We start from the raw sequence: 57671 nt of genomic DNA on the forward strand, positions 1-57671 counted from the left end.
GCCGTACTTTGCACGGCGATGCACACGTATGGCGCCGCCAACGGACGCGACGTGTCCGGTAGGCCAAGACGTGCAGGCGCTTCCGTGTCATCCACGCCCAGAATATGTGCCGCCGTCCGGTGCAGCCCCGTCTCGCGAAAATCGCGCGGTTGCTGCGTCAGTTCGCCGTCGTCGAAGAAGAGTCCAATGTTGTACGTCGCGTAGTACTTGCGGCGCTCGACATTCTCTTGCGCGACGAATTCCACTTCGGGATACGTGTCGCGAAACAACGAAGCGACGGCGGGGCTCACCACACACGCCAGACGGCAGCCATGTTCCCGGGCGAAACGCAGGGCATACGGCAGCCAGCCCAGTACGTCGCCGAGGGCGGCCACGGCGAACTGGACGAGCACGTCCTGATCGCGGGCGTCGTAACGATGCTCGAACACGACGACGTCGTTGAGCCAGATGGTGATGCCGTGCGGCACGTAGTACTTTGCGGGGCTGCGCACGACCCCCGACGACAACGCGGTTTCGATGAGCGTGGCATCGTCGCGCGTGTCGAAGATTCGCACGCGCCACGGCAACGGTTGCCCGAAGTCGGGGATAACTACCCGCGCCCCGTCGTTGAAGTCGAAACGCAACCCTGCCGGGCCGACTTGCGTCGGCAGCAGGGCGGGGGCGAGAAATATTTGGTTCGGTGACTGGGCGAAGGGGGCGGCATCATTCATGCCGTTACCTTACGTCTGACGGTCGAATCGCAATCGACGAACAAACGTGCCAAAAGGCGGTTATTTCGCGAATTTGCCGGGTTTTTCGACGGAAAACCCTTTCCACGCCTTACTGCGGCTTTCCACGGCTTATTGCAGCGCCACGCTCACACCGATCCCGTCATGGCCTGATACTGAGCCCGCAGGGCTTGCGTAAACCGCTGATGGGTCTCGCGCGGGTTTTCACGGCGGGTGAACATCGCCACGGGCGGCAACGTCCACGTGAGCGACCACGGCACCACCGCTACGCCGGCAACGCGTACCAGTTCCTCGGCGATGTCGGCCGGCAACAGCGACACGGCGCGCTCGCTGCTGGCGAGCAACTCACCCGTCAGGCGCGACGAAAAGCTCTCCACGACAGGCACGGGGGGCACCACGCCAGCATGCAGGAACAAGTCGGCCAATTGATCGCGCATCGGCGTATTGGGGGCGCCCATGACCCAATCCAGCTCGGCGAGTTGCGCCCAAACCGGGGCGCTGCGGCCCAGCCGGGCGGCCAACCGGCGGCTGGCAACAACGCGGGGCATCTGGTGCATCAGCACCTCGAATTGCACCTGCGTCAGGTCGACACTGGCGGCGGCGCGCCCGATCACCACGTCCAGCGTGTGATCGCGCAACTGCGCCATGAGCGCTTCGCTCGTGCCTTCGTGCAGCGTGACGGTGAGCCGTTGCGGCATCTGCGCGAGCGTCTGCTGAATGGCGGCAGCGAGCGTCTTGCCTGAAATATACGGAATCACGCCCACATGCAGGCGTGCCGCATGCCCGGCCATCACAGCCTCGATGTCGCGCGTTAGATGGTCGAGATCGTGGACCATCGCCTGCGCCCGGGCGAGCACCACTTCGCCGAGCGGCGTGGGCGTCATGCCGCGTGGGGTGCGGTCGAACAGCGGGCCGCCAAGCATGCTTTCCAGCTCGGCGAGCGCGCTGGTCACGGCCGGCTGGCTCGTCGCCATGTGCTCGGCCACGCGCGTGAGCGAGCCATGCTGCTGAATCTGCAACAACAGCACCAGATGGCGCATCTTGAGCCGCGTGGTCAGACGCCGCACCACCTCGCCCGTATCGAAAGGCACCACTCCTACCCCCTGAATCCCCAAATCCTGCGAGCGTCCCGCCGTCCGGATATCCACGGCATCCCCGGCACAGCAGGGAAAGTACGCTCATAACGAAAATATGATGGCCCCATAGTAATTCAGAATCGCCTCGCAATAGCGGCTGCCTAGAATGGCTTCGCAATCAGGTGCGCCGGGCGGCAACCGTCTCGAAGAACGGCCGGGCGGTGCACGAGAGAGATGACATCCAACGAGGACGACACGCCCATGAGCAACAACAACGATCACCAGGCAGCCCTGGAATATCACCAGTTCCCCACTCCGGGCAAGATCTCCGTGACGGCCAGCAAGCCGCTCGTCACGCAGCGTGACCTGGCGCTCGCCTACACCCCGGGCGTTGCCATCCCGTGTCAGGAAATTGCTGCCGACCCCGCCAAGGCGTTCAACTACACCGCGCGCGGCAACCTCGTGGGCGTGATCACCAACGGCTCCGCCGTGCTGGGTCTGGGCAACATCGGCGCACTCGCCTCCAAGCCGGTGATGGAAGGCAAGGCCGTCCTCTTCAAGAAATTCGCCGGTATCGACGTCTTCGACATCGAAATCACCGAAAGCGACCCCGACAAGCTCGTCGAGATCATTGCCAGCCTCGAAGCCACCTTCGGCGGCATCAACCTCGAAGACATCAAAGCCCCCGAGTGCTTCACCGTCGAGCGCAAGCTGCGCGAACGCATGAAGATTCCGGTCTTCCACGACGATCAGCACGGCACCGCCATTACTGTGTCGGCCGCGTTCATCAACGGCCTGAAGGTCGTGGGCAAAGACATCAAGGAAGTGAAGGTCGTGACCTCGGGCGCCGGTGCGGCTGCCTTGGCATGTCTGGACCTGATGGTCGACCTCGGCCTGCCCATCGAGAACGTGTGGGCCACCGACATCGACGGCGTCGTCTACGAAGGCCGCGCGGTCGGCATGGACCCGGACAAGGCCCGCTTCGCGCAAAAGACCGACAAGCGCACGCTGGCCGAAGTGATCGACGGTGCCGACGTGTTCCTCGGCCTGTCGGCCGGTGGCGTGCTCAAGCCGGAAATGTTGAAGACCATGGGTCCGCGCCCGCTGATTCTCGCGCTCGCCAACCCGACGCCGGAAATCTTCCCGGAAGACGCCCGCGCTGCCCGCGACGACGTGGTGCTCGCCACCGGCCGTTCGGACTTCCCGAATCAGGTCAACAACGTTCTGTGCTTCCCGTACATCTTCCGTGGTGCGCTCGACGTGGGCGCGACCACCATCACGCGCAACATGGAAATTGCGGCGGTCAACGCGATTGCCGGGCTGGCGCAGGAAGAACCGAACGATTCCGTGGCGACCGCCTACGGCGCCTATGACCTCTCGTTCGGCCCGGAATACCTGATTCCGAAGCCGTTCGACTCGCGCCTGATCGTGCGTATCGCCCCGGCCGTGGCCCGTGCCGCCATGGAAGACGGTGTGGCAACGCGCCCGATCGCCGACTTCGACGCCTACGCCGACCAGTTGCAACAGTTCGTGTACCACTCGGGCGCGTTCATGAAGCCGATCTTCTCGGCGGCCAAGCAACTCGTGCGCGACGGCGGCAAGGCCCGCATCGTGTTCGCGGAAGGGGAAGAAGAACGCGTGCTGCGCGCCGTTCAGGTGATCGTCGACGAGAAGCTGGCCCGCCCGATTCTGGTCGGCCGCCCGGAAGTGCTGCTCGCCCGTATCGAGAAGTTTGGTCTGCGCCTGCGTCTGGGCGAAGACGTCGAAGTGACCAACCCGTACTACGACGAACGCTTCCACCAGTACTGGACCAGCTACTGGGAACTGCGCTGCCGCGACGGCATTACGAAGGAAATGGCGCGCGTGGAAATGCGCCGCCGTCTCACGCTGATCGGCGCGATGATGGTGCGTCTGGGTGATGCCGACGGCATGATTTGCGGCACCGTGGGCGCGTATCACGACCACTTGCGCTTCGTCGATGAAGTGATCGGCAAGCAAGCCGGCGCGAATACCTACGCCGCGATGAACATCCTGCTGCTCGACAAGCGCACCGTGGCGCTCGTGGATACGCACGTCAACGACGATCCGACGGCCGAACAAATCGCCGAATTCACGATCGCCGCTGCTAAGCAGATGTCGTGGCTGAACCTCAACCCGAAGGTCGCGCTGCTCTCGCGTTCGAACTTCGGCTCGGGGAGTGCCGCCTCGGGCACCAAGATGCGCCGCGTGCTGGATCTGGTGTCGGCACAGGCGCCCGATCTGGAAATCGACGGCGAAATGCACGGCGATTGCGCACTCGACGAAGGCCTGCGCAGCCGCATCCTGCCGCATTCGCGTCTGAAGGGTGCCGCCAACCTGCTGGTGTGCCCGAACGTGGACTCGGGCAACATCGCCTACAACCTGCTCAAGACGGGCGCGGGCAGCAATGTCGCCGTGGGTCCGTTCCTGCTGGGTGTGGGCGCACCGGTCAACGTGCTGACTTCGAGCTCGACCGTGCGACGCATCATCAACATGACGGCGCTCACGGTTATCCAGGCCAATCGTGACTGAAGTCGACGCGGCGCCCGTTCGCCGGGGGTAATTCAGCGGCATTACCCGATGCCCCTGCCCCAGATGCCCCCGGCACCGCAGAAACGCTAGTTGTCCGCCAACGCCCCGGCAAGCTGATCCAACGCATCGTCCTGATGCGTTGCCAGCCGCGCCGGGGCGTTGACGTTGGGTCGGCTCGTCCGCTATCCCGCGTCGGCGCCGATTGACTGAACGCCTTCCCGCAAAGCCATTCCAGCGCGCTGCACATCACGAAGTAAATCAGCGCGACAAAGGCAAACACTTCCGCCGGATACACCATCAACCGGCTGTTGACCTGCGTCGCCAGAAACGACAGCTCGGCCACCCCGACGATGTAGGCGAGCGAGGTGTCTTTCACGAGCGAAATCCACTGATTCACGAACGACGGCGCCATCATGCGCAGCGCCTGCGGCAGCACCACGTGCCGCAGCGTCTGCACGCGCGTGAGGCCGAGCGACATGCCGGCTTGCCACTGTGCCGTGCCCACACCGCGAATACCGGCGTAGACCGTATGCGAGAGATACGCCCCGCCGATGAGCGAGAGCGCACAGGCGACGGTGGCGAGTCCGGGCACATCCACGCCGAAGAGAATCGGAAGCAGGAAATACGTCCAGAAGATCAGCATCAGCACGGGAATCGCGCGGAAAAAGCCGATGACCAGCGTGAGCAGCCAGCGCGTCGGTCCGGTGAGCATCGCCAGCGCAATGCCTCCCGCAAGACCGAGCAGGCCCGACGCCACTGCGCTCGTACTGGCGAGCACCAGCGTGAGCGCGGCGCCCGCGAGCGGACCGTCGGGAAAGGTGCCCCACAGCAAGTAGGGCAAGTTATCGATAACGGCGGAGAAATTCATGATCAGCGCGAAGGAGCCGCCGCATGGCGGTGCGTGGTCGCGAGGCTGACCGCTTCGATCAGGGCAATCGCGCCAACGTAGAGCAGGGTGGCAATGCCGAACGCCTGAAACGTTTTGAACGTCTCGGTCTCGACCTGACGCGACGCATACGACAGCTCGGCGAGTCCGATAGCCATCGTGAGCGACGAGTTCTTCACCACATTCATGTACTGGCCGAACAGCGGCGGCAGCGCAATACGCACGGCCTGCGGCAACACCACGTGCCGGAACACGGCATAGCGGCTCAGCCCGAGCGCGGCGGCCGCGTGCGTCTGACCGGCAGGCACGCCGCGCAACCCGGCGCGAATTTCTTCGCCGATGAAGGCGGTGGTGTAAAGCGTGAGGCCGACGAAGCCGGCAAGCGTCTCAAGCGCGGGCCACCGAATGTCGAACAGCACCAGATGCCGCGCGTGGGGCTGCGAGAGCCACGCCACAACACCCGCAGGTAACAGCGCAGCCACGCCGAAGTACCAGAAGAACAGCTGCACCAGCAGCGGCGTGTTGCGCATGAGTGCGACAAATGCTGCCGCAGGGCGTGAAAACAGCGCGCTGCGCGAGTTGCGCGCCAGCGCGAGCCCGAAGCCGAGCCATGTGGCGGCGGCGCTCACCACGGCGGCCAACGCGACGGTGACGACGAAGCCGTGCAGCAGCCAACTGAGGTATTTCGGGGCGAGCCAATCGATCATGACAAGGGATGTCCAAGCAAAAACGCCGGGGCACATGAGGACGCATCCTCCTGTACCCCGGCTGGCGGGCGGGTCACTGCGGGGTCACCGCCGGTATTGCTGGCGGTACCAGACTCAGACCTTGTCGCCGATCTTGAACAGGCGCGGCAGCGGCTGCGACGTTTGCGGGCCGAACCAGCGGTTGTAGATGTTGACGGCAGTACCGTCCTTCTCCAGACCACGCAGCGTGTCGTTCACGAAGGCCGTCAGGCGCTCTTCGCCCTTGGGCACACCTACGCCCATGTAGTCGTTCGAGATCGTGAACGCCGGGATTTCGTAGTTCTGCTTGTCGGGCACGTTGGCGAGCAGGCCGACCAGCTTCGGGCCGTCCTGCGTAATCGCCTGCACGGTGCCGGCGCGCAGGGCGGCAAAGGCGAACGGCGTGTCGTCGAAGGCCACGATCGTCGTGCTCGGGAATTTCTCGCGCAGCGTGATTTCGTTGGTGGTGCCCTTGTCGGCGCCCACGCGCAGCTTGCTCAGTTGATCTGCCGACGAGAGCGTGCCCTTCTTCGCGAGGAACTGCTGGCCCGACGAGAAGTACGGAATGCTGAAATCGATCTGCTTGGCGCGCTCGTCCGTGATCGTGAAGTTGGCGAGCACGAGGTCGACCTTCTTCGACGTCAGGAACGGGATGCGGTTGGCGGGGTTCGTCGGTTGCAGTTCGAGCTTTACGCCCAGCTTGTCGGCGATGGCCTTGGCGTAGTCGACATCGAGGCCGACGATCTTGTGCGACTTCGCATCGACGTAGCCGAACGGCGGGTTGCTGTCGAACGTGGCGACACGCAGCACGCCGGCCTTCTTGATGTCGTCGAGCTTGTCGGCATGCGCCGCGAGCGGCAGCAGGGCAACGGCAGAGAGGAGGGCGGCGGCGAAGACCGAGCTGCGGCCGCGCTGGCGGCGTTGGGTGTGCTGGGTGTGGCTGGCGCGTGGTGTGCGATTGTTGTTTTGCATGGCCTGATGGGCTCCGTTTTTAAAACGCGTAAAACCTTCACTCGATACCGCCGGGGATATTCCGGACAGAATTCGGCGGTAACTCGTCACGGATAGTGGCGAGCGGGTTTCACACGATAACGGGGCTCGCAGGCGCGCCCAACCAATCGATTTTTCTTAGCAAAACGCCGGCGCAGATAAGCGCCGGCGTGCGGGGTGTTTCGTATCGAACGGCAAGGCGAGCGTGCCGATGGTCACGCTCGCCATACGGCCGGACGATCAGCCGTGGTGGTCGTAACGATGGTCGTGATCGCGGTCGCGGTCATCATGACGATCCGGTCCCTGGCCATGGCCCCAGCCGCCGCGATCGAGCGCCCAGCCATGCGGGCCCTGATGCCAGACCGGTGCACGATAGGCGTAGCCCGGACGCTCACGTTCCCAGTGACCGCCCGACCACACGTGACGATGGCCGTCCCAATCCCAGAAGCCCGGTGCCCACACATAGCCGGGACGCGGCGCCGGCACCACTTCGTAACGCGGCGGCGGCGGTGCGCCGATGCTGATCGAAACGCCCACTTGGGCGTGTGCCGGTGCCACGGCAATACCGCCAAGCGTGGCAGCAACGAGCGCGATGGTAAGAGTCAGTTTTTTCATATTCGCCCCCTTGAAAGCGATGTCTTTGAGTGCGCTTTCATCGTACGAGGTGATGTGGCGAATAACGAAGCTAATAGTCGTAAGAAAGTGTTGGAATTGTTTCGTTCTGTTGGTCGAAAAGCCGCATGAACAGCGGCTTTACGATGTTTTTGCGAAACCGGCGGGCAGTCGGCATTGCCCGCCGGTGGACACGATAGTGAGCGTTATCTGCACTTTTATCCGAACTTACTTCGCGCTGTGCTGATGCCGGAATTCCTGCGTGCGGCCACCGTAACCGTACGCGGCCGCGCGCGCGTCGATCACGTGAATGTACGAGCACGCGTGCACGTTGCCGAGCAACCCCGACAGCGTCTCGAACACCTGTGCGATGTACTGCGCTTTCTCGGCTTTCGTATTGGTCTCGTCGGTCACGCTGATATCCAGATGGAAGGCGTTTTTGCCTTGCTCCGAGAGTGGCGCGCCGCCAATGAACCAGCGTTCGTGAGGAATGTAGTCGACGGTGACGGCGATCACGTCGGGTGCTTTGTGGAGCACGTCGACGGTGAGTTGCGAGACGGCGCGCACGGCTTCGCGCGTGACTTTGTCGTTGGGCGTGCCGGAGAGTTGCAGAACGAGATGGGGCATGACGAGACTCCTGAAGTGGTGACGAAAGTGAGTGACGAAAGTGTTGGCGCCGGGGGCGGTTCCGGGGTGGGTCCCCGCGGTTGGCCGCGTTCGGGCGCCTGAAAAGCGTGACTTCAGTCTAGGGTCTCGGTTGACATCGGAAAAGCGGGAATTTACGATGCAATCTATCGGTTTATCAAATGGGTGAAACATGCTGCCGGGATTCGATTTCGATCAGTTGCGCACCTTTGTCGCGGTCGCGGATGCCGGCAGCCTGTCGGCGGCCGCACCGCTTGTCTTTCTGTCGCAATCGTCGGTCAGCGAGCAGATCCGCAAGCTGGAAGCGCGCGCCGGGGTGACGCTGTTCACGCGCGGCAAGCTGGGGGTGGCGCCGACGGCAGCCGGCGAGCGCCTGCTGGGGCACGCGCGGCAGTTGCTCGCGCACAGTGAGCAGGCATGGCACGACGTGCGCGGCTTTTCGCTGTCAGGCGAACTACGGCTGGCCATCACCGACTACTTCCGCCCGGGGGAAGTCGCTCGCATGCTCCGGCATCTGGGCGTGGTGTACCCGGCGCTGCGCATTCACGTGACGATTCTCAAGAGCGGCATCATCGAAACGGGTTACGACACGGGCGAGTTCGATATCGGGGTGTCGATGCGCATTCTCGGCAAGTCGCTCGGTCGCGATGGCGTTGCCGGTACGCAGGCACTTTCGCGCGAATCGCTCGACTGGGTGGCCGCACCGGACTTCGTGCTCGATGCCGATGCGCCACTACCGTTGCTTGTCTTGCCGGATACCTGTGCGCTGCATCGTTTCACCACGCAATGGCTCGACACGCATCACGTGCCGTACACGATTGCGCATGTGGCGTCGGGGGTGGCGGGGTTGCAGCTGGCGTTGAGTGCAGGACTCGGGGTGGCGTGTCTGAACGCGTCGGCGGCGGGGCCGTCGCTCATGCGGATCGACAAGCTGGTGAGCGGGCGGCGCTTGCCTAAGCTGCCCGAAGCGGAGTTTCATCTGTTGCCCGCGCGCCGGGGTGAGCCCGATTGGGTCACGCAGGCGCGTCAGGCGCTGGCGTCGCAGCTTGCCGCGCCAGCCGCGTTGAGCGCATGACTTACAGGATGAATTGCAAGATGAACTACGGGACGCGTTACAGCGCGTTGATCGGAATCTTCAGATAGCGCGTGCCGTTGGACTCGGGCGCGGGCATGTCGCCAGCGCGAATGTTGACCTGCACGGCGGGCAAGATCAGCGTGGGCATGTCGAGCGTTCGGTCGCGGGCTTCACGCATGGCGACGAAGGCGTCTTCGTCGATGCCGTCATGCACATGAATATTCGCGCGGCGCTGCTCGCCGACCGTCGTTTGCCAGTTCGCCGCGCGACTCGCCGGCGGGTAGTCGTGGCACATATACAGACGCGTGGCTTCGGGCAGCGACAGTAGACGGCGGATCGAACGATAGAGCGTGTGCGCATTGCCACCGGGGAAATCGCAGCGCGCCGTGCCGACGTCGGGCATGAAGAGCGTGTCGCCGACAAATACCGCATCGCCGACGCGATAAGCCATATCGGCCGGCGTATGGCCGGGGACAAACATCGCTTCGGCTTGCAGATTGCCGATGGCAAACGTCTCGCCATCGTCGAAGAGGTGATCGAACTGCGAGCCATCGGGCGGCACGTCGGCGCCCAGATGGAACAGCTTCTTGAAAACGTGTTGCACGTCGCGGATATGCCCGCCGATGGCGATGCGCCCGCCAACGCGCTCCTTGAGCCAGCGCGCCGACGACAGATGATCGGCGTGGGCGTGTGTTTCCAGAATCCAGTCGACCGTCAGTTGTTGCGCCTTCAGAAAATCGAGCACGCGCTCCGCGGAGCCCGTGTGCGTGCGGCCCGCCTTCGGGTCGTAGTCGAGCACGGGGTCGATGATCGCGGCGCGACCGCCCGGCGCATCGAATACGACATAGGTCACCGTCGAGGTGCCGGTGTCGAAAAAGGCTTCGATGTGGGCTGCGGTGGCTGACATGGCCGGGCTCCTGCAAAGGTTTATCGATTGATATATTATAAACGAGTAAAGTGTACGCGATATGCGTGACATAGCGTCGCGCGGCGTCCGCCCTCGAATTGCCTCGATCCTGCCATGCCACGTGCCACTTCGTCACCCCTGCACGACGACGCTTCTGACACACCAGACGCTCCCGATGCGTTACTTGCCGCCGTACCTGCCATAGCCGCGAAATCTGTGAGATCCGTGAGCGCGGAGGGTCAAGGCGCGGCTGCGTCGTTGGATGTCGCGCGCCTGCGCAGTGCCGCGCGCGACGCGACCAAGCTGTTGCGGGCGTTGGCCAATGAAGACCGGTTGCTGATTCTGTGCCAGCTCACCCAAGGCGAGCGGTCTGTGGGCGAGTTGGAATCGCAGCTCGATATCCGGCAACCGACCTTGTCGCAACAACTCGCCGTACTGCGCACCGAGCAACTCGTTACCACGCGACGCGACGGCAAGCGCATCTATTACGCGGTCGGCGACGCCACGGTGCTGGCGGTGCTGTCTTGCCTCTACGATCAGTTCTGCCCGAAAACGTGAGCCGGTGAAGCGTTCGTTGTCCGCCTTCCTGCCGCCTGCCCCCTGTCATTTGCTTTCTCTCTGTCCGACCGACTGCCCATGACCCTCGATACTCTTCACTTCACGCCGTGGACTGCGCTGGCCGGTGGCGTACTGATCGGCGTGGCCGCCGTCTGGCTCATGCTCGCCAATGGCCGCATTGCCGGGATTTCCGGCATCGTCGGTGGTCTGTTGCGCCCACGTGCCGGTGACATCGGTTGGCGGCTGGCGTTCATCGTCGGACTGATGGCAGCCCCTTGGGTCTATCGCCTGCTGGCGGTCGTGCCCGAAGCGCAGATCGATGCGAGCTTCGCCATGCTGGTCGGGGCGGGCTTGCTCGTCGGCTTTGGCACGCGGCTCGGCTCGGGCTGCACGAGCGGTCATGGTGTCTGCGGGTTGTCGCGGCTATCGTGGCGATCGCTGGCCGCCACGCTGTGCTTCATGGTGACGGGCTTCCTCACGGTGTTCGTCGTGCGCCATGTGCTGCATGTCGGAGGTGCCGCATGAAGAAGCTCGTGTTCGCGTTCGCCGGCGGGCTGATCTTCGGTCTCGGCCTGATTCTCGCCGGCATGGCTAACCCGGCGAAAGTCCTCGGTTTTCTCGATATCGCCGGGCGCTGGGACCCGTCGCTCGCGTTTGTGATGGGCGGTGCCATTGCGGTCGGTCTGGTCGGCTTCCGGCTGGCGCGTGCGCAGCCGATGGCATGGACGGGCGAACCGCGCGCATGGCCGAATCTGCACGGCATCGACAAGCGTCTGGTGCTTGGTGCGCTGGTGTTTGGTATCGGATGGGGGATTGCCGGGATCTGCCCGGGGCCGGCGCTCGTGTTGCTCGGCGCGGGCTCGGGCAAGGGGCTGACGTTTGTCGTGGCGATGCTCGCCGGGATGGCGATTCACGCGATGTTGCCCGCGAGGGCGGCAAAACACACGGCACCGGCGGCGCCGGCGAAGCACTGACCGGGCAGCGGATGTCCTCCGTGCCCGGCGCCGTGCGTGTCAGTGCCGCCTTGCCAGCTCGGTGCCCGCATCGGCGGGCAAGCGGCGGGTGACCGGAATCGAGAGCCACGAGAACAGCCCGATCACGAGAAACGCGGGCAGGAAATCACTGGCCGTCAGTTGCTCATGCCCCGCGAGCCGGCTGCTCGCCTGCAAGACCATCCCGGCAATCGTCACACCCAGACCCAGCGACAACTGCTGAATCACGCTCGCGAGGCTTGTCGCCCGGCTGGCGTCGCCGCTCGCGATGTCGGCATACACGATCGAATTCAGACAGGTGAACTGCAACGACGGGAAGAAGCCGCCGAATGCCACCACGCCCAACATCACCAGCACCGGCGTGTTGTGCGTGAACAGGCCGTAGGAGGCGAGCGCCAGTCCGGCGAGCGCCGCATTGACGATCAACACCCGCCGGAAACCGAAGCGTGCCAGCACGCGCTGCGCAATGGCCTTCATGAAAATGGCACCGAATGCCGAGGCGCAGGTAATCATGCCGGACTCGAACGGGTCCATATGCAGCCCTTCCTGCAAGGCCAGCGGCAGCAGAAACGGCACAGCCCCCAAGCCGATGCGAAACAGCGAGCCGCCCACCACACTCGCGTGGAAAGTCGGAATGCGCAGCAGCCGGAAGTCGAGCAGCGGCGCTTCGGTGCGATTGGCGTGCCACCAGTAGCCGTAGAGAAAGACGGCGCCCAGCACGCACATGACGATGACGACGCTGTCGGGCACCTGATGTTCGCCGATCATGGCGAGCCCCAGCATCAACAGGCCGCTGCCGAGCGCTGACAGCACGAACCCGACGGTGTCGAGCTTGCCGGCATCGCCGCCCCGATCGTTATCGATGTACTTGCCCGCGAGATAAATCCCCAACAGGCTGACCGGGATATTGATAAAGAAGATCCAGCGCCAGTGCAGATAGGCGGTGATCGCGCCGCCGAGCGGCGGGCCGATTACCGGGCCGAGCAGGGCGGGCATGGTCAGGTAGCCGATCGCCTTGACCAGATCGTGCTTGGGCACGGCGCGGAAGATGACGAGCCGGCCGACCGGCACCATCATCGCGCCGCCCACGCCTTGCAGGAAGCGCGCAAACACGAAGGTCGGCAGCGAGAACGACAGGGCGCACAGGATCGATCCCGCCATGAAGATGCCGATAGCGGTGCGGAAAACGTTTCGTGCGCCGAAACGGTCGGAGACCCAGCCGCAGATCGGAATGAAAATACCCAGCCCCACCACGTAGGCGGTGAGCGCCATCTTCAGTGAGATCGGATCTTGGTGCAGGTCGCGTGCCATGGCTGGCAGCGAGGTGGTAATCACCGTTGCGTCGATGTTCTCCATGAACAGGGCGCAAGCGATGATGAGCGGAATAATGACGGCGCGCGACACGATGGGGGGGACGGCTGGCGCAAAGAGATGGATTGTCCCATAACGCGCGTGTCGCCTTCAATCGCTAAGACGACGCCGACCGCTTGTGCGCCGCCAATCGACGTCACTGCGTCAGGCTGACGCTGGCGGCATGGCTTGACGCAGTTCGTCGGCATTCAGGCGATACAGCACATGACGGCGCAGCCGGTGACCCGGCGGAATCAGCGGGTGCAGAAAGTCCTCGTCGGGGCAATGGCGCATGCCGATGCGCGTCATGACCGCGCGCGAGCGCACGTTAGCCGGCACGGTGAACGACACCAACTCGTCGAGTTGCAACACATTAAACGCGAAATGGGCGGCCGCGCGGGCCGCTTCGCTGGCATAGCCGTTGGACCACCACGGCCGGGCGAGTCGCCAGCCGATCTCCACGGCAGGGACGAACGGCGCGTCGAATCCAACGCGCATGAGCCCCACGAACCCCGCAAATGGCGTCACGCCCGGAATTTCGAGCGCCCAAGGACCGAAGCCGTGGGTTTCCATATGGTTGCGCAGGCGCTGCGCGACGGCATCGCTTTGGGCGCGGTCGAGCGTCGTCGGGAAGTGACGCATGACTTCCCGGTCGGCATTCAGGGCGGCAAACGCAGCCAAATCGTCCGTCCGCCATGGGCGGAGTACGGTGCGTGCGGTCGTGAGCGTGACCGGCGTCGTGTCGTGGCGCTCGGGCAGCGCCGGTGCGGAGGGCGAAGTTGTCATGCGAATTGAGCGAATCAATGAAAGCGGCAGAAATCCGTTGCCGAGTTACCAAGGGCGGGAATTCGTCATTTGCTTAATTCTAAACGCGCAAATGCCAACCCTCGAAATCGACGCTCAGCCTTACCTGATGGGCATTCAGGAGAATTCCGAGGGAAAATCGGCATTCACGGCATTTCTCATCTTACGGAAACCGGCGCGGACGGGGAAATGACATTGATGCATGGGTGCGCAATAGCGAATTGACGTATACGTTAACGAAAGAATTTCTGTCCCGATTTATCGATGGCGCGACGCAGCATGGCTTGTTGCGCAATTCATGGAAGCGATCGGCAGATATTGCGCCGGTGTTCATTCCGTTGAACGCGTACCACCTGTTTTCATGTCACCCATCACGCGTGGCCTGAATCTCAACCAATCGCTTGCGCGAATTCACCGTAGTGCTTATCCGGAAATTGCGCTACGCCGATGTGAAATCCCCGAATGTCAGTAGTGTTTTGGATAACAGACTAATCGGCGCGCTCTTAAATATTTGTGATCGTATATTTTGGGCTGCGTTTTATTGGGAATGCCGGTCTGTGTTGTGGTCCATGGGGTTTTGTTGCGAATCCTTACGAAGTCTTGCCGAATGTTGCGCAGCGGCTCAGGCAATGCGGAGTCCTGACGACCTGTTTCGCTATTCCCACCAGATTGCGTGGCAATGAACATCATTAGCCGGGGGTAATGAAGGGGGAAATGCTGGGGAAATTCCGGGATTCATGCCCTGATTCTGTGCATATTCTGAAGTTGAGTTCGCGAGATTCAATGCGATTTGTGCTGGCACAGACTCATTCATCGGAAATGCTGTTTTCAATTTGTTAAAACTCGTGCTATTTTAAGTGGCGATCCATTTTAACAATGTAAGGACACGCCAGATGGCAAACTATAAGGAAATTCGCGCGCAGATCGAGAAGCTTGAAAAGCAAGCGGACGAAGCTCGCGCCAAGGAAGTTTCGCAAGTCATTGCAGAACTCAAGCAGAAGATTCAAGAGTACGAGTTGACCGCCAAGGACCTGGGCCTTGCCACGACCGATGGCCGTCGCCGCGCAGCACGCGCGCCGCTCGCTGCTAAGTATGCGAATCCGGCAACGGGCGAAACGTGGTCGGGCCGCGGTCGCGCACCCAAGTGGATTGGCAAGAACAAAGAGAAGTTCCTGATCAAGTAAGGCCGCCGGTGTCGTTGCCGGACAGGCATTGCCGGTCACATGCCAGGGAAGGCGGGGCGAAGCATCATTGCGGTGTCTTACAAGAAACATCGCGCTGAGCCATCTCCAACGTGTCCCTGTGAGCAGTAAAGCAGCAGCCCAGTAGTTGTATTGCCCCCCATCCCGGATCGCCTGGCTGTGGCTTGATGTGATGCAGTGCCCGTAATGAATAAAACCCGCCGTCCAACGCTGGACGGCGGGTTTTTTCATGGGTGTTTCAAACGAATCTTGCGGGGCGTTACAGGATTAAGCCGCGCCCGGATCGTCCGGCGGGAACATTAACGTGACGCGCAGCCCGCCCGTCGGGCGATTGCTGAACGAGACACGCCCGCCCAGTTGCTGCGTCAGCTTGTCGACGATGGCCAGCCCCAGCCCGCAGTGCGCGTTACCACCGCGCGCCGGGTCCAGCCGTACGAAGGGGCGGATGATCCGGTTGATGTCTTCATTGGGAATGCCGGGCCCGCTGTCTTCGATGACCAGTTGCCAGCCGCTCGCGTCCTGCGACGTGCGGATCGCCATCGGCGCCCGCCCGTACGACACGGCATTGTCGAGCAGATTGTTGACGATGCGTTCGAGATAGGTCTGCTTGAGCTTGAAGCCCGGGCCGGCCTGAAGATCCAGCTCGATCGCGTAGCCCTGATCGAGGAACGGCTGAATCAGCGAGGGCATGCGCGCTTCCACCGGTGATGCGGCGCTATCCGACTCGATGCCTCGTGCAAACAGCAGGAACTGATCGACGATGCGGGTCATCGACTCGGCGTCGCGCGTGATGCCTTCGCTCATCTGGGTGTCGTCGATCATCTCGGCACGCAGGCGCAGCCGGGCGAGCGGCGTTTTCAGATCGTGGGCAATCCCGGCGAGCATCGTATTGCGCTCGCGATCGGTCTGCACGATGTCGTGACTCATGCGATTGAAGCGCTCGGTGAGCTGGCGAACTTCCAATGGGCCACGTTCCTTGACCGGCGTGCGGATGCGATGGGTCGCCAGTTGCTCGGCGGCCGCTGCCATATCTCGCACGGGGCGCTGCAATTGCCACGCGGCAAAGAGCGCAAAGATGACCGTGATGCCGAGCACCGCCGCGAGACCCGGCAGGATCGTGGCGGTGCCGGGCGGGTTACGCACCGACAGCACGGGCGTGGCAATCCAGTAATCGCGGCCCGGCAAACGTGCCCAGATACGCGGCGGCGGGGTGCGTTCGACGCGCAACTGGGTGCCGGCCGGCAGGCGGCGCGCCAGTTCCGTGGTCAGACGCTGGGTCTTGCTGGGCGGCTCGAACACGTCGCCATGGGCAAACGTAGCGGGTACCACCTGCACGAGGTCGGGCAGCATGAGCTCCGAGTGACCATCGTGGACCTCGGCGGCTGCCTTGATGATGAACGCCATCTGTTCGGCGGCGTTTTGTACGCGCGTATCGTCGTGATCGCTGCGCAGGATCGTCAGATAAGAGAAATGGCTGATGACCAGCGCGGCAATGATGAGCAGCGCCAGACGGCCAAACAGCGTGTCGAAACGGCCTTTCATGCGGGGCTCCGCATGTGGCCCGGGGTTAACAACATTGCCGGAGTCCTTGCCAGACCGGTGAGCGAAGCCCTTCCAACGAAAGACTTCGGGAAATAGCGTGCGACGCCGGTATAACACCCGACCCGGGTCCCGGCGCATCAGCCGGCTGCCATGTCGGCCCGCTGGCCGTCGGGTACGAAGATGTAACCGCGCCCGCGCACGGTCTGGATAAAGCGCGGGCTTTGAGCGTCTTCGTCGAGCAGGCGGCGCAGGCGCCAGATCTGCACGTCGATGCCGCGATCGTTCACGTCGCTGTCGGCGCCGTAAAGCAATTCGATGATGCGTTCACGCGAGAGCACCTGCATGGCGTGATTGACCAGCAGGCGCAGCAACCCGTACTCACCGTCGGAGAGCGTGAGCAACTGCGCATCGCGTGTGAGCGTGCGGCTGCGGAAGTCCAGTACGAACGGCCCGAACGTGTAGTTCTCGCGCTGCTCGGGCACGGCGGCGTCGGGCGACTTGCGCCGGCGCAGCACCGCGTTGATACGGGCGAGCAACTCGCGCGGGCTGAACGGCTTGCCGAGATAGTCGTCGGCACCGATCTCGAGCCCTACGATGCGGTCGATTTCGTCGCTGCGCGCGGTGAGCAGAATGACCGGCACGTCGTCGTTGCGTGCGCGCAGATCGCGCAGCGCCGTCAGACCGTCGACCTTCGGCATCATCAGGTCGAGCACGATCAGCGCAGGGCGCTCTCGCTCGAGGCGCGCGGCCAGCCCGTCGCCGTCGTGCATGACAGCAACAGAGAAGCCGTGACGGCTGAGATATTCACGCAGCAGGTCACGCAGATCGGGATCGTCGTCGACAACAAGAATCTTCATATTCGTTCTGACAGGTTGTGTCGTCATGATAGTGGCCTCCCCGTGCGGCTTTGCACGCGTTTTGTTTCCGGGCATTACAGTGTTGGTCACCTGTAATCATGCGTAATAATAGAGCCTGTGCCGTCCGCGCACGAAAACCGCGCACTTCCGCGAACATCATTTAAGCTTCGCACTGTCTGCGCATCACCTCTTCCATGCACACCCAACCGCACTTTCTCGCCTTGCACGCCTTTTGCAAGTGGGCGAGGAGAACGCTGCGGTCAGGCACTGCGAGGCGCGGCACGCGGGAATAAGCAGGTCTGCGAAGCATCGCCGGACAGCGAACCATCTCCCGTGTATCGGGTCCCTTACGGCATAACGCGCTTTTTGGTCCCGCCCCATAAAGGTGTCACGTCCGTCTGCTATGCTGATCCACCGATTTCGGCGAGGCATAGGGGCGGGGAGCCCCCCCGGGCCAGCTTGCCGCGCCGCAGCAATCAGAAAAAATAACGTCGTCCGCACCGGACGAATCCGCTAAACACTCCGTTGTAACGAGGAAGTCATGACCGAGCACGGTCCCCACGGTTCCGACCAACCGAACGATTCCGGTCGTTCGTCAGTGCCGCCCACGTCCCCCGCAGCCGGGGCGCGCCGCGACATGGGGGCAACCCCACCGGCCTCGCGCAAGCGCCGCTGGCTCGTGCCGGGCGTGATCGGGCTGATTCTGGTGTTGATCGCGGGCGGTGTTTACTACCGCTTGCAGGCCCAGAACGCGCAAGGGCCGGCCCAGCAGGGCGGACGCCGCGGCGGCCCGCCCGCCGGTATGGCAGGCGCTGGCGGCATGCCGGCCACGCCGGTGACCGCCGTGGATGCGAAGAAGGGCGACCTGCCCGTGTTCCTCAACGGGCTGGGCACCGTAACCCCGACCCGCAGCGTCATCGTGCATTCGCGCGTGGACGGTCAGTTGATGAAGGTGCACTTCAAGGAAGGCGACATGGTCAAGGAAGGCCAGTTGCTCGCCGAGATCGACCCGCGGCCGTTTCAGGTGGTGGTGACCCAGCAGGAAGGCCAGCTCGCCCACGATCAGGCCCTGCTCAAGAATGCGCAGCTCGATCTGGCCCGCTACGAGACGCTGCTCAAGCAGGACTCGATTGCCTCGCAGACCGTGGATACCCAGCGCGCGCTCGTCAAACAATATGAAGGCACCGTCAAGTCCGATCAGGGCCAGTTGGACAACGCCCGCCTGCAATTGAACTACGCCAGCGTCACCGCGCCGGTCTCGGGGCTGGCCGGCCTGCGTCAGGTGGACCCGGGCAACATCATTCATGCGTCCGACACCAACGGCATCGTGATCATCAACGAAGTCACGCCGATCACCGTCGTCTACACCATTCCTGAAGACAACCTGCCGCGCGTGGTCAAGCGCACGCGGGCCGGTGAGACGCTGCCGGTCGACGCATTCGACCGGGCGGGCAAGATCAAGCTCGCCACCGGCAAGCTTGCTTCCATCGACAACCAGATCGATACGACGACGGGCACCGTCAAGCTCAAGGCCGCGTTTGCCAATACCGAAGGCATGCTGTTCCCGAATCAGTTCGTCAACGTGAAGATGCTGGTCGATACGCTCAAGGACGCAACGCTCGTGCCAAGCGCAGCGGTGCAGCGTGGCACGCAAGGCAGCTTCGTTTATGCGGTGCAGCCGGACCAGACCGTCAAACTCAAGACCGTGAAGCTCGGGCCGACCGATGGCACCAACGTCGCGGTGGAGTCGGGTGTGGAGCCGGGCGAGAAGCTCGTGATCGACGGTATGGACAAGCTGCGCGACGGCGCCAAGGTGGAAGTGATTACGGCCGAGAGCCGTGCTGCGGCGACCGCACCGCGCCAGCCGGGCGAGAAGCGTAACAGCAATGGCGCTCATCGCCGTCCGGCGCAGTAAGGTGCGGCAAGCGTGAGTCTGCTGCCCCCGCCGCCCTTGCCGCCCCTGCTGATCGAATACGCGGGCACCGCGCCAATGCCGGTGCCCGCCCGCACGCCGCCCATAGAGATGCTCCCCCGACGCTGCCAATGAATCCGTCCCGCCCGTTTATTCTCCGACCGGTTGCCACATCGCTGCTGATGCTGGCGATTCTGCTCGCCGGTTTTGTCGCCTACCGGCTGTTGCCGATCTCGGCACTGCCGGAAGTCGACTATCCGACTATTCAGGTCGTCACGCTCTACCCGGGCGCGAGTCCGGATGTGATGACGTCCTCGGTCACGGCACCGCTCGAGCGCCAGTTCGGCCAGATGCCGGGCCTGAACCAGATGTCGTCGACGAGTTCGGGCGGCGCCTCGGTGATTACGTTGCAGTTCTCGCTCGATCTCGGGCTCGACGTTGCCGAACAGGAGGTGCAGGCCGCGATCAACAGCGCCAGCAACCTGCTGCCGAGCGATCTGCCGATGCCGCCGATCTACAACAAGGTCAACCCGGCGGACACCCCGATCGTCACGCTGGCGATCATGTCGAAGACCATGCCCCTGCCCAAGCTGGAGGATCTGGTCGACACGCGCGTGGCGCAGAAGATCTCGCAGTTGCCGGGCATCGGCCTCGTGAGCATTTCGGGCGGCCAGCGTCCGGCGGTGCGTATTCAGGTCAATCCGCGCGCCATTACGTCGTACGGCCTGAACATCGAAGACGTGCGCACGTCGATCGCGGCAGCCAACGTCAATCAGGCCAAGGGGAGTTTCGACGGCCCGCTGCGCGCTTCGACCATCGACGCCAACGATCAACTGGCATCGGCCGACGAATATCGCAATCTCGTCATCGCTTACAAGAACGGCGGCCCGATTCGGCTGACCGACATCGCCGACGTGATCGACGGTGCGGAAAATACCAAGCTCGCCGCATGGGCCGACACCACGCCGGCCATCGTCGTGAACGTGCAGCGCCAGCCGGGCGCCAACGTGATCGAGACGGTCAACAAGGTCAAGGCGCTGCTGCCGCAGTTGCAGGGCGCGCTGCCCGGCAGCGTCGACATGAAGCTGCTGACCGACCGTACGACGACGATTCGCGCGTCGGTCGCCGACGTGCAATTCGAACTGATACTCGCCGTCGCGCTGGTGGTGATGGTGATCTTTGTCTTCCTGCGCAACGTCTCGGCCACCATCATCCCGAGCGTGGCGGTGCCGCTCTCGCTGATCGGCACGTTCGGCGTGATGTATCTCGCGGGCTTCTCGATCAATAACCTCACGCTCATGGCGCTGACGATTGCCACGGGCTTCGTGGTCGACGATGCCATCGTGATGATCGAGAACATTACGCGCTATCTGGAGCAGGGCGAAAAGCCGCTTCAGGCGGCGCTCAAGGGCGCCGAGCAGATTGGCTTCACGATTATTTCGCTGACCTTCTCGCTGATCGCCGTGTTGATTCCGCTGCTGTTCATGGCCGACGTGGTGGGCCGGCTGTTCCGCGAGTTCGCCGTCACGCTGGCGGTCTCGATCCTGATCTCTGCGGTGGTCTCGCTCACGCTCACGCCGATGATGTGCGCGAAGCTGCTGCGCCATGTGCCTGACGAGAAGCAGGGCAAGTTCTACCGCAAGACCGGCGAGATGTTCGACCGCATCATCGCCAAGTACGGCGAGTGGCTCACGTGGGTGCTCGACCGTCAGACCGCGACGCTGTTTGTCGCTCTCGGCACGCTCGTGCTCACGGTGCTGCTCTATCTGTGGGTGCCCAAGGGCTTCTTCCCGGTGCAGGACACGGGCGTGATTCAGGGGATTTCGGAAGCGCCGCAGTCGATTTCGTTCGCCGCCATGGGTGAACGCCAACTGGCGCTCGTGAACGAAGTGCTCAAAGATCCGGCGGTCGAATCGGTGTCGTCGTTCATCGGTGTCGACGGGGTGAACGCCACGCTCAACAGCGGCCGTTTGCTGATCAATTTGAAAGACAAGGATGTGCGAGGGCTCGATGCCTCGGCCGTCATTCGCCGCTTGCAACCGCAACTGGAGCACGTGCCGGGCATCGCGCTGTACATGCAGCCGGTGCAGGATCTGACGATCGAAGACCGTATCAGCCGCACGCAATATCAGTTCACGTTGCAGGACCCGAGTCTGGACACGCTGGGCATCTGGGTGCCCAAACTCGTCGAGAAGCTCAAACATGTGCCGTTGCTGGCCGATGTGACGAGCGACTTGCAGGTCAATGGCTTGCAGGCGTATGTGGAGATCGACCGCGATACGGCAAGCCGCCTCGGCGTGACCCCGGCAGCCGTCGACCAGACGCTGTACAGCGCGTTCGGCCAGCGGCTGATTTCGACGATTTACACGCAGGCGTCGCAGTATCGTGTGGTGCTCGAGGTGTCCTCCGAATTCCAGCGTGGTCCCGATGCGTTGAAGAGTATCTACGTGGCGTCGAACACCGGCGTGCAGGTGCCGATGTCGTCGTTCGCGACGATCACCGAGAAGCCCACGCCGCTCGCGATCAACCACCAGAGCCAGTTCCCGGCCGCGACGATCTCGTTCAACCTCGCCAAGGGCGCCTCACTGGGGGACGCGGTCAAGGCGATCAGCGAGGCCGAAGCGTCCATCGGCCTGCCGATCAGCACGCAAACCACCTTCCAAGGCGCAGCACAGGCATTTCAGGCGTCGCTCTCGAACACGTTGTGGCTGATTCTTGCCGCCGTGGTGACGATGTACATCGTGCTGGGCGTGCTCTACGAGAGCTACATCCACCCGATCACCATTCTGTCGACGCTGCCGTCGGCGGGCGTGGGCGCGTTGCTCGCGCTGATGGTCTCGGGTAACGACATCAGCATCATCGCGATCATCGGCATCATCTTGCTGATCGGTATCGTCAAGAAGAACGCCATCATGATGATCGACTTCGCGCTGGAGGCCGAGCGCGAGCACGGCATGGCGCCGCGCGAGGCGATCTATCAGGCGTGTCTGCTGCGCTTCCGCCCGATTCTGATGACGACGATGGCCGCCGTACTCGGCGCGCTGCCGCTGATGCTCGGGTCGGGCGTCGGCTCGGAGCTGCGTCAGCCGCTCGGTATCACGATGGTCGGTGGCCTGATGGTCAGTCAGGTGCTCACGCTCTTCACCACGCCGGTGATCTACCTGTGGTTCGATCGTCTGGCCATGCGTGCGCGTCAATGGCGCGAGCGGCGCTTCGGTCCGTCGGATGATGGCGACCATGGTGGCCACGGCGGCCATGCCGTCAGCGACACCCCGGACGGTCAGACGCGATGAACCTGTCGTCTGTCTTCATCCGGCGCTCGGTCGCCACAGTCCTGCTGACCATCGGCGTCACGCTCGCGGGCATCGTCGCCTTCGGGCTGCTGCCGGTGTCGCCGTTGCCGCAGGTCGACTTTCCGACGATCTCGGTGTCGGCCTCGTTGCCGGGCGCCAGCCCCGAGACGATGGCGGCGAGCGTGGCGACGCCCCTCGAACGTTCGCTCGGCCGTATCGCTGGCGTGACGGAAATGACCTCGAACAGTTCGCTCGGGTCGGCGCGTATCACGCTGCAGTTCGACCTGAGCCGCGACATCAACGGCGCGGCGCGCGACGTGCAGGCGGCCATCAACGCGGCGCGCAGTCTGCTGCCCACCGGTCTGCCGAGCAACCCGACGTACCGCAAGGTGAACCCGGCCAGCGCGCCGGTGATGATCATTGCGCTCACGTCCGAGAGCATGACGCGCGGGCAGATGTACGACGCCGCGTCGACGATTCTCGCGCAGAAGATTTCGCAGTTGGAAGGCGTGGGCGACGTCACTGTGGGCGGCAGTTCGCTGCCGGCGGTGCGTGTCGAACTCAACCCGACGGCGCTCAACAAGTATCAGATTCCTATCGAGTCGGTGCGCACGGCGATTCAGTCGGTGAACGCCAACCGGCCGAAGGGCGCGCTGGAAGACGGCGACCGCCGTTGGCAGATTCTGGCCAACGATCAGGCGAAGACGGCCAAGGAATACCTGCCCGTCATCGTCAGTTATCAGAACGGCCGGCCGGTGCGGCTCGCCGACATTGCCGACGTGGTCGACTCGGTGCAAGACGTGCGCAATGCGGGCTCGGCCAACGGCAAGCCGTCGGTGCTGCTCATCATCACGACGCAGCCGGGCGCCAATATCATCCAGACGGTCGACGGCATCAACGCGATTCTGCCGAACCTGCGCGCGTCGATTCCCGCTGCCATCAATCTCGATGTGGTGATGGACCGCACGCCGACCATTCGTGCATCGTTGCGCGAAGTGGAGCGCACGTTGCTGATCTCGATTGCGCTCGTGATCGGCGTGGTGTTCGTCTTCCTGCGGAACTGGCGTGCGACGTTGATTCCGAGCGTGGCCGTGCCGGTCTCGCTGATCGGCACGTTCGGTGTGATGTATTTGTGCGGCTTCAGCCTCGATAACCTCTCGCTCATGGCGCTGACGGTGGCGACAGGCTTCGTGGTCGATGACGCTATCGTGGTGCTGGAGAACATCTCGCGGCATATCGAAGAAGGGCTGAGTCCCTTCGCGGCGGCGCTCAAGGGCACGCGGGAAGTGGGCTTCACGGTGCTGTCGATGAGTATCTCGCTGGTGGCCGTGTTCATTCCGCTGCTGCTCATGGGCGGGATCGTCGGGCGGCTGTTCCGCGAGTTTGCGGTCACGCTCTCGGCCGCCATCATGGTCTCGCTGGTGGTGTCGCTCACGACCACGCCGATGATGTGCGCGCGTCTGCTCAAAGGGCGCGCGGCGCCGGGCGTGCCGGAAGGCGCGGCACCGCTCGCGACCGAACCGCCGCGCCGGCCGTCGATCTGGACGCGCATGGGCAACTGGACCGAGCGCATGTTCGACGGCATGTTGCGCGAATACGAACGGTCGCTGACGTGGGCGTTGCGCCACGGGCCGCTGATGCTGGTGATTCTGTTCGCGACCATCGGCCTGAACGTCTGGCTCTACACCGTGGTGCCCAAGGGCTTCTTCCCGCAGCAGGACACTGGGCGGATGATCGGCTTCATTCAGGCCGATCAGGCGATCTCGTTTCAGGCGATGGAAAAGAAGCTCGCCGACTTCATCAAGATCGTGCAGGCCGACCCGGCCGTGGCGACGGTGACCGGCTTTACCGGCGGCTCGAATCGCAACGGCGGCTCGATGTTCGTCACGTTGAAGCCGTTGTCCGAGCGCAAGCTCTCGGCCGATCAGATCATTGCGCGCCTGCGGATCAAGCTGGCCAAGGAGCCGGGCGCGCAGCTCTATCTGCAATCGGTGCAGGACATCCGGGTGGGGGGGCGTTCCAGCAACGCACAGTACCAATACACGTTGCAGGCCGACGACTTGCAGCAGTTGCGCGAGTGGGAGCCGAAGGTGCGTAACGCGCTGTCGCGGCTGCCGATACTGGCCGACGTGAACACCGACCAGCAGGACAAGGGGCTGCAAACCACGCTCGACGTCGATCGCGATCAAGCGTCGCGGCTGGGCTTGTCGATGAGTCAGATCGATAACGTGCTGAACGACGCGTTCGGCCAGCGGCAGGTATCGACCATCTACAACCCGCTCAATCAGTACAAAGTGGTGATGGAAGTCGCCCCGCAGTGGTGGCAGAGCCCCGAGTCGCTGAAAGACATTTACGTGGTGACCTCGGCGGGTGCGCAGGTGCCGCTGTCGGCATTTGCGAAGTATCGGCCGACGAATACGGCGCTGGGGGTTTCGCACCAAGGGCAGTTTGCGGCGAGCACGATCTCGTTCAACTTGCCGCCGGGCGTGTCGCTCTCGCAGGGGCAGGCGGCGGTCAACGACGCGGTGGCGCGTCTGGGCATGCCGACGTCCGTGCACGGCAGTTTTCAGGGCACGGCGCAGGCGTTTCAGTCGGCGCTCTCGTCGCAGCCGTTCCTGATTTTGACGGCGCTGCTCACGGTGTATATCGTGCTCGGCGTGCTCTATGAGAGCTACATCCACCCGCTCACCATTCTCTCGACGCTGCCCTCGGCGGGCGTAGGCGCTTTGCTCGCGCTGCTGCTCTTTAATACGGAGTTCAGCATCATCGCGCTCATCGGCGTGATTCTGCTGATCGGTATCGTGAAGAAGAACGCGATCATGATGATCGACTTCGCGCTCGATGCGGAGCGGCGTCAGAACATGGCGCCGCGCGATGCCATCTTTCACGCGTGCGTGCTGCGGTTCCGTCCGATCATGATGACGACGATGGCCGCCATGCTCGGCGCCATTCCGCTCGCATTGGGCACGGGCGACGGCGCAGAGCTGCGCCAGCCGCTGGGTATCTCGATCGTGGGCGGTCTGCTCGTGAGTCAGGTGCTCACGCTTTATACGACGCCGGTGGTGTACCTGTATCTCGACCGGGTGCGCCTGCGCTGGGCGCGCTGGCGTGCGCGCGGCCACGGCGACGTGGAGGTGGGCCATGGCTGATCGCAGCTTCAACCGGCCAGTGCTTTCGCTGCATTCGCTGCATTCGCTTCGCTGGCTGCCGATGCTGGCCGTGCCACGTGCGGCGTCCGTGATCTTTTCCGAATCCGACTCTCCTGTCTCGGCCGATGGGCCGACCCGTGCCATGCCTCGTACCCTGAATCGTCAAGTCAACGCTGCCCGCCACCCTGCCGTGGGGCGTGCGGGGGCATCGTTGCGCACACGCCGTACGGCCGCGTTTCTCGCTGCGAGCGCTGTGCTCTGGCTGGCGGGGTGCGCCGTCGGGCCCGACTACGTGCGCCCCGAGATGGACACCCCGGCCGCGTTCAAGGAAACCGGCGACTGGAAGCTGGCCGAACCGAACGACGCTGCGGCCAAGGGCGAGTGGTGGGCGATTTATCAAGACCCTGTGCTGAACGACCTCATGGCGCAGGTCGACGTGAACAACCAGAACATCAAGGTCGCCGAGGCCAACTACCGTCAGGCACTGGCGGTGGCCTCGCAGGCCCGTTCGGCGTTTTTCCCGACGATCGAGGCCAATTCGAGCCTGACGCGCAGCAGCTCACGCGTGAGCAACACGGCAGTGAGCGGCTCGGGCGCGGGCGGTATTTCGAATAGCTACAGCCTGTCGGGGACGGCCAGTTGGGAGCCGGATATCTGGGGCAGCGTGCGCCGCTCGGTCGAATCGGGCGATGCGAGCGCGGCAGCGAGTGCCGCCGATCTGGCCAATGCGCGCCTGTCGGCGCAAGCGTTGCTGGCGCAGAACTATTTCGATCTGCGGGTGACCGATGCCCAGAAAGCGCTGCTCGACCGGACGGTTGCGGCCTACGAACAGACGCTCAAGCTTACGCAGAACCAATACGCCGTCGGTGTGGCGCAGCGCTCCGACGTGATTCAGGCGCAGACGCAATTGCAGTCGGCGCAGGCGTCGGCGATCGATATCGAAGTCACGCGCGCGCAGTTGGAACATGCCATCGCGTTGCTGATCGGCAAGGCACCGGCGGCATTCTCGCTGGCCGTGGCGCCGCTGCGCGCAGCATTGCCCGCTGTGCCGGGCACGTTGCCGTCGCAGTTGCTGGAGCGTCGCCCGGATATCGCGGCGGCGGAACGTGCGGTGGCTTCGGCCAACGCGAAGATCGGTGTGGCCAAGGCGGCCTTCTTCCCCGCGCTCTCGCTCTCGGCGTCCGGTGGTTTCCAGAGCAGCAGCTTCGCCAACTGGCTGACGCTGCCGAGCCGCTTCTGGTCGGTCGGGCCGGCACTGGCGGCGACGCTGTTCGACGGCGGTCTGCGCCGCGCACAAACCGACGCGGCCATCGCGGCGTACGACGCGCAGGTGGCGACCTATCGTCAGACGGTGCTCACCGCGTTCCAGTCCGTCGAAGACAATCTGGCGGCCTTGAACTATCTGGGCCGCGAGGCAACCGTGCAGACGCAGGCCGTACAGTCGTCGCGCGAGGCGGCGCAGCTCATCCTGAATCAATACAAGGCGGGCACCGTCAGCTTTCAGAACGTGTTGACAGCCCAAGCCACTGCGTACAGCACGGAACGTACGTCGCTGACAATTCTCGGCCGCCAGTTCACCGCGAACGTGCTGCTGGTGACGGCGCTGGGCGGCGGCTGGCACGGCTTGCCACCGGAGGACGGCGGGCCGGCGGTCACGGACACCCCCGAGACCCCCGCAGCCCCGGCAGCACCGGCAGCACCGGCAGCACCCGGGGCGGCGTCCGGCGCGTCAGCCGGCTGATTCGTTCCCACGCCATCGTCGAACGCCGCGCCTTGCGCGGCGTTTTGCATTCCGGCAGACGGTGACGCGTTGCCCCGCGTAATGCGTCATTTCCGAGCATCTGCGGGGGCCGCCCACCGATTTGCGAGTTGGTGTTTGAGCTATTTCCGAACTTCGCACTCGGAATCGCGGAAGTCCTTGCTGCGAATTGTCCGAACCGGTGTGACGCGAGTAGCACAAAGCGGGGGGCGCCGGGCGTGAGTGATTTCACCTTCAAGCGAGCGTGTTCAAGCGTTTCGCCAGCCGTTACCTCGCTATGAGGCAGTGGCTGGGCGTCTCGCGCGTTGACCACAGTGCGTAGCAAGGGTGCCCGGTTGAATTGTCTATGGGCGATCTCCCAGCGAGGATGGCCGAATCGTTTTGCCAGAATGTTCCCACTTCGCTGCGATGGCAGGCACGAAGCGCCGTGTTGCCGCGGCAGTTCTGCCAGATGACAAATCAAGGAGGGGGACAGCGATGACAATCAACGTCGTGGTCGCAGATGACCATCCGATTGTGCGTTACGGAATTCGCCGTTTGCTAGAAGAGCGGGAGATGATTCAACTGGTCGGGGAGGCGGCCAATTCGTCGGAACTCGTCAGCATGTTGGCCAAGTCGCCGTGCGACATTCTGGTGACCGATTTTTCGATGCCGGGCGGTCACTTCAAAGACGGGTTATTTCTCATCGGCTACGTGCGCCGGTATTTTCCGAATATCAAGATCATCGTCGTCACGATGCTGGAGAATCTGGCGATCCTGCGCGGCATGCTCAAGCTGGGCGTGCACTCGATCCTCTCGAAACTCGACGAACAGAGTTCCATTGCCGACATCGTGTGCGTGGTGGCCGACGGCAGCCGCTACATTCCTGCCGGGTTGGCCACGCGGCTGCACGATTCGGTGGCCGACGATGCCGAAGCCGATGCCTCGAAACTCTCGGGGCGTGAAGTGGAGGTGGTGCGGCTCTTCGTCTCGGGACTCACGATCAGCGAAATCGCGTTCAAGTTGAGCCGCAGCGTCAAGACCGTCAGTTCACAGAAGACCAACGCCATGCGCAAGCTGGGACTCGACCGGGACGTCGATCTCTATCACTACGCCACGCGAACCGGTATCACCTGATGCCGGCGCAACAATAAAACTTCACGCGTCATGCTTCCCGTGCCCCCCACACCCATGGAAACTTCAGGCTCACGCGGGCAGGCGGATTCCGCGCATATCGCGCAGAATCAACTCGCCCGCGCGGAGCATCTGCTTCAACTGATGCACCACCTGTTTGAGTTCCTGCACATTGGCGTCGACCGCATCGGGCTGCTGTTCCTGCGCGACGACGAGCGCGTCGAGACGCCGCGTGTAGTCGCGCATGGCTTCGCTGGCGGCCTGCGCATCGGTCGGCACTGAGGCGGCCGGGGCGGCCACCGCTTGCGACAGCAAGTCGCTGATGGCCGATACCACTTGCCCCAGTTCGCCACTCTTGTCGGCCGCAATCTGACGCGGCAGCACATCCGACATGCCGGTGATGTACGACGCCATCACATGGTTCTGCACCAGCAGGTCGTTGAGCTCACCCACCGACACCTGCTTCGACTTGGGCTCGAGCATCATCCGCTTGAAGGCTGCACCAAAATTCCCGAAAGCAATATGCATGTCCTTGCGCGCCATGCGATAGGCGAGATCGTCGCGCTTGCCTTCGCGGCCGGCGGACGACTCGAGATACGCCCGCGTGGACTGCACGGCCTGCCGGATCAGCGGGCCCATCAGACGGTATTCCCAGTAGGGGAACAAGTAGGAACACACCAGCGCGACGCCCGAACCGATCAACGTATCGATGGCGCGCTCGCCCACCACCGACAACGAGCCCGGCAGCAGAAAGTGGAACAGCAGCAGCACGTACGACGACATGAACACCACGGACAAGCCGTAGTTGAAGAGCGAGAGGCTGTTGCCCATCACCATGCAGAAGAACATCAGCGCGAACAGTACCCACGGCTTGTGCACGAACGACAGAATGATCAGCACGCTCACACACCCCACGAGCGTGCCGGTGAGACGCTGGGCGTTTTTCTGCTTCGTCAGGCTGAAGCCCGGCTTCAAGATCACGATGATCGTGAGCAGTACCCAGTAACTGTGCGCCTGCCCCGCGAGCAACGACCAGTTCTCGCAGATGATGAGCCCGGCCGTGATGGCGATCGTCACCCGCAGCGCGTGGCGAAAGCTCGGTGACGAGAACGTGAGGTTCTTGCGCAGCAGCTTGGGCGAGAAGCTCTGCCGCGAGGTGAATCGCAGCAGCGCCTGATCGATCTGCATCTCCGTGGCGGAGGCGGCCGTGGCGATATTCGTATTGCGATGCATGCGCTCGAGCACGCGCGTGGCGCTCCACACCCGGCGGAAGGTGCTGGTCACGGCCTGATAGGCCTCGGGCGCGCGCTGCGGCAATTGCTGTTTGCGCATCAGCTCGATCTCGTACTCGATCGCCCGAAACTCGGCGCGCCAGCTGCGCTGCGCGCGCGACGGCTCGTTGGTGGCGATGGCGTAGCCGATGGCGTCCACCTCGACGGCGATCTTGCGAACCATGTCGCGGAAGAACACGAGCACGTCTTCGTTGGCGAACTCGCGGCGTAGCATCGGGTAATCGGTGTGCACCGACACCACCACCTCATGCAGGTCGACGATGTTGATGAACAGATTGAACAGCATCGTGCGGCGCGGTTCCAGCGTACCGGTGCGCAGCCGGGGCAGATTGCGCAGAATGATCTCGCGCGCGGCCTGCTGTTTCTCGACCACGTTGACCTGCGCGGCAATCAACTTCCGGTAGCAATCGTCGATATCGGTCGACGAATCGTAGAACGCCGCCTTGGCTTCGAGATACTGCGCAGTGACGAAGAAACATTCGGCGAGCGTCTGCTGTTCGATGCGAAACCACCAGACACGGCACACCACCAGACTGAAATAGGTGTACCAGAGCCCGCCGATCAATACGGCCCCGGCGTCGAGTACGGCCTGATGCCGGGTGAGATCGGCCTCGACGTTGAGCACCATCATCATCAGGCAGGCAAAACTCACCAGCGAGGCGCGAAAGCCGTAGACCACGAGCATCGACAGGCCGAACGTGAGAATCAGCGTGGTGAGCCAGAGCTGCCACGGCTGGGCCGCGGTGGCCATGCCGGTGATCAGTACCGTCAGCGCGCCGAGCAGCGTGCAGCTAAGCAGTTCGGTGTGCTTGTGACGCAGGGGGCCGTTGATGTCGACGACGCTGGCGCACAACGCCCCCGAGGCGACTTCGATGCCGAGCAGGTGCTGATCGAGCCCCCAGAACAGCACGAGCGCAGGCAAGACGACACCCACTGCCTGCCGGGTGCCGGTGAAAAAATAGTGGCTATATAAGAACTTCTTGATATCGGTCTGGTAGTCCATGCGTCGGGTGCGAGGGTTCCGCTGCAAAGCCGGCCGTGCGCGGGTAGCGCGCGGCGCAGACAGGAGTCTAGCCCAACGCCCGCGCAGCGCGAAGAGGGGATACTGCCGGTTACACGAGCCGCCCGGCTGTGCTGTGACCCCGACAGGCCCGGCTTTTCGGACGGCTCCGATGGGCCTCGGCGCGGCCCTTTTGTTATGCTTGCGAACAGTCGCTCTGCCGTGGGTTTCCTTGGCCGCTTGAGATGAGTTTCAACGCCCCCGGCCCTTAGCCTTCCGTCCCATCAGGTCGCCACACCCGCATGCTCCACTTATTCTTCTCGAACCGGTTCACTACGCTCGAAGCCGCCTTGCTGCGCGATCTCGCACAGGCGCCGGGTGATCCGATGCATTCGGAAACCATCGTCGTGCCAAGTGTGGCGGTGCGCCGCCGGCTCGAACTGGACTACGCCGACGTGTTCGGCGTGTGCGCCAACGTGCGGCTGACCTATCTGGCGCAATGGCTGTGGGACATGGCGGGCAAGCTGCTGACGGTGCCCGAGAGTTCGCCCTTCGCGCCCGACCGGCTCGTCTGGCCGCTTTACCAGTGTCTCGCCCAGCCTTGGGTGAAGGCGTCGCCCCGGCTGGCGGGCTATCTGTCCGAGGCGGACGACGTCATGCGCTTCGAGCTGGCCGAGCGGTTGGCGCACATTTACGACCAATACCTGACGTACCGGCCGAACTGGCTCGAACGCTGGCAGACGGGCGACACGATTCCGACCCACGGGGCCGCCGGCTGGGGCGACGTGCAGCGTGACGACGAAGCGTGGCAGAGCGAGTTGTGGCGCCGGGCGTTGCAGCATCTCGATATTCGCGAGCGGCACCCGACGCTGCGCGCCATCGACCAGATCGAGCAACTGACGCCGGAAACGCTGCCAGCAGGCTGGCCCGCACGCGTGTCGGTGTTCGCGCTCTCCTCGATGCCGCCGCTCTCGATGGTGATGCTCAAGGCGATGTCGCGCCTGATCGACGTGCATCTGTACGTGCTCAACCCGTGCGAGAGCTACTGGTTCGATATCGTGCCACCGTCCCGGCTGTCGTATCTCAAACGGCGCGACGGGACGGCCCACCGGGAAGTCGGGCATCCGCTGCTGGCCGAGTGGGGCCGTCAGACCCAGTCGCACATCGACGCGCTTTACGCCGATCTTGCCCAGCAGGCGGTGGAAGACCGGGCGCTGTTTCAGCCGAATACCGCGCCGACGCTGCTCGCCGCGCTGCAAAACGGCATTCTCACGCTGGACGACGGCCGCTACGGCGTGCCCGATGGCGTGGGCGCCGACGGCTCGGTGGAAGTGCATGTCTGCCATAGCCTCGCGCGTCAGATCGAGGTGCTTCACGACCGGCTGCTGGCCTGCTTCGACGACATTCCGGATTTGCGGCCCGACGACGTGCTGATTACGGTGCCGGACCTCGGCAAGGCTGCTCCGCTGATCGATGCGGTGTTCGGCACGGCGACGCCCCGCATTCCGTATCTCGTGACCGGGCTGCCGCCTACGCGCACCAACCCGGTCGCCCGGGCGTTTGCGTCGATTCTGGCGTTGCCGCAACTGCGCGTCGCGGCATCCGACCTCGTGGAACTGGCGCGTACGGAGGCGGTGGCGCAGCGCTACGACCTCGGCGGCAACGTGCTCGATTCGATTCAGAACTGGTTGCATGCGGCCGGCGCGCGCCGTGGCTGGCGCGGCGACGCGCTGCTGCGCCTCGATGCGCAGGGCGCACACGTAAAGGCGGCGGACGCCGCAAACGGGACCCCCGCCTTAGAGCGCCACACGCTGGGCGACGCGATGATGCGCCTGTTCCTCGGTTACGCGTTGCCGGACGACGCGCTGCCGGTCGACGACTGGCTGCCGGTCGGGGGCATTGAAGGCGGCCGCGCGGAGTTGCTGGGAGAGCTGGCACGTCTGATCGACGATCTGGATGCTACGGCAGTCGCGCTACAAACCGAGCGCACGGGGCTGGCATGGCGCGATCAGTTGCTGGCCATGCTGGAGCAGTTCTTCTCGGATGATTCGCGCTTTGCCGACGATGTGGCGGAAGTGCGCATGGCGATCGAGCAAATCGGTTCGGCGATTGCCGACGGGGCGCCGGCGGTGCGTGTGCCGGTGGAAGTCGTTGCGCGCGTGTTGGCCGATGCACTGGACGACCCGACACGGGGCGGGGTGCCCTCGGGGCGCGTGACGTTCGCGGCGATTCCCAGTTTGCGCTCGTTGCCTTACCGCGTGGTGTGCATGCTTGGCATGGACGACGGCGTGCTGCCCGGGCGCGTGCGTGCCGATGAATTCGACCTGATGCGTGTGTTGCCGCAACGCGGCGACCGGCAGCGTCGCGACGACGAGCGCAATCTCTTTCTCGATCTGCTGCTGTGCGCGCAGGATCGATTCCTGATGACTTACACGGGGCGCAGCGTGCGCGATAACGCTCCGCTGCCGCCGTCGACCGCCGTGGACGAACTGCTCGATTTCACGGGACAACTGCTGGCCCCGGCGTCGCAGGGTTTTCACGTTGATGACCAGCGTGAGGCACGCGAGCGACTCGTCGTGCTGCACCCGCTGCAACCGTTCTCGCCCGCGTACTTCGACGGGCAGCATGCGTCGCTCTATAGCTACGACGTCTCCAACGGGGAAGCCGCGCGGCAATTGGCGGCACAAATGGCGGCGCCGGTACCGGACGCCGAAGCCCCGCCGTTCGTGACCGAAGCCCTGCCAGCGGTCGCACAGACGCACCTGACGCTGGACGACTTGCTGCGATTCTGGCGTCACCCCGGGCGGGCGTGGTCGCGCGACCGGTTGGGCCTGTCGCTCGGCGACGTGCTCACCGAGGTCGAAGACGATGAACCGTTCGTGCTCGACTGGGCCGGTCGCGACGCATTGGCCGCGCGACTCTTGCCGCGGTTGTTGCGTGAGGATGGCGGCGACGCCCGCACGCGAACCGAAGCCATCGAGCGCATTGCGCTGGTCAGTCACGAGTTACCCGGGGGAGCGACAGGGGCGGTATGGCGTCGCCGCGAGTTGGGTGGGCTTCGCGCATTGGCGTCGCAAGTGCGTGAGGCGCAGGCGGAAGGCACGCAGGAGATCCTGACGATGCTGCCGCTCGCCCCGGCACTGCCCGCCATGTGGCAGCAGGCGACGGATGCCGGCTGGCACGGTGATGCCACGCTGTCGGCACCGTGTCTGTTACAGGGGCGGCTAGCGCCAGTGTCGCGTTATGGCCTCGTGATGTATCGCTACGGCAGCATGCGTCCCAGCGACCTGCTGGCGGCGTGGTTGTCCCACCTCGCGCTGTGCGCCCACTTGCAGCAACCGGCGCACGCGGGGCTGGACATCGCAGCGCGCACGCTCTGGTACGGCGAGGACGAGACGTTCGCGCTACGCCCGGTGGCGGACGCCGCCACGTTGCTCGGTGAGTTGGTGGCGTTATACCGGCTGGGGCAGACACGGCCGCTGCCATTCTTCGCACGCAGCGCATGGAAGCTCGCGAGCACCGGCAAGCGCAGCGACGCCGAGAGTCAATGGGAGGGCTCGGCGTTTGCCCGTGGCGATGCTGACGACCCGTACACCCGGCTGGTGTGGCGAGGGGTGGAGGACCCGCTGGCCGCGCCGTTCGACTTGCTTGCGAACACCGTCTTCGGTCCGTTGGCCGCTCATCTCGAACTCGTGGAGGGCGCATGACGCAGCTAATCGACCTCGACGTCTTCCACTGCGATCTCGATGGCGTTTGCCTGATCGAAGCGTCGGCCGGCACCGGCAAGACGTGGAATATTTGTGCACTGTACGTGCGTCTCCTGCTCGAGAAGCACCTTACCGTCGAGCAGATCCTCGTGGTGACGTTCACCAACGCAGCAACGGCCGAACTGCGCGAGCGTATTCGTGGCCGGCTGTCGGGGCTGGTCGCGGCCATGGCACCGATGTTTGGTGAGGAAGACGCAGGTGGGGGCGGCGATGAGGGGGGGGATGATGAATTTCCAGACTTCGATCCCGACGCCAGCGACGATCCGCTCTTTACCGTGATGATCGCCGGGCTGATCGAGCGCGGCGAGATGTCGGTGAAGCAGATTCGCGAGTGCCTGCAAGCGGCACTGCGTGGCTTCGATCAGGCATCGATCCATACGATTCACGGCTTTTGCCAGCGCGCGCTTGCCGAAGTACCGTTCGCGGCAGCCTTGCCGTTTGCCTATGAACTGGTGCCGGACGATAACGGCGTGCGCCATGATTTGGCGATCGAATTCTGGCGTCGCGTGGTGGAGCCGCTGGCCGCGCAAGACGATGGGTTTGCCGCGTGGCTGGTGGATCGAAAACGCTCGCCGGGCACATTGACGGACCAGTTGGCACGGCGTTTGAAAAAGCCGATGTCGACGCTGCGCTGGCCCGCCGCGGTGCGGGCCGAGGCTTCGACTGCCGCCGACGCTGCGCTGCTCGAAACGTATGCCGCCGCCCGCGAGTGCTGGGAGGCTGATGCGCAGGGCATTGCCGAACTGATGCGCAAAGCGCTGCCGTCGTTCAAGAAGAACATCTATCACGAGACGTCGTTGGCGCAGGCGGTCGCTGCGTGGCAGCGATATCTGAACGCCGGTGACGTTGGCGCACTGCTGCACACCAAGGCGGAGCTGCTCACGACGACGCGGTTGGCCAAGGACATCAAGAAAGGGGAGACGCCCCCCGATCACCGCTTCTTCGGGCTGGCCGACGTGTTGGTACAGGCGCGCGCCGACGCCGACGAGCGTTATGCGATGGCGTGGCTTCGTATCCTGCGTGCGTGGTTGAACGAGGCCCCCGATCAACTGGCGCAGCGCAAGCGCGAACTCCGCGTCGTGTCGTTCGACGATTTGCTGGGCAACATCTCGCGTGCGCTGACGCAGCACCCCGATCTGGCCGACGCCTTGCGCACGCGCTACCCGTGCGCACTGATCGACGAGTTTCAGGATACCGACCCGCTGCAATTCGCCATCTTCAATGCGGTGTATCGCGCGGGTTCGGCACTGACGGATGCGAACGCCGATGCCCGGGCACACGTCGACGGCGACGAAGGCGACGACGCTGAACTCGCGAAGAGCGGCCCGATGTTCATGGTGGGCGATCCGAAGCAGGCCATCTACAGCTTCCGTGCGGCAGATCTCCACACGTATCTGGCCGCCCGTGAAAATGCCGACGCGGCATACACGCTTGCCGTCAATCAACGCTCGACGCCCGCGATCATTCAAGCGGGTAATCGCCTGTTTGGGGCCAATGCGCGCGCGTTCGTGCTCGACGGTCTGGTATATCCGCCCGTGCGCCCGGGGCAGCGCCCGCGCCCGCCGTTGTCCGATGTGCGCACCGTCGCAGACTTCACCGTGTGGTGGTTACCGGAAGGCGAGGGCAGCGAGCAAGGCAAAGGCGACGGGCCGCTCTCCAAGGACGACGCCCAGCAAGCCTGTGCTCGTGCCACGGCGGCGGAAGTCGCGCGGCTGCTCTCCGGCGCGTCGCGCGGGGAGGTTCTGATCGGTGAGCGCGCGCTGGCACCGGGGGATATTGCCGTCATCGTGCAAACCCACCGGCAGGGTGCGCTGATGAAAGCAATGCTCGCCGAACACGCGGTGGGCAGCGTCGAACTCACGCAAGACTCGGTGTTTGCGAGCGACGAAGCGGAAACGCTGTTGCGCGTTTTGCGCGCCGTCGAATCACCCGGCGATGTGCGTGCGTTACGTGCTGCGCTCGCGACGGAATTGTTCGGACTGGACGCTTCGGCGTTGTTCCGAATGCAGACGAGCGAAGCGTCCGATGCGGAGGCGATCGCATGGATCGAACGGCTGCAACGCTATCGGCAGTTGTGGATCGAGCGAGGCTTTTCTGCCATGTGGCGCACGCTGATGCGCGAGTTGGGGCTGGCGGCGCGTCTGGTCTCGCAGGCAGGCGGCGAGCGGCGGCTTACCAACTTCATGCATCTGGCCGAGTTGGCGCAAGCCCGCTGGGCCGAGCAGCCGGGCATGCCGGCACTACTGCGCTGGCTGGCCTCGCAACGTAATACCAGCGGCGGGGAAGACGCGCAGTTGCGTCTCGAGTCCGATCAGAATCTCGTGCAGATCGTGACCGTCCACAAGTCGAAGGGGCTGGAATACGGTGTCGTGTTCTGCCCGTTCCTGTGGGATGGCGCCGTGCGTGACAGCGGCAGCCTCGACGGTCTGGAGTATCACGACGGGCCCAATGCGGTCATCGACTTTACCGAAGCCGGTGCCAAGGGTTCGCCGGCCCACGGCGCGCTGCGCCGCGAGCAGTCGGCGGAACAGGCGCGGTTGTTGTACGTCGCGCTGACCCGCGCGGTCTACCGTTGCTATCTCGCTGCGGGGATCTACACGTCGCGGCGCAGCGTGAAAGAGGCCTGCGGCGGCATGCTCAACTGGCTGGCCGCCGGAGAGGGCACGGCGTTCGACGACTGGATTTCGCCAAGCGTTGATGCCGATGCCCGCGTCGACACGATTCGTGCCGCATGGCAGGCGCTCGCCGGTGGCCCCGTCGACGTGATTCCCTTGCCGGTGGGCGATGCCTTGGGGAAGGGGGAGCGTATCGGACACGATGCGCCGCCCGAACTTTCCACTCGCACGAGCACGCGCGCGTTGCGCGAGGTGTGGCGTATCGGCAGCTTCTCCGGTCTGCTGGCCGGCATGCATGCCGGGCCGCAACTGGGGGGCGGGCAATTGAGTGCACCCGAGCGCACGCGCCCGGATTACGACGCACAAGCCAATGCTGGGCCGACGTTCGCCTTGCCGCCCGAAGGCGACGACACGTGGCCGCCGCCCGACGACATCCTGCGTTTTCCACGGGGTCCGGCCGCGGGCGAGAGCTTGCACCGAGTGTTCGAACTGGCCGATTTCACCGCGCGCGGCCAATGGCCGCAGGCGGTTACGCGTGCTTTGCGTGAGCGTCCGCCCGGGCTTGGCGCAGAACAGAACGACTTGTGGCGCGCGATGATGATGAGCATGCTAGGCGATACGCTGAACACGCCGCTGCGACCCGGTTTGCACCTGTCGGACGTCGCCATGACCGACCGGCTCACGGAAATGGAGTTCACGTACCCGGCTGACGCCGTGTCGCTCGATGCGCTGCGCGGTTTGCTGCGTCAATTCGGTTATCCCGATCTGCCGCTCGATGCCACGGTGCTGCGCGGCTATCTCAAAGGCTTTATCGATCTAGTGTTCCGTCACGGCAAGCAGTGGTGGATTCTCGACTGGAAGTCCAACTATCTGGGCACTGCCCCTGAGAACTACGGGCCGGACGGTCTGCGTGAGGCCATGGCCGAACACGGTTATCACCTGCAGTACCTGCTCTACACGCTGGCGCTGCATCGCTATTTGCGACGCCGTCTGCCCGACTACGATTACGACCGCGATATGGCGGGAAGTCTCTATCTCTTTGTGCGCGGCGTGCGTCCCGACTGGGCCGAGGCCAATCGGCTGGAAGACCATGTGCCGGGCGTCTATTTCGACAAACCGTCGCGCGAGATGGTCGATGCACTCGATCGACTGTTCGCCGCTGGCGAGAATGTAGCGCTCGCCGAGGCGTTGGCGCTTGATGGCCGTGACGGCCGTGACGGCAGCGATGGTTCCGATGATTCCGATGTTGCGGGCGATGCCGAAGGAGTTCGCGCATGAGCGAGGTCCTCAACCTGAACGATCCGGCTGGGTCTGCGCAAGCCGACACCGGCGTGGTGAGACTTGCGCAGGGTTTCGCCCGCCGCATGACGATGCTCGCACGCGGGCGTGGTGCCGACGAGTCGACATGCCGTTACGTCTGGCGCGCGGCACTGGCCGTGAGTCTGGCGACTGCCGAGGGGCACGTCTGCGTGCCACTCGACAACTTTCTCGATGCGCAGGCCAGTGGCGAGTTGTTCCCCGACGATTCGCCATCGCTGTCGGTGTGGCGCGATGCGCTTTTTGCCAGCGGCCTGTGCGCACCGGCCAGCCTTGCTGACGTGCTGACCAGCGACGCACAGTCTGACGCGTGGCCGCTGTTGCTCGACGAACAAGACCGCCTCTATCTGGCGCGTTACTACGTATATGAAGCGCGCCTCGCGGCGGCGCTCGGCCGCAAGCTGGCCACGTCGGAAACGACACCGGTGACGGCGCAGGATCGCGAACGTTTGCGCAAGTATTTCGGCGAAGGCGTGCTTGCCTCGTCCACCGCGTCAGATGGTCAGCCCGAACCGAACTGGCAGATGGCGGCAGCCGCATTGGCGCTGCAACGCTCGCTGGTAGTGCTCAGCGGCGGACCGGGCACCGGTAAGACGACCACCGTGGTGGGGCTGCTCGCGTGTCTGCTCGAACGCGACGCGAATCTGCGGGTGGCATTGGCTGCGCCCACGGGCAAAGCGGCGCAACGGATGCAGGAAGCGCTCACCGCCCGTCAAGACCTGCCTGAAGCCGTCCGGCAAGCCCTGCCCGAGGCGGCGCTGACGCTCCACCGCCTGCTGGGGGTGCTGCCCGAATCGGCGGAGCAGGTGGGACGACGCTTCCGCCATCACGCGGGCAATCCGCTGCCTTACGACCTCATCGTCGTTGACGAAGCCTCGATGATCGATCTGTCGATGGCCACGCAGTTGCTTGAAGCGGTGCCCGAGGGCGCGCGATTGATTCTGCTGGGCGACAAGGACCAATTGGCCGCCGTGGAAGCTGGTGCGGTGTTCGGCGAGATGAGTGCCAAACGCGCGTTTTCCGTCGATATGCGTGCGCAACTGTTACAGGCGCTGGGTTGGCCGAAGGGATCGCCGCCTGTGCACGGACCGCTCGCGCCAAACGCCCCGGCCGGTGTGTCGCGCGGGTTGGAGGATGCCGTGGTCTGGCTCGAACGGACTTACCGTTTCGGCGAGAACTCGGCCATCGGTCGACTGGCAACGGCGATCAAGACGGGGCGTGTGGCCGACGCACGCAAGGAGTTCACGACGGAAAGTGCAGAGCGCGTACTGGCATCGGGGCATGGGCGTGCGTCGATGACGTCGCCGTCTCCAGCGGCGTCCGCGCAGGCGTCTGCATCGGTATCGGCGGCAGCCTCCGATCGCGTCAGCCTCAGCGAAGACGGTGGTGTGCAGCTCTCTGTGGCCAATCTCAATGCGCTGGCGGACGGCTATGGGGTTTACCTCGACGCGTTGACCGATGCCGTGACGCTTATCGGCCAACTGGGCGATCCGGGTGCGGCGACGGCAGGTGACATCGCGATGGTGGCGCAGCCGGTGTTCGCGGCCTTCGGTCAGTTTCGGGTGTTGTGTGCAACACGGGGCGGACGCCGCGGCGTGGAATTCCTTGGGGCGCAACTCACCGCATTGCTGGCGCGTCGCGCGGGCGTCGCACTGAATGCTGGCGGCGGCGCTTGGTTCGCAGGGCGTCCGGTGCTGGTCACGCAGAACGAATACGCATTGAATCTGTTTAACGGCGATATCGGTATCGCGTTGCCGCTTGGGCCGGGTGGCGCGCTGCGAGTGGCGTTTGCCACCCCGGATGGCGGGTACCGGTTGTACTCGCCGGCCAGCTTGCCGGCACACGAGACTGCGTTCGCGATGACGATCCACAAGTCGCAGGGATCGGAGTTCGAGCGCGTCGCCATCGTGCTGCCCGAGCAGTCGAGCCGCGTGTTGTCGCGCGAGTTGATCTACACGGGCGTGACCCGTGCCCGCCGTCAGGCGTGGCTGTATGCGCCGTGGCAAGTCATCGCGTCGGCGATTCTGCGCCCGACGCAACGCGACGGTGGATTGACCGATCGGTTGGCGCAGGTCATCGAAGCCATGCCTTCGTGACCCGCAACCGTCAGGAAGTGGGCGTCTGTGTCTGAGACTGGGCCAGCTTCTGCGCCGCGATGGCGGCTTCGGCAACTGCGCCCATCCGGGTGACGAGCAACTGGTCGATCTTGTAGTTGTCGATGTCGACCACTTCGAACTTGTAGCCCATGGCTTCGGTCGCTTCCGACTTCTTCGGAATGCGCTTGAGCTGATAGATCATGAAGCCGGCGATGGTCTCGTACTCGCCCTCGCCGGGTAGCTCGTCGATGTCGAGCGCCTTTTTCACGTCTTCGACGGAAGTGACGCCGTCGACCAGCCATGAGTGCTCGTCGCGCTGCACGATCTGGTCTTCATCGGCCGGGTGGACCACGTCGCCCATGAGCGCGCCCACGATGTCGTTGAGCGTGACCACACCCACGACCATGCCGTACTCGTTGATGATGACGGCGAAGCTCTCGCGGGTTTCCTTGAAGCGGGCCAGCGCTTCCGAGAGGTTGAGCGTGTCGGGAATGACCAGCAGCTTCTTCGCGTAGAGACGGTCAAGGTTGCGAATCACGCTCGACAGGTCTTCACTGGCGATGCGTTGGAGCAAGTCTTTCGAGTCGACGTAGCCAAGCACGTTGTCGATTTCGCCACGGCACACCAGATACTTCGAATGCGGGCTTTCGATGATCTTGTGGCGGATGCTGCGCTCTTCCTCGGCGATGGTGAAGTACACCACGTCGTCGCGAAACGTCATGACCGAGCCGACCGTGCGTGACTCCAGTTCGAACACGTTTTCGATCAGATGCAGTTCCTGCTTGCGCAACACCCCCGCCTCGGCGCCCGCACCGACCATCGCGGCAATGTCTTCGGACGTGATGTTCTCGATAGCATGCGTGGGCAGCTTAAAGATGCGCAAAAACATGTTCGCGATGCCGTTGAAGATGAACACCAACGGGCGCAGCACCTTCAGGCAGAGCAGCATCGGGTCGATGATCGACATCGCGACGCGTTCCGGGTTGACCATAGCGAGCCGCTTCGGAATCAGGTCGGCGAACTGAATGAACGCGATGGTGATGAACAGGAACGAGCCGATACCGGCCAGTCGCAGCGCCATGGCCTGATCGGTGAACGACGAGAGCCAGTCGAACAGATAGCCGGTGAGGAAGCTCTCGCCAAGCACACCGCCGAGCACCGCGACGGCGTTCACGCCGATCTGCACGACGGTGAAGAAGTTGCCGGGCTGCTCCTTGAGCGCGAGCACTTTGATGGCCTGCTGGTCGCCCTTTTCCATGAGCACCTGAAGCTTGGTGCGCTTGGCGGCGGTCAGTGAAATCTCGGCGGCGGAAAAGAATGCGCTCGCGAGAACCAGCAGCAAGATACTGAAAAGAAAGCCGTAACCACTCATATTGTTGTCACCTGTAAGTACAAAGTCAGGCGCACAGCAGCGACGGGAGCAAGGCGGTGACGCCCCAAGACAGGGCGAAACCGGTTGCGCGGAGACATTTCGAAACAAGGCCGGGTGGCCATCATTTTGAGATGCCTTCGGGCTGGGGTGCGGAAAGCGCGTCCCCGGAGCGTTGGCGTGTGTGGCGATTTCGCGGGGGCGCAGCAGCCGCGTCGGCTGTGCCGCTGACCGATAGCATGCCATAAGTCCATGTCGCCCCGACAGCGGCATCCCGGCAACGTTCGCGTTGCGCGACGGACGTTCACTGTCTCCTGCCGGGCGGTGGCTCGCGCAAGCGGGGAGTGTGCGTGTGCAGAACCGACAATGTGCACAGTCCCTGTCGGGCATCGTGAACGCCGCTTCGACACCTTGTCGGGGCCGTGGCCGATGGCCACGCTCACCGCACTGACGGAGGACTTCACGATGCATGGCTTGCAACCCCTTTTTGCCGGGCTGACCGGACTGGCCACACACTCGCTGCCACAGGCACTGCTCGCGGACAGCCTGATCCGAAATACGCTGCAAGCGCCCGATAAGGGCTTTCCGCTACACCGTGTCGAAAACGCCCGGGCAGGGCACCCGGCAGAGGCGATCCGTGCCGGCGCGCTGCCGGCATCGCTGGTATCGCTGGTGTCGCTGGCAAGCGCCATGCAGGCGGATCTTCGCGAGGTCGCGAAGGCAACCGGTTCAACCGATTCCCCGTCGAAGCCGGCCGGCGACCAGTTCGATTCGGCAGTGTTACCGGCGTTTGCCGATCGTCTTGCCGGTGCGGGAGAGGCCCTGACGGCACTGGCTAAGACGAATGGCACCCAGCGCGCCGCCCCGGTCCTGTGCCCCTCGGCGCTGCAAACGTTGTATGTCTGCGCGGGACCGGCCGGATTCGACGCTACCCCGCGTGCCGCCGGTCAGCGGAATCACCCGGTGATCATGCCGGAGGCACGCAGCGAGCGCGCACAGATTTGCAACGAGGTCGTGAGCAGTGCACTACTCGGCACGGACGGACGCAACGGCACGGCAGCCTATGAGGTGCTTCGCTCCGATGTCGCGAAATCGGTGGGCGATACGGCGCGCCGCTGGACGGGCAAGTCCGATCTTGTCGGCAAGAAGGAGTGGGCGCAGGTGTGTCGCGTGCGAGACCCCGTGAGCACGTTCATCGAGCAGATCAACCTGCACCTGCATGCTGGCCGCCGCCAGTTACCCGCGCCGGACGCGACCGGCTGGATGCTGCGTGTCGCGCTCTCCACGGGGTCGCCGATGCAGCAGGCGATGGCACGCAACGATCTTCCCGCAACCGTTGCCGTGTGTTCCAACGACTGGGCCAAACTGGCGTTGGGTATCGAACAGATCGGCGACGGTCATTGGGGCATGCGGCACGCTGACGTCATGCAGTCGGCACGGTTGCCGGTGACCGATACGCAGTCTTTCACCGCGTTGGCGACATCGATGCACACGTCGTTGCGTCCGCACGAAGCCTGCCGGCGCCTGCGCAATGAAATGACGGCGCAGCATGTGCCGACGATCAAAGCGTTCGCTGGGAATGATGCCGAGGAGAACTACGACTATTCCGATGTTTGATGCACCACTAACGCATGACGTATAAGGCATAAAAAAACGCGTCCGGGATCACTCCCGGACGCGTTTTCTCATCGGCAAATCATCTGCCGGTCAGCTACCAATCAGCGACAAAACAACCGCTAATCAACAGCGTTGCCAGACCGTGCCATTCAACGCATCAATCAGGTGCGTTGATAAATCTCGGCACCCTTCTTCACGAACTCGACCGCTTTGACTTCCATGCCTTGCTTGAGCGCGGCTTCTTCCGTGAGGCCTTGCTTGGCAGCGTAGTCGCGCACGTCCTGCGTGATCTTCATCGAGCAGAAGTGCGGGCCGCACATCGAGCAGAAGTGCGCCACCTTGGCCGAATCCTTCGGCAGCGTCTCGTCGTGGAACTCACGTGCCTTGTCCGGATCGAGACCGAGGTTGAACTGGTCTTCCCAACGGAACTCGAAGCGCGCCTTCGACAGGGCGTTATCGCGAATCTGCGAGCCCGGGTGACCCTTGGCCAGATCGGCCGCGTGCGCTGCGAGCTTGTACGTGATGATGCCTTCCTTCACGTCGTCCTTGTTCGGCAGACCCAGGTGTTCCTTCGGCGTGACGTAGCACAGCATGGCCGTGCCGTACCAGCCGATGGTCGCGGCACCGATGCCCGACGTGATGTGGTCGTAGCCGGGGGCGATGTCCGTCGTCAGCGGTCCGAGCGTGTAGAACGGGGCTTCGTCGCAGTACTCGAGCTGGAGATCCATGTTCTCCTTGATGAGCTGCATCGGCACGTGACCCGGGCCTTCGATCATCACCTGTACGTCGTGCTTCCACGCAATTTGCGTGAGTTCGCCGAGCGTCTTCAGTTCCGAAAGCTGGGCTTCGTCGTTGGCGTCGTAAATCGAGCCCGGACGCAGGCCATCGCCCAGCGAGAAGGCCACGTCGTAGGCCTTCATGATTTCGCAAATCTCTTCGAAGTGCGTGTACAGGAAGCTTTCCTTGTGGTGCGCGAGACACCACTTGGCCATGATCGAACCGCCACGGCTCACAATACCCGTCATGCGGTTGGCGGTCATCGGCACGTAGGCCAGACGCACACCGGCGTGAATCGTGAAGTAGTCGACGCCTTGCTCGGCCTGCTCGATGAGCGTGTCGCGGAACATTTCCCACGTCAGGTCTTCGGCCTTGCCGTTGACCTTTTCGAGCGCCTGATAGATCGGCACCGTCCCGATCGGCACCGGGCTGTTACGCAGAATCCACTCGCGCGTTTCGTGGATGTGCTTGCCGGTCGACAGATCCATCACCGTGTCGCCGCCCCAGCGGATGGCCCACGTCATCTTGTCGACTTCTTCGCCGATCGACGACGTCACGGCCGAGTTGCCGATGTTCGCGTTGATCTTCACGAGGAAGTTGCGGCCGATGATCATCGGCTCCGATTCCGGGTGGTTGATGTTGTTCGGGATGATGGCGCGGCCGCGGGCGATTTCGCTGCGCACGAATTCCGGCGTGATTTCAGCGGGCAGGCTGGCACCGAAGTGCTGACCCGGGTGCTGGCGCGAGAGCAGCTTGGCAAGGCGCTCGCCCTGCGGGCCGGCGTTGCGCACGCTCTCGATGTATTCCTGACGGCGCAGGTTTTCGCGAATGGCGATGTATTCCATCTCGGGCGTGATGATGCCCTGACGTGCGTAGTGCATCTGCGTCACGTTCTTGCCGGCCTTGGCGCGGCGCGGCGTGCGGTGCAGGCCCGGGAAACGCAGATCGGTCGTCGCCGAGTCGTCGGCGCGCTCGCGGCCATATGCCGACGAAAGACCCGGCAGCGCTTCAGTGTCGCCACGTTCTTCGATCCATGCGGCGCGCACGGCGGGCAGGCCCGAGCGGATATCGATCTTGGCGTCCGGATCGGTGTACGGACCCGACGTGTCGTAGACGAAAATCGGCGGGTTCTTTTCGCCGCCGAAACTCGTGGGCGTGTCCGATTGCGAGATTTCGCGCATCGGAACACGGAGGTCCGGGCGCGAACCGTTCACATAGATCTTGCGGGAATTGGGCAGCGGTGCGATCGCGGCTTCGTCCACGCGCGCGTTGGCTGAGAGGAACTTCGGATTGGCGTTCATGCAATGTCTCCTGGCGGGGCACGTGTTGACGCCGACAAATTCGGCGCAAAGCGGCTCAGGAGCATGAACGGGGGCGAGTGACTTCTACGCTCCCTGCGCTGGCATTATCCAGATCAGGTTCTAAGGGTATTTCTCACCCACAACTCACGTTGCAGGACCCCTGCGCTAGCTTTGCGGCAACGATACACCGACATGACACGCGAACACAAGCGCGATATGTCCCGAAAACCATCCGAAAATTGTTCCAATGCGACAACAGAAAAATGTTGCGCTGCGTCATCCGCGGCGCGATTTTTCGTCGTCGTCGAACGCACGGGACAGGCGCTGGGCGACGTCGTTTGCACTCGCTTGCGGCACATTGGTGAAGCTCATGACGAGCGCCGGCGGTAACTGCCGCTCGATCCGGAAATACGACAGCGCCCCCGGCGCCAGCCCGTGGGCGTGGGCGGCCCGGCACACCGCACGATCGTCGCGATGCGGCTCGATCCAGCCCAGCAGATGCATGCCGCCGGCCTGTTGCGCGAGTTCGATGCGCCCGGGAAGGTGCTGCCGCAAGGCGTCGGCCAGTGCCGCGCGGCGCTCGCCGTAGAGCTGGCGCATGCGACGAATATGGCGGCTGAAATGGCCTTCCGTGATGAAGTCGGTGACGGTCGCCTGTTCAATCCAGCCGTGCACGGGCGAGAGCAGAGCGGTGGCCGCCGTGAAGGCGTCGCATAACGCGGGTGGCACGACGAGATAGCCAAGCCGCAGGCCGGGAAACAGCACTTTGCCGAAAGAACCCGCGTAAAGCACGCGCTCGCCGCCGTCCAAACTCTTCAGAGCGGGCAACGGCGCACCGGTATAGCGGAATTCGCTGTCGTAGTCGTCTTCGACGATCCACGCCTGATTGGCTTGCGCCCAGTTGAGCAAGGCGAGACGGCGTTCCAGCGATAGCGCCACCGACAGCGGTGACTGGTGCGAGGGCGTGATCACCGCGAGCCGCGCGTGGCGAGCACGACGCTCACCCTCGGCGACGTCGAGTCCGTCGTTGTCGACCGGCACTGGCACCAGCGTCGCGTTCACCATCCGCAAAGCTTCGTGCGCCCGGAAATAGCCGGGGTCCTCGCACCAGACGGCGTCGCCCGGCTGCAACAGCAAACGGGCGATCAACGCGAGCGCACCCTGAAAGCCCGTGGTGACGATGACCTGCGCGGGGTCGCAGTGAATGCCGCGCGCAATGGCCAGATAGCCCGCAATGGCCTCGCGCAGGGGCGACAGACCGGCGGCGTCCTGATAGCTGAGCGCGTCGGCGGGCAAGTGGCGGGCATGGCGTGCGGCGAGGCGCGCCCACAACTTGCGGGGAAATTCGTCGAATGCCGGCATGCCGTTCTGCAACGGCAATGGCGTGCCGTGCGCGCTAAGCGGCACGTAACTCGGGTTTTCGATGCGATGGTTCCGTCGCGGCGCGCGAGGGCTACCGTTCACGGCTGGCTCGCCAGTGTTCGTGCGGGCGGTTTTTTCGTCTCCGATGGAGCGGTGGCGGAGGCCGCGAGGCAACGCTTTGGCCGCCGCATCGAGCCGTGCGCCGCTCAAGTGTGGGTTCACGCGGCTGCCGGCGGCGCCGCGTCCGATCACGAAGCCTTCGGCCACCAGCCGCTCGTAGGCCGCTTCGACGGTGCCGCGTGCGACGCCAAGCTCACTCGCCAACGCGCGCGTGGACGGCAGCCGCGACGAGGGCGCGAGTTTGCCCGAGAGAATGCCCTCGCGAATACGCTCGTACAGCGCGCGGTAGGTGGGCATGCCGGTGGCTTGGGCGGCGTCGGCGAGGCGCAGGCCGCTCAGATCGGATGTGTCGCGCATAGGGACGGTCTCCAGCGTCTTTTTGGCCTACCGATTCTATTCGGTTTTGGCTCTTTTGAAGCAGGCCAAGAGGCCGTATCGTTATATCCATCGACTGACTTCCCGACACTCAACGGAGACTTGAAAAATGCAACGTCTGAACTACATCAAAGCCGCACCGCGCGCCTATGAACACATGGCAGCCCTGAGCGGCTACTTCCACGACTGCGGCCTGCCCGACGGCCTGCTGGAACTGGTGTGGCTGCGCGCCTCGCAACTCAACGGCTGCGCATTCTGCATCGACATGCACGTGGCCGACGCCCTGAAGGTCGGCATCGAAGCGCGCCGCCTGCACCTGCTCGATGCGTGGCGCGAAACCGAGCTGTACTCGCCGTCGGAGCGCGCCGCTCTGGCGTGGACCGAAGCTGTGACCAACGTGCAGGACGGCCATGTGCCGGATGCTGTTTTTGCCGACCTGCGCGAGCACTTCGACGACAAGCAAATCGCCGACCTGACGTTCGCGGTGAGCACCATCAACGCATGGAACCGTCTGGCGATCTCGTTCCGCTCGGCACTGCCGAAGACGCCGAAGGGCGTGCGCTAAATCGCTAGTTCGCACGATCGCACGATCGAACGAGAGGGTGCGGATCACGCTACTCCGCGATCCGTACTTCTCGCTGAAACTCGCGGGGCATCAGCCGTAACGCGTCGCGGAAGAACCGGCGATCAGGCGGCGGCAGCATCGGCAGTACGCGCCCGAGCGATTGCGCGGCGTGGGTGGCCTGTGGCGAGTCGCCGTCCTGATGCAGCGCAAACCACAGCATTTCGAACCACAGATTGGCGAGCTGCAACGGCTCGAAACGCACGCGTCCATCCTCGTGGTCGGCCAGCGTCGTCGCCACCACATCGGTCCATTTCGAAAAGCCCTTGGCGCGCGAGAATGGCGCGCCGAACGGCTGCACGGCGTCGAGAAAGGCGTCGACGGCCAGCGGGGTGCTCGCGCGCAGCGTTGCCAGATCGGGGGCGCGCCGCACGGGCACGGCACCGCGCGCGATCCGCAGCAGGAACACCGTATTCCACACGGAATTCCCACCTACACCGAAGCGGTCGCAAATCCATTCCGACAAGCCGATCCAGCGTAATGCCTGCCGCTGCACGTCACTCACGGCGAGGCGCCGGGCCGGGTCGATCAACGAGTCCTGCCAGAACAGCCACAGCGACAGCCCGATGTTGGCGGCCACGTGCTGAGCCAGCTCGATGGAGTCGGCTTCGAACGCCGCTTGCAGGGCGTCGGAGAACGCGGCGAGGGCATCGGCCGCCGATTGCGCCCGCGCGGGTTGCGGCCCGGGGCGCGCGGCGTGCGTCTTGTACAGCAGCGCCTGCAAATTGCGCGTTTCGAAACGAATTCGCGGGTTGTAGACGAGACACGGCGCGAGCGAGGCATCGTCGCTGATGCGCTGCAAGTGCGCGAAGGCGCCCGCTTCGTCACGCAAGGCATACGCCTGCCACGCCTGCACGATCCAGTGCATCGCGCGCAAGGTGGGCGAGGCATTCTGCGTGGGCTGCGTCGCGCCGAACGTCTCGGCCAATGCGGAGAGCGTGCGTTTCGCGCGTGCCACGTCGCCCATGCGGCGCCACACAATGGTTTCTGCCAGTAGGGCAATGCCGCGCTGTACATCGTCGACCGCGCAGACTTGTGCGGCATGAAACGACGGAATGGCACCGGTGCGTTGCGTGCGTGCGCGCCCTGGTGGCACGGGGTCGGACGGCGCGAAGAAGATGCCGTCCTGCATGTCGCGTTTGCCGAGCGTGACGTGATGCCAGAACGCAATGTCCTGCATCACGTAGTCGAGCGCGGGTGTGTCGAGTGTGGGCGGCACGTCCTGCGAAAGACCGAGGAAGGTGGCCAGCGTACGCCGTTCGTCGGCGGGCGCGGCGCCGCCAATCGTGACAACCATGCGCGCAAGTTCATGGCCGGACAGCCAGAACGGCCCCTTGCTGCGTCCGCGCGTGGGCAGCAGACGCGCGTCGGCTTGCCGGTCGTCGCCCCAGCCGGCACTGACGCCCCATTCGGCGAAGTCGGCAAACGCCCGGCTTACCAGCATGCGCAGGTCGCCTGCCTGAGCGAAGCGCGACTTGAGCGCGGCAAGCGGCACCGACGCCGACTCGTAACGCGCCGCGTAGTACAGGCGCATCAACAGCCACAGGCTCTGGTACCGCACCGGTTGAGCACCGACGTGCTGCGGTGCGTCGAGGCGGATGACTAGCGGAGATGGCGCTGCGGCCGGCGCCGTCGCGTGGGGTGGGTGAACACGATCGTCAGGCATGGCGACGCACGGGAAAGGAGCGTTGAACGGGGAAACGACCGGCAGGATCCGCCGATTTCGTGGCAATGATACGGCGGTTACATCGGTTACGGCACTGTGACTTTCCACGTGTCGAAACACCTCCTATTCTGCAAGCGCTTTCGGAAGCGAGCGCCCGGCCAGCGCTTCGAGATTTACGACACTCGTTGCATTCACCCACTGACATCAGGACTCCAAAATGATGATGCTTTCTCGCTGGCGGCGTCGCGCCGTTGTGCTGCGGATGATCTCCGCGTTGTTATCTCCGCTGGCGGTTGCGATACCGGCGCATGCAGACGCTATCGCTAATGCCGCTAATGCTGCCAATGCTGCGGCGCTGAAAATTGTGGAACGGGCCGACTGGGGCAAGTACTTCGACGCCGAAGGTGCGAAGGGCACGATCATCGTGCTCGATGGCCGCACCGGGGGCTATCAGGCGTATGACAGCACTCGCGCCAATCAGCGCATGTCGCCGGCGTCAACGTACAAGATTTTCAACAGCCTGCTGGCGCTGGAGTCCGGCGCGCTCGACAACGAGCGCGAGATCATTCCTTGGGACGGCAAGCCGCGCAGCATGAAGCGCTGGAACGCCGCGATGAATCTTCGCGATGCGTTCCGGGTGTCGTGTCTGCCGTGCTATCAGGTGGTCTCGCGCAAGATTCCACGGGCGTTCGCGCAGGGAAAACTCGATGCGGTGGGCTATGGCAATCACACCATTGGGTCCGCGGCCGATGCGTATTGGGTCGATAACAGCTTGCAAATTTCAGCGCGTGAGCAGGTGGTATTCCTGCAACGGCTGGCGCGCGGGCAGTTGCCGTTCTCGGCGCGTACGCAGGACATCGTGCGGCAGATTTCGATTGCCGAAGCGAACATGGACTATGTCTTGCACGGCAAGACCGGCTGGTATGTCGACGGCAAGCACGACATTGGCTGGTGGGTCGGCTGGATCGAGCGGGACGGCAATATCACGACGGTTGCGCTGAACATGGACATGCGCAGCGACGCCGACGCGCCCAAGCGCGCCCGGATTGCCCGCGCGGTGCTGAAGGATCTGAAGTTGATCTGAAGCCGGTGTGATATTGGCCACAGACCGGCCGAGGGCGGGTCTGTGGCCAAACGGGGAGAGCGCCGTCGCTTATAGCGTGCGGCCGTGTTTGAGTGCCGACGCGATTTCCGTCACATGCCGGCCTTGCGTCTTCGCGATCTTCAACTCGTTCGCGCTGGGATGACGCGAGCCGTCGGCGCCCGCGAGCGTTGTGGCGCCGTAAGGCGTGCCGCCGGTGATTTCCTGCATGTTGGTCAGGCCCGGTTCGGTATAGGGAACGCCAACGATCACCATGCCCTGATGCAGCAATGTGGTGTGAAAGCTGGTGATGGTCGTTTCCTGCCCGCCGTGCTGCGTGCCGGTGCTGGCGAACACGCTGCCGACTTTGCCGACCAACGCGCCCTTGGCCCAGAGGCCGCCGGTCTGGTCGAGAAAGTTGCGCATCTGCGCGGTCATGTTGCCAAAGCGAGTGGGCGTGCCGAAGATGATCGCGTCGTAATCGGCCAGTTGTTCGACGCGTGCGACGGGCACGTGCGCGAACGCAGCGCGTGCAGCCTTCGCACCGCTTTTTTCGAGAGCTTCGTCGGGAACCAGTTCGGGCACTTGCATCAGTGTCACGTCGGCGCCGGCGACGCTGCGTGCACCTTCGACAACCGCTTCGGCCATCGTGTAGATGTGCCCGTACATGCTGTAGAACACCACCAGGATCTTGGCGTTGGCCATGGAACACTCCTAAGGGTCTAGAGGGGCAAGCGCCGCGACACGCCCGTCATGGGCAGTCCATGCCGGCGGTGCGACGCGAGCCGTTCCATGCTCGTCGACGCGCATGACGAAACGACAGGCGCGCTAGCGCAGTCGCGAGCCGATCAGGCAGCCGAGTGCGAGGGCGGCCATCAGCACCGCCACGCTGGCCGACAAGCCGCCCGCGAGCGCGAGTCCGGTGGCGGCGAGGCCGTGCGCCATCACGGCGGCGGGCACCAAAAGCATGGCCGTCACCACACTCCAACGCATGACGTAACGCCACATGAAGCGGCTCACGACCTGCATGCGCGCGTCGAGTTGATGCCGCTGCCAGAACGACAGATCGGCCGCCGCGTGGAAGAGCCACAGCGGGCTGAAGTATTTGATGAACAAGTCCATGACGCCGTACCGGAAACACAATGCCCGCAGGGCGCGGGCATGGCGTCGAGGCATGGTGGGGTGAGAACCGGGTCAGTGCTCACGCGACAGTCAGGCGCTTGGGGGAGTCGACGCACGCTGATTGTAGCAGGTGCTCACTTACATTTCGCACGAGAAAGCTGTCAACGCAGGCGATAACTGAATTCAATTTTCGCCAACGTTGCGGTTACCCCCGCTATCGGATGCTATCTCCAATGATGTCAGGGTTTGCTGGTCGTTTTGGTGGGCTTGGCTGCGATCGCTGCCTTTGCTGCCTTCGCGGCAAGCGCATGCGGCGTGTTGGCCGTAATCTGCTGGATCAACTCCCACACCGATTGCGCGGCCGGCGACAGCGTGCGGTTCTTGCGCCGCACCAGCATGATGGTGCGGTCCAGTTGCGGCACGAGCGGCAGGGCGACGAGACGCCCGCCGTTCTCGGGCAAACCGGGCATGGCCGGTAACGCCAGCGCCGGCATGATGCTGATGCCGATACCCGCTTCGACCATGCGGAACACGGTAATCGCGTGGCCGACTTCCTGTGCAATCTGGCAGTAAGCGCCGTGTTCGGCGAGCGCCCGGTCGATCAATGGCCGGCTGCCCGAGGCGTAGTCGAGCAGCACCAGCTTCTCGCCGTTCAGTTCTTTCCACGTGACCTGCGACTGTTTGGCGAAGCGATGTGAGCGGTCGCACACCACGAGAAACGGCTCGACCATGATGGGCTCGCCCACCAGATCGTCGGTGCCTTCCGATGCCACGATCACGCCGAAATCGACTTCCCCGTGCCGCACGCTGTCGGTGGCGAGCGTCTGCACCTGATCGCGCAGCATGAGTGTGATGTCCGGGTAGCGGGCAGCGCACGCCGAGATGCATTCGGGCATGAGGTTGGCCGAAATGGTCGGCGCACTGGCCACCCGCACGCGGCCGCGCCGCTCTTCGGCAAGCCCGTGGGTATCGCGCAACGCGCTTTCCAACTCGTCGAGCACCCGGGCAAGCGTCGCCGAGAGGCTAGCGCCCACTTCGGTCAGCGTGACTTCGCGCGTGGTGCGGTCGACCAGCTTGAGGCCGAGTTCTTGTTCCAGTTCGCGAATACAACGGCTCACGGCCGGTTGCGTCAGGCCAATGTCCTCTCCGGCCCGGCTGAAGCTGCCGTGCTGGGCGACTGCGAGGAACACCTTGAGTTGGCGCAGCGAGATATTCATGCGTTATTGGTATGAATAAATTTTTTAAATGAATTTGTATTTTAACTATCCTTGCGCTCTAATACGTGAAAACCCGTATCGCGAGCGCACACTTCCGGTCACCTTCGATCGCATATTGATCCGCTATTGATCGCGCATGCATCGACCCACGACCACGCTGTCAGCCCTGAGCTGCGGCGTTCCGTGTCCTTGTGGACGGGCTTTGTCTTTTATGACCCGCCGAGATTTCCTCGAGATTCCCCCGAGATTGACGATGGCCCGACCGCGTTTTCTTCCCGACAACTTTACGTTGATGTTAGTGGCGACCGTAGCGCTCGCCAGCTTCCTGCCGGCGCACGGCGAGGGTGAAGTTGCCTTCAACCTGCTCACGAGCGTGGCGATTGCCCTGCTGTTCTTCCTGCATGGCGCGAAACTCTCGCGCGAAGCCGTGCTGGCCGGCGCCACGCACTGGCGCCTGCACCTGCTGGTCTTTGCCAGCACGTTCGTCGTGTTCCCGATTGTCGGCGTGGCGCTCAAGCCTTTGCTGTCATGGGCGGTGACGCCTGAGCTGTATCTCGGCATTCTGTTCCTGTGCACCTTGCCCGCGACGGTGCAGTCGGCCATCGCGTTCACGTCGATGGCGCGCGGCAACGTGCCGGCGGCCGTGTGCAGTGCCTCGGCCTCGAGCCTGTTCGGCATCTTCATTACGCCGGTCCTCGTGGGGCTGGTCGTGGTGCACCACGACGGCAACACCGGCGCCTCGCCGTTCGACTCCATCGGCAACATCATGCTGCAACTGCTCGTGCCGTTTATCGCCGGCCAGTTGTCGCGCAAGGCCATCGGCGGCTGGGTCGAGCGCAATCGCGCGCTGCTCAAGTTCGTCGATCAGGGCTCGATCCTGCTGGTGGTGTACACGGCGTTCAGCGAGGCGGTCAATACCGGCCTGTGGCATCAGATTCCGCCGCTGGCGCTCGTCGGTCTGGTGGGCTGCTGCGCGGTGATTCTGGCGGTGATGCTCGCCATCACCACGTTCTCGGCGCGCTGGCTCGGCTTCTCGCGCGAAGACGAAATCACCATCGTGTTCTGCGGCTCGAAGAAAAGTCTGGCGAGCGGCATCCCGATGGCGAAGGTGTTGTTTGCCACCGGCCCGCTGGGCGCGATCGTCCTGCCGTTGATGTTGTTTCACCAGATGCAACTGATGGTGTGCGCCGTGCTGGCGCAACGCTACGCCACCAAGCAGCGCGCCGCTCAGGCGAAAGCCGGCAAGGCCGGTGCTGCCAAGGCTGTGAAGTCGGACGGTAGCGCCAAAGCCGGCGCAGGCCGATAAGTATGGCGGGTGTGGTGCGCGGCGTTGGCTGCATCAGCGGGTAGCTTCTGATCGCTTCCTCGGCCAATCGCTACCGTATTGCCGGGCATCGGGCAGACATCCTGCCGACACGGGTGCTTCGTGCTTGTTAGTTCAGGCACGAGGCGGCCCGAATGTGTTGAAAATCGCGTCCGGCGGCACGTCGCGCGGGCCGGCGCAAAGTGCCGCAAAGCCTCGCTGTCACACGTTGGTCGTGCGCAAGTGCTAGAATTGCGTCTGTTTCGCTTCTTAATGACCTCCCTGGTCCGGCGGCGCCCGACGCATCTGTCCCCTGACAGTCCCCTCTCGCGCCAGCCCTGAGCATGGCGCCCAGCGCCCCTTGAATTTTCGCGAGTGTGCTTTGATGCGGATCCTTCCGCGTGGCGGCCCCCGTTTTTTTAAAAGAGATGTCCCTTCACCATGGCTGATGTGAATGCTGTTCCTACCCCTGGCTTCGATAGCTTTGGGCTGCATGCGGACATCTTGCGGGCCATCGCCGAGCAGGGGTACACCAGTCCGACTCCGATTCAGGCGCAGGCCATTCCGGTCGTACTTTCCGGCCGCGACGTGATGGGTGCTGCGCAAACGGGTACCGGCAAGACGGCAAGTTTCTCGCTGCCGATCATTCAACGCCTGCTGCCCGACGCTAATACGAGTGCTTCACCTGCCCGTCACCCGGTGCGTGCGCTGATCCTCACGCCGACGCGTGAGCTCGCCGACCAGGTGGCTGAGAACGTGCGTCTGTACGCTTCGCACACGCCGCTGCGCAACACCGTCGTGTTCGGCGGTGTGGACATGAACCCGCAGAAGGACGCGCTGCGCCGTGGTGTCGAGATTCTGATCGCCACGCCGGGACGTCTGCTCGATCACGTCGAACAAAAGACGGTCAATCTGGGGCAGGTCAAGATGCTGGTGCTGGACGAAGCGGACCGCATGCTGGACATGGGCTTCCTGCCCGACCTCCAGCGCATTCTGAATTTGCTGCCGAAGCAGCGCCAGACGCTGCTGTTCTCGGCAACGTTCTCGAACGAAATCAAGAAGCTCGCCTCGAGCTACCTCACCAACCCGCTGACGATCGAAGTGGCACGCCGCAACGCGACGGCCGATACGGTCGAGCAAATCGTCTACGAAGTGCCGGAAGACGACAAGCGTGCCGCGGTGGTTCAGATTCTCAACGAACGCGACCTCAAGCAGGTCATCGTGTTCGTGAACAGCAAGATCGGTGCTAGCCGTCTGGCGCGTCAGTTGGAGCGCGACGGCGTGGTGACGGCGGCCATTCACGGCGACAAATCGCAGAACGAACGCATGCAGGCCCTCGAAGCCTTCAAGCAGGGCGGCATTCAAGCGCTGGTCGCGACCGATGTGGCTGCGCGTGGGTTGGATATCTCCGATCTGCCGGGCGTGATCAACTACGATCTGCCGTATAACCCCGAAGATTACGTTCACCGCATTGGCCGTACCGGCCGTGCAGGCGCATCGGGCGAGGCCATCTCGCTGTGCGCACCGGATGAGCGCAAGCACCTCGTTGAAATCGAAAAACTGATCAAGCGCGAACTCAAGCGTGGCGAGTTGGTGCTCGAGCGCCGCAGCCGTTCGCGTGACGAGCGTGGCGATCGTCCTGAGCGCAGTGAGCGCCCGGAGCGTTCGGAACGTACCGAGCGCGGTGAGCGCAGCGAACGCCATGGCCGTCACGACGGTCTGCGCGCCAGCCGCAGCGGTAGCAGCGGCCTGCCGGGTCAGCGTCGCGTTCGCCCGGAAGACGAGTTCTTCTACAAGCCGTACGAGCCGTCGCCCACGGCCGACGATGCGCAGCAAAACAACAAGTCGTCGCAAGACGCGGCTGCGCCGGGTGCTTTCGGTGCCATGCCCGAGAAGGCGCCGAAGCGTCAGGTAGCGGCACTGCTCGCGGGGTTTCCGCGCAAGGCCAGCAACTGAGTGAGCTTCAAGGGCTAAGGCCCTTCAGGGTGCCGAATGAAAAAAGCCAGCGTATCGCGCTGGCTTTTTTTATGGCGATCAGTCGCCGTGCTGTTCCCGCCAAGCCTGTGTTGCCGCCGCGAAGAAATCTTCACGATGCGTCGTGCGACTCAGGACGGCGGGCAGGCCGAGATGCGTGGCCGCGTCCTGAAGCGCCGCAAGCACGGCCTCATCGGAATCGAGCGATAGCGCCGCTGCGCCATTCTGCTTGCTCAGCTTCTCGCCATCGTCGGCCATCACAAGCGGCACATGCAGATAGCGCGGCGTGGCAGCGCCAAGGCATTGCTGAAGGTAGATCTGGCGGGCGGTGGAGTCGAGCAGATCGGTGCCGCGAACGACATCGGTAATGTGCTGCGCTTCGTCATCGACCACCACGGCCAACTGATACGCCCACTGGCCGTCGGCGCGCTTGAGCACAAAATCGCCGACTTCGGTGGCGAGATCCTGCGACTGCGGGCCCATCCAGCGATCATCGAAATCGATGCACGCCGCGTTGCCATCCGGCACGCGCAGTCGCCACGCCCGCGCGGGCTTGCCGTGCAGGCCATCGCGACAGGTGCCCGGATAGGCCAGCGTGCTGTGGCGGGCATGTTCGCGGGTGAGCGAGTCGGCAATTTCCCGCCGGGTGCAGCCGCAGGGGTACACGAGACCCGACGCTGTCAATGAAGCGAGTGCGTCCTCGTACACCGCATGCCGCTGGCTTTGCCAGACGATCGGTTCATCGCTGTGAAGGCCCAGCCGGGTGAGCGTTGCGAGAATGTCGTCAGCCGCGCCCGGAATGCAACGTGGCTCGTCCAGATCTTCCATGCGCACGATCCACACGCCGTCGTGCGCGCGGGCATCGAGCCAGCTCGCCAGCGCCGTGACCAGCGAGCCGCGATGCAGCGGACCGGTCGGGGACGGCGCGAAGCGGCCGCGATAGCGCCGCGTTT

39 protein-coding genes, 1 pseudogene and 1 riboswitch (2 of these 41 only partly in view) are annotated in these 57671 nt (G+C 63.9%); of the genes and pseudogenes, 19 read left to right on the plus strand and 21 right to left on the minus strand.

Annotation, left to right across the window (positions count from 1 at the left end):
• Positions 1–710 carry the 5' portion of an autotransporter strand-loop-strand O-heptosyltransferase gene (locus PIN31009_RS20460; RefSeq protein ID WP_150791423.1) on the minus strand. Its footprint begins 514 nt before the window's first position, so only the first 710 of its 1224 coding nucleotides appear in the window; the start codon lies at positions 708–710; its stop codon lies beyond the left edge, outside the window.
• 146 nt (positions 711–856) lie between these two features.
• Positions 857–1819 carry a LysR family transcriptional regulator gene (locus PIN31009_RS20465; protein ID WP_058379837.1) on the minus strand — a complete coding sequence of 321 codons (963 nt, stop codon included), beginning with the start codon at positions 1817–1819 and terminating at the stop codon, positions 857–859.
• Positions 1820–2065: 246 nt separating this feature from the next.
• On the opposite strand from PIN31009_RS20465, the gene PIN31009_RS20470 reads away from it, so the two are divergent.
• Positions 2066–4354 carry an NADP-dependent malic enzyme gene (locus PIN31009_RS20470; protein WP_150686127.1) on the plus strand — a complete coding sequence of 763 codons (2289 nt, stop codon included), beginning with the start codon at positions 2066–2068 and terminating at the stop codon, positions 4352–4354.
• 231 nt (positions 4355–4585) lie between these two features.
• Here PIN31009_RS20470 and PIN31009_RS20475 read toward each other — a convergent pair.
• From PIN31009_RS20475 to PIN31009_RS20495, 5 genes and pseudogenes are all read right to left on the minus strand, one after another.
• Positions 4586–5222, minus strand: a pseudogene (locus PIN31009_RS20475) (amino acid ABC transporter permease); the annotation flags it as partial.
• A 2-nt stretch (positions 5223–5224) separates the two neighbouring features.
• Positions 5225–5947, minus strand: a complete 723-nt coding sequence (locus tag PIN31009_RS20480; protein WP_150791425.1) for an amino acid ABC transporter permease — start codon at positions 5945–5947, stop codon at positions 5225–5227.
• Between the two features lie 114 nt (positions 5948–6061).
• Positions 6062–6937, minus strand: a complete 876-nt coding sequence (locus PIN31009_RS20485; protein ID WP_150791426.1) for an ABC transporter substrate-binding protein — start codon at positions 6935–6937, stop codon at positions 6062–6064.
• 258 nt (positions 6938–7195) lie between these two features.
• On the minus strand, positions 7196–7570 hold the full coding sequence (locus PIN31009_RS20490; RefSeq protein ID WP_150791427.1) for a YXWGXW repeat-containing protein: 375 nt from the start codon (positions 7568–7570) through the stop codon (positions 7196–7198).
• Between the two features lie 225 nt (positions 7571–7795).
• Positions 7796–8194: a tautomerase family protein gene (locus tag PIN31009_RS20495; RefSeq protein ID WP_150791428.1), complete on the minus strand. Its 399-nt coding sequence runs from the start codon at positions 8192–8194 to the stop codon at positions 7796–7798.
• A gap of 193 nt (positions 8195–8387) precedes the next feature.
• On the opposite strand from PIN31009_RS20495, the gene PIN31009_RS20500 reads away from it, so the two are divergent.
• Positions 8388–9287, plus strand: a complete 900-nt coding sequence (locus PIN31009_RS20500; protein ID WP_150791477.1) for a LysR family transcriptional regulator — start codon at positions 8388–8390, stop codon at positions 9285–9287.
• Between the two features lie 37 nt (positions 9288–9324).
• Here PIN31009_RS20500 and PIN31009_RS20505 read toward each other — a convergent pair whose 3' ends face one another.
• The gene (locus tag PIN31009_RS20505; protein WP_087691417.1) at positions 9325–10194 is read right to left on the minus strand and encodes an MBL fold metallo-hydrolase; all 870 of its coding nucleotides are present in this window, start codon (positions 10192–10194) and stop codon (positions 9325–9327) included.
• A gap of 225 nt (positions 10195–10419) precedes the next feature.
• Between PIN31009_RS20505 and PIN31009_RS20510 the strand changes: the two genes are divergently transcribed.
• The 3 genes from PIN31009_RS20510 to PIN31009_RS20520 all read left to right on the plus strand — a co-directional run bounded on the left by PIN31009_RS20510 (position 10420) and on the right by PIN31009_RS20520 (position 11726).
• Positions 10420–10752: an ArsR/SmtB family transcription factor gene (locus tag PIN31009_RS20510; protein ID WP_246185777.1), complete on the plus strand. Its 333-nt coding sequence runs from the start codon at positions 10420–10422 to the stop codon at positions 10750–10752.
• 78 nt (positions 10753–10830) lie between these two features.
• Entirely contained in the window at positions 10831–11277 is a 447-nt protein-coding gene (locus tag PIN31009_RS20515) for a YeeE/YedE family protein (RefSeq protein ID WP_150791430.1), read from the plus strand.
• Positions 11274–11726, plus strand: a complete 453-nt coding sequence (locus PIN31009_RS20520; RefSeq protein ID WP_150791431.1) for a DUF6691 family protein — start codon at positions 11274–11276, stop codon at positions 11724–11726. The genes PIN31009_RS20515 and PIN31009_RS20520 overlap by 4 nt, the downstream gene beginning before the upstream one ends.
• Before the next feature lie 39 nt (positions 11727–11765).
• Here PIN31009_RS20520 and PIN31009_RS20525 read toward each other — a convergent pair whose 3' ends face one another.
• The gene (locus PIN31009_RS20525; protein WP_150686028.1) at positions 11766–13148 is read right to left on the minus strand and encodes an MFS transporter; all 1383 of its coding nucleotides are present in this window, start codon (positions 13146–13148) and stop codon (positions 11766–11768) included.
• A 111-nt stretch (positions 13149–13259) separates the two neighbouring features.
• Complete coding sequence (locus tag PIN31009_RS20530; RefSeq protein ID WP_150791432.1) at positions 13260–13880, minus strand: GNAT family N-acetyltransferase; 621 nt, start codon at positions 13878–13880, stop codon at positions 13260–13262.
• Between the two features lie 911 nt (positions 13881–14791).
• Between PIN31009_RS20530 and PIN31009_RS20535 the strand changes: the two genes are divergently transcribed.
• Positions 14792–15082, plus strand: coding sequence for an H-NS histone family protein (locus PIN31009_RS20535; protein WP_087691420.1), 291 nt, complete (start codon positions 14792–14794; stop codon positions 15080–15082).
• 285 nt (positions 15083–15367) lie between these two features.
• On the opposite strand, the gene PIN31009_RS20540 is transcribed toward PIN31009_RS20535, so the two are convergent.
• Positions 15368–16642 (minus strand): ATP-binding protein, encoded by a 1275-nt coding sequence (locus tag PIN31009_RS20540; protein ID WP_150686030.1) that lies wholly within the window; start codon positions 16640–16642, stop codon positions 15368–15370.
• A gap of 137 nt (positions 16643–16779) precedes the next feature.
• Positions 16780–17526 carry a response regulator gene (locus PIN31009_RS20545; protein ID WP_058375757.1) on the minus strand — a complete coding sequence of 249 codons (747 nt, stop codon included), beginning with the start codon at positions 17524–17526 and terminating at the stop codon, positions 16780–16782.
• 514 nt (positions 17527–18040) lie between these two features.
• Here PIN31009_RS20545 and PIN31009_RS20550 point away from each other — a divergent pair.
• The 5 genes from PIN31009_RS20550 to PIN31009_RS20570 all read left to right on the plus strand — a co-directional run bounded on the left by PIN31009_RS20550 (position 18041) and on the right by PIN31009_RS20570 (position 28728).
• Positions 18041–19414 carry an MdtA/MuxA family multidrug efflux RND transporter periplasmic adaptor subunit gene (locus tag PIN31009_RS20550; protein ID WP_246185778.1) on the plus strand — a complete coding sequence of 458 codons (1374 nt, stop codon included), beginning with the start codon at positions 18041–18043 and terminating at the stop codon, positions 19412–19414.
• A gap of 128 nt (positions 19415–19542) precedes the next feature.
• A complete protein-coding gene (locus PIN31009_RS20555) occupies positions 19543–22704 on the plus strand; it encodes an MdtB/MuxB family multidrug efflux RND transporter permease subunit (protein WP_150791433.1) in 3162 nt (1053 codons plus the stop codon).
• Positions 22701–25853, plus strand: coding sequence for a multidrug efflux RND transporter permease subunit (locus PIN31009_RS20560; RefSeq protein ID WP_150686032.1), 3153 nt, complete (start codon positions 22701–22703; stop codon positions 25851–25853). The genes PIN31009_RS20555 and PIN31009_RS20560 overlap by 4 nt, the downstream gene beginning before the upstream one ends.
• Before the next feature lie 190 nt (positions 25854–26043).
• A complete protein-coding gene (locus PIN31009_RS20565; RefSeq protein ID WP_425495505.1) occupies positions 26044–27594 on the plus strand; it encodes an efflux transporter outer membrane subunit in 1551 nt (516 codons plus the stop codon).
• 495 nt (positions 27595–28089) lie between these two features.
• Positions 28090–28728: a response regulator gene (locus PIN31009_RS20570; protein ID WP_174996234.1), complete on the plus strand. Its 639-nt coding sequence runs from the start codon at positions 28090–28092 to the stop codon at positions 28726–28728.
• A 69-nt stretch (positions 28729–28797) separates the two neighbouring features.
• On the opposite strand, the gene PIN31009_RS20575 is transcribed toward PIN31009_RS20570, so the two are convergent.
• Positions 28798–31020: an FUSC family protein gene (locus PIN31009_RS20575; protein WP_150686034.1), complete on the minus strand. Its 2223-nt coding sequence runs from the start codon at positions 31018–31020 to the stop codon at positions 28798–28800.
• A 299-nt stretch (positions 31021–31319) separates the two neighbouring features.
• Between PIN31009_RS20575 and recC the strand changes: the two genes are divergently transcribed.
• From recC to recD, 3 genes are read left to right on the plus strand one after another with little or no spacing between them, the layout of a single operon-like run.
• On the plus strand, positions 31320–34724 hold the full coding sequence (gene recC / locus PIN31009_RS20580) for an exodeoxyribonuclease V subunit gamma (RefSeq protein ID WP_150791434.1): 3405 nt from the start codon (positions 31320–31322) through the stop codon (positions 34722–34724).
• Positions 34721–38677 carry an exodeoxyribonuclease V subunit beta gene (gene recB, locus PIN31009_RS20585; protein WP_150791435.1) on the plus strand — a complete coding sequence of 1319 codons (3957 nt, stop codon included), beginning with the start codon at positions 34721–34723 and terminating at the stop codon, positions 38675–38677. The genes recC and recB overlap by 4 nt, the downstream gene beginning before the upstream one ends.
• The gene (recD, locus tag PIN31009_RS20590) at positions 38674–40812 is read left to right on the plus strand and encodes an exodeoxyribonuclease V subunit alpha (protein ID WP_150791436.1); all 2139 of its coding nucleotides are present in this window, start codon (positions 38674–38676) and stop codon (positions 40810–40812) included. The genes recB and recD overlap by 4 nt, the downstream gene beginning before the upstream one ends.
• 10 nt (positions 40813–40822) lie before the next feature.
• On the opposite strand, the gene paeA is transcribed toward recD, so the two are convergent.
• On the minus strand, positions 40823–42184 hold the full coding sequence (gene paeA, locus PIN31009_RS20595; RefSeq protein ID WP_058375750.1) for a polyamine export protein PaeA: 1362 nt from the start codon (positions 42182–42184) through the stop codon (positions 40823–40825).
• 363 nt (positions 42185–42547) lie between these two features.
• On the opposite strand from paeA, the gene PIN31009_RS20600 reads away from it, so the two are divergent.
• Positions 42548–43798 (plus strand): hypothetical protein, encoded by a 1251-nt coding sequence (locus PIN31009_RS20600; RefSeq protein ID WP_150791437.1) that lies wholly within the window; start codon positions 42548–42550, stop codon positions 43796–43798.
• A 161-nt stretch (positions 43799–43959) separates the two neighbouring features.
• Here PIN31009_RS20600 and thiC read toward each other — a convergent pair whose 3' ends face one another.
• Both thiC and pdxR read right to left on the minus strand, forming a co-directional pair.
• Positions 43960–45876 carry a phosphomethylpyrimidine synthase ThiC gene (thiC, locus tag PIN31009_RS20605; RefSeq protein WP_058375748.1) on the minus strand — a complete coding sequence of 639 codons (1917 nt, stop codon included), beginning with the start codon at positions 45874–45876 and terminating at the stop codon, positions 43960–43962.
• A gap of 73 nt (positions 45877–45949) precedes the next feature.
• Positions 45950–46048, minus strand: a riboswitch (TPP riboswitch).
• Positions 46049–46152: 104 nt separating this feature from the next.
• Positions 46153–47715, minus strand: coding sequence for a MocR-like pyridoxine biosynthesis transcription factor PdxR (pdxR, locus tag PIN31009_RS20610; RefSeq protein ID WP_246185780.1), 1563 nt, complete (start codon positions 47713–47715; stop codon positions 46153–46155).
• A gap of 127 nt (positions 47716–47842) precedes the next feature.
• Here pdxR and PIN31009_RS20615 point away from each other — a divergent pair, with 127 nt between their 5' ends.
• Positions 47843–48298 carry a carboxymuconolactone decarboxylase family protein gene (locus tag PIN31009_RS20615; RefSeq protein WP_150686039.1) on the plus strand — a complete coding sequence of 152 codons (456 nt, stop codon included), beginning with the start codon at positions 47843–47845 and terminating at the stop codon, positions 48296–48298.
• A gap of 49 nt (positions 48299–48347) precedes the next feature.
• Here the strand turns inward: PIN31009_RS20615 and PIN31009_RS20620 are convergent, their stop codons facing one another.
• Positions 48348–50021, minus strand: coding sequence for a hypothetical protein (locus PIN31009_RS20620; RefSeq protein ID WP_150791438.1), 1674 nt, complete (start codon positions 50019–50021; stop codon positions 48348–48350).
• Between the two features lie 217 nt (positions 50022–50238).
• Between PIN31009_RS20620 and blaOXA the strand changes: the two genes are divergently transcribed.
• Positions 50239–51105: an OXA-62 family carbapenem-hydrolyzing class D beta-lactamase gene (blaOXA, locus tag PIN31009_RS20625; protein WP_150791439.1), complete on the plus strand. Its 867-nt coding sequence runs from the start codon at positions 50239–50241 to the stop codon at positions 51103–51105.
• Between the two features lie 69 nt (positions 51106–51174).
• Here the strand turns inward: blaOXA and wrbA are convergent, their stop codons facing one another.
• The 3 genes from wrbA to PIN31009_RS20640 all read right to left on the minus strand — a co-directional run bounded on the left by wrbA (position 51175) and on the right by PIN31009_RS20640 (position 53441).
• Positions 51175–51807 carry an NAD(P)H:quinone oxidoreductase gene (wrbA, locus tag PIN31009_RS20630; RefSeq protein ID WP_150791440.1) on the minus strand — a complete coding sequence of 211 codons (633 nt, stop codon included), beginning with the start codon at positions 51805–51807 and terminating at the stop codon, positions 51175–51177.
• 123 nt (positions 51808–51930) lie between these two features.
• Complete coding sequence (locus tag PIN31009_RS20635; RefSeq protein ID WP_058375742.1) at positions 51931–52224, minus strand: hypothetical protein; 294 nt, start codon at positions 52222–52224, stop codon at positions 51931–51933.
• Positions 52225–52463: 239 nt separating this feature from the next.
• Positions 52464–53441: a LysR family transcriptional regulator gene (locus PIN31009_RS20640; RefSeq protein WP_246185781.1), complete on the minus strand. Its 978-nt coding sequence runs from the start codon at positions 53439–53441 to the stop codon at positions 52464–52466.
• A 253-nt stretch (positions 53442–53694) separates the two neighbouring features.
• Between PIN31009_RS20640 and PIN31009_RS20645 the strand changes: the two genes are divergently transcribed.
• Entirely contained in the window at positions 53695–54747 is a 1053-nt protein-coding gene (locus PIN31009_RS20645) for a bile acid:sodium symporter family protein (RefSeq protein ID WP_087691435.1), read from the plus strand.
• 438 nt (positions 54748–55185) lie between these two features.
• Positions 55186–56700: a DEAD/DEAH box helicase gene (locus PIN31009_RS20650; RefSeq protein ID WP_150791441.1), complete on the plus strand. Its 1515-nt coding sequence runs from the start codon at positions 55186–55188 to the stop codon at positions 56698–56700.
• A 78-nt stretch (positions 56701–56778) separates the two neighbouring features.
• Here PIN31009_RS20650 and gluQRS read toward each other — a convergent pair whose 3' ends face one another.
• Positions 56779–57671 carry the 3' portion of a tRNA glutamyl-Q(34) synthetase GluQRS gene (gene gluQRS, locus PIN31009_RS20655; protein ID WP_150791442.1) on the minus strand. The gene runs 46 nt beyond the window's last position, so the window shows 893 of its 939 coding nt (coding positions 47–939); its start codon lies beyond the right edge, outside the window — the gene reads right to left on this strand; the stop codon is at positions 56779–56781.

It is taken from the genome of Pandoraea iniqua (assembly GCF_902459685.1).
Taxonomy (GTDB): domain Bacteria; phylum Pseudomonadota; class Gammaproteobacteria; order Burkholderiales; family Burkholderiaceae; genus Pandoraea; species Pandoraea iniqua.

What these genes read in the sequence shown, in the direction of transcription:
- pdxR (WP_246185780.1), bottom strand. Translation starts at nt 47,715, where the DNA reads ATGCGCGACACATCCGATCTGAGCGGCCTGCGCCTCGCCGACGCCGCC.
- PIN31009_RS20490 (WP_150791427.1), bottom strand. Translation starts at nt 7,570, where the DNA reads ATGAAAAAACTGACTCTTACCATCGCGCTCGTTGCTGCCACGCTTGGC.
- PIN31009_RS20485 (WP_150791426.1), bottom strand. Translation starts at nt 6,937, where the DNA reads ATGCAAAACAACAATCGCACACCACGCGCCAGCCACACCCAGCACACC.
- PIN31009_RS20640 (WP_246185781.1), bottom strand. Translation starts at nt 53,441, where the DNA reads ATGAATATCTCGCTGCGCCAACTCAAGGTGTTCCTCGCAGTCGCCCAG.
- PIN31009_RS20560 (WP_150686032.1), top strand. Translation starts at nt 22,701, where the DNA reads ATGAACCTGTCGTCTGTCTTCATCCGGCGCTCGGTCGCCACAGTCCTG.
- recB (WP_150791435.1), top strand. Translation starts at nt 34,721, where the DNA reads ATGACGCAGCTAATCGACCTCGACGTCTTCCACTGCGATCTCGATGGC.
- PIN31009_RS20495 (WP_150791428.1), bottom strand. Translation starts at nt 8,194, where the DNA reads ATGCCCCATCTCGTTCTGCAACTCTCCGGCACGCCCAACGACAAAGTC.
- PIN31009_RS20570 (WP_174996234.1), top strand. Translation starts at nt 28,090, where the DNA reads ATGACAATCAACGTCGTGGTCGCAGATGACCATCCGATTGTGCGTTAC.
- PIN31009_RS20480 (WP_150791425.1), bottom strand. Translation starts at nt 5,947, where the DNA reads ATGATCGATTGGCTCGCCCCGAAATACCTCAGTTGGCTGCTGCACGGC.
- PIN31009_RS20620 (WP_150791438.1), bottom strand. Translation starts at nt 50,021, where the DNA reads ATGCCTGACGATCGTGTTCACCCACCCCACGCGACGGCGCCGGCCGCA.
- PIN31009_RS20515 (WP_150791430.1), top strand. Translation starts at nt 10,831, where the DNA reads ATGACCCTCGATACTCTTCACTTCACGCCGTGGACTGCGCTGGCCGGT.
- paeA (WP_058375750.1), bottom strand. Translation starts at nt 42,184, where the DNA reads ATGAGTGGTTACGGCTTTCTTTTCAGTATCTTGCTGCTGGTTCTCGCG.
- PIN31009_RS20505 (WP_087691417.1), bottom strand. Translation starts at nt 10,194, where the DNA reads ATGTCAGCCACCGCAGCCCACATCGAAGCCTTTTTCGACACCGGCACC.
- recC (WP_150791434.1), top strand. Translation starts at nt 31,320, where the DNA reads ATGCTCCACTTATTCTTCTCGAACCGGTTCACTACGCTCGAAGCCGCC.
- PIN31009_RS20470 (WP_150686127.1), top strand. Translation starts at nt 2,066, where the DNA reads ATGAGCAACAACAACGATCACCAGGCAGCCCTGGAATATCACCAGTTC.
- blaOXA (WP_150791439.1), top strand. Translation starts at nt 50,239, where the DNA reads ATGATGATGCTTTCTCGCTGGCGGCGTCGCGCCGTTGTGCTGCGGATG.
- PIN31009_RS20535 (WP_087691420.1), top strand. Translation starts at nt 14,792, where the DNA reads ATGGCAAACTATAAGGAAATTCGCGCGCAGATCGAGAAGCTTGAAAAG.
- PIN31009_RS20600 (WP_150791437.1), top strand. Translation starts at nt 42,548, where the DNA reads ATGTGCACAGTCCCTGTCGGGCATCGTGAACGCCGCTTCGACACCTTG.
- PIN31009_RS20615 (WP_150686039.1), top strand. Translation starts at nt 47,843, where the DNA reads ATGCAACGTCTGAACTACATCAAAGCCGCACCGCGCGCCTATGAACAC.
- PIN31009_RS20645 (WP_087691435.1), top strand. Translation starts at nt 53,695, where the DNA reads ATGGCCCGACCGCGTTTTCTTCCCGACAACTTTACGTTGATGTTAGTG.
- PIN31009_RS20545 (WP_058375757.1), bottom strand. Translation starts at nt 17,526, where the DNA reads ATGACGACACAACCTGTCAGAACGAATATGAAGATTCTTGTTGTCGAC.
- PIN31009_RS20530 (WP_150791432.1), bottom strand. Translation starts at nt 13,880, where the DNA reads ATGACAACTTCGCCCTCCGCACCGGCGCTGCCCGAGCGCCACGACACG.
- PIN31009_RS20550 (WP_246185778.1), top strand. Translation starts at nt 18,041, where the DNA reads ATGACCGAGCACGGTCCCCACGGTTCCGACCAACCGAACGATTCCGGT.
- PIN31009_RS20520 (WP_150791431.1), top strand. Translation starts at nt 11,274, where the DNA reads ATGAAGAAGCTCGTGTTCGCGTTCGCCGGCGGGCTGATCTTCGGTCTC.
- recD (WP_150791436.1), top strand. Translation starts at nt 38,674, where the DNA reads ATGAGCGAGGTCCTCAACCTGAACGATCCGGCTGGGTCTGCGCAAGCC.
- wrbA (WP_150791440.1), bottom strand. Translation starts at nt 51,807, where the DNA reads ATGGCCAACGCCAAGATCCTGGTGGTGTTCTACAGCATGTACGGGCAC.
- PIN31009_RS20555 (WP_150791433.1), top strand. Translation starts at nt 19,543, where the DNA reads ATGAATCCGTCCCGCCCGTTTATTCTCCGACCGGTTGCCACATCGCTG.
- thiC (WP_058375748.1), bottom strand. Translation starts at nt 45,876, where the DNA reads ATGAACGCCAATCCGAAGTTCCTCTCAGCCAACGCGCGCGTGGACGAA.
- PIN31009_RS20650 (WP_150791441.1), top strand. Translation starts at nt 55,186, where the DNA reads ATGGCTGATGTGAATGCTGTTCCTACCCCTGGCTTCGATAGCTTTGGG.
- PIN31009_RS20540 (WP_150686030.1), bottom strand. Translation starts at nt 16,642, where the DNA reads ATGAAAGGCCGTTTCGACACGCTGTTTGGCCGTCTGGCGCTGCTCATC.
- PIN31009_RS20575 (WP_150686034.1), bottom strand. Translation starts at nt 31,020, where the DNA reads ATGGACTACCAGACCGATATCAAGAAGTTCTTATATAGCCACTATTTT.
- PIN31009_RS20635 (WP_058375742.1), bottom strand. Translation starts at nt 52,224, where the DNA reads ATGGACTTGTTCATCAAATACTTCAGCCCGCTGTGGCTCTTCCACGCG.